This is a genomic window from Pseudomonas sp. NY5710 (assembly GCF_013305665.1).
In the GTDB taxonomy this organism is placed as follows: domain Bacteria; phylum Pseudomonadota; class Gammaproteobacteria; order Pseudomonadales; family Pseudomonadaceae; genus Aquipseudomonas; species Aquipseudomonas juntendi.
Genome location: NZ_CP045554.1, coordinates 5,569,290 through 5,612,807, shown reverse-complemented (window position 1 = coordinate 5,612,807; position 43,518 = coordinate 5,569,290). Strand labels below are relative to the sequence as shown.

Sequence of the window (43,518 nt, the reverse complement as noted above, 5' to 3'; positions counted from 1 at the left end):
CCTGTACATCCCATGAACCGTGGCCTTGGCATGGTTATCCACAGAAAGTTATCCACCTAAGCTTTATAGGTTTATCAGAAAAGCTTTTTATATCTCTCTTCTTTTTTTTCATGTTGTCCCCAACGTGTACCTTCGATCAAGCACCCTCGGGAGAATGGCCGAGAAGTTGCCGTCCATCACGTGCTCTATAGGTAAAGACTGGTTGGAAATTGACCTACGGGCTTGCTTTCTCTAGAATCGCCGGTCTCGTAAAAAGGGGGCCATCCCGGCCCGTCGTCGACAAACCAGGTAACACGCCATGAAACGTACTTTCCAACCAAGCACCATCAAGCGCGCGCGCACTCACGGTTTCCGTGCCCGTATGGCTACCAAGAACGGCCGCGCTGTTCTGTCGCGTCGTCGTGCCAAAGGCCGTAAGCGTCTGGCCATTTGATTTTTCGGCACAGGTGGTGAGTCAGGACTTCAGTCGGGAAAAGCGACTGCTTACACCCCGGCATTTCAAAGCGGTCTTCGACTCCCCAACCGGCAAGGTTCCAGGGAAAAACCTGCTGATCCTTGCTCGCGAGAACGGCCTCGATCACCCACGGCTGGGCCTGGTGATCGGCAAGAAAAGCGTCAAACTCGCCGTTCAACGCAATCGCCTCAAGCGCTTGATGCGCGATTCCTTTCGTCTGAACCAGCAGTTACTCGCCGGCCTGGACATCGTGATCGTCGCGCGCAAGGGATTGGGTGAAGTAGAAAACCCGGAATTGCACCAACACTTTGGCAAACTCTGGAAACGCCTGGCGCGCAGCCGCCCAGCACCAGTAGTCACCGCCAATTGCGCAGGGGTAGACAGCCAAGATGCGTAAACTGGCGCTCGTTCCGATCCAGTTTTACCGTTACGCCATTAGTCCTCTGATGGCCAGCCACTGTCGTTTCTTCCCCAGCTGCTCCTGTTACGCCTACGAAGCCATCGAAAATCATGGCTTGTGGCGTGGTGGGTGGCTGGCTGTTCGTCGCCTGGGGCGTTGTCATCCGTGGAATGCAGGCGGTTTCGACCCCGTTCCACCCGCTCCTTCCTCCCGAACTTCTTCGATAGCCGAGTAATCATGGATATTAAACGCACGATCCTGATCGCCGCGCTGGCAGTCGTGTCCTACGTCATGGTCCTGAAGTGGAACGATGACTACGGCCAAGCTGCCTTGCCGACTCAGAATACTGCTGCCAGCACTGTTGCGCCGGGCTTGCCCGATGGCGTGCCGGCCGGTAACAACGGTGCCAGCGCCGATGTACCGAGCGCCAACGCCGACTCCAGCCCTGCCGAACTGGCACCGGTCGCACTCAGCAAGGACCTGATCCGCGTCAAGACTGACGTCCTTGAGCTGGCTATCGACCCGGTTGGTGGTGACATCGTCCAGCTGAACCTGCCGAAATACCCCCGCCGCCAGGACCACCCGGACATCCCGTTCCAGTTGTTCGACAATGGTGGTGAGCGTGTCTACCTGGCACAAAGCGGCCTGACCGGCGCCAACGGCCCGGATGCCCGCGCCAGCGGCCGCCCACTGTATGCCGCCGAGCAGAAAAGCTACCAACTGGCTGACGGCCAGCAGCAATTGGTGGTCGACCTGAAGTTCAGCGACAACGGCGTCAACTACATCAAGCGCTTCAGCTTCAAGCGCGGTGAGTACGACCTGAATGTCAGCTACCTGATCGACAACCAGAGCAGCCAGCCGTGGAGCGGCAATATGTTTGCCCAGCTCAAGCGTGACGCCAGCGGCGATCCGTCTTCGAGCACTGCGACCGGCACCGCCACCTACCTGGGTGCAGCCCTGTGGACAGCTTCCGAGCCTTACAAAAAGGTCTCGATGAAGGACATGGACAAGGGCAATTTGAAAGAAAATGTGTCTGGTGGCTGGGTAGCCTGGCTGCAGCACTACTTCGTGACCGCGTGGATCCCGGCCAAGTCGGACAACAACGTTGTTCAGACGCGCAAGGACAGCCAAGGCAACTACATCATCGGCTACACTGGCCCGGCACTGAACGTACCTGCCGGTGGCAAGGTTGAAACCAGCGCCATGCTGTATGCCGGACCGAAGATCCAGTCCAAGCTCAAGGAATTGTCCCCAGGCCTGGAACTGACCGTCGACTACGGCTTCCTGTGGTTCATCGCCCAGCCGATCTTCTGGCTGCTGCAACATATCCACAGCCTGCTGGGCAACTGGGGCTGGTCGATCATCGTGCTGACCATGCTGATCAAAGGCCTGTTCTTCCCGTTGTCGGCTGCCAGCTACCGTTCCATGGCGCGCATGCGTGCCGTTGCACCGAAACTCGCCGCGTTGAAAGAGCGCTTCGGTGATGATCGCCAGAAGATGTCCCAGGCGATGATGGAGCTGTACAAGAAAGAGAAGATCAACCCGTTGGGCGGCTGCCTGCCGATCCTGGTGCAGATGCCGGTGTTCCTGGCCCTGTACTGGGTGCTGCTGGAAAGCGTTGAAATGCGCCAGGCGCCATGGATGCTGTGGATTACCGACCTGTCGATCAAGGATCCGTTCTTCATCCTGCCGATCATCATGGGCGCCACCATGTTCATCCAGCAACGCCTGAACCCGACACCGCCGGATCCTATGCAGGCCAAGGTGATGAAAATGATGCCGATCATCTTCACCTTCTTCTTCCTGTGGTTCCCAGCGGGTCTGGTGCTGTACTGGGTTGTGAACAACTGCTTGTCGATTTCGCAGCAGTGGTACATCACACGTCGCATCGAAGCAGCCACGAAAAAAGCTGCTGCCTGACGGGCTGCTACGCTAGCCTGTGAATAAAAACGCCCCCTAGTGGGGCGTTTTTGCTATCTGTCGTTGTTGTCGTAGAGGCTTTCGAGCATGAACATTGTGCGTGAAACCATCGCAGCCATCGCCACCGCCCAGGGCCGCGGCGGGGTGGGGATTGTCAGGTTGTCCGGGCCCCTGGCCGCCAAGGCCGGGCAATTGATCACCGGCCGTACGCTTACCCCGCGCCACGCCCATTACGGCCCCTTCCGCGATGAGGAAGGGCTGGTACTGGACGAAGGGATCGCATTGTTCTTCCCCGGGCCCAATTCGTTCACCGGCGAGGACGTGCTTGAGCTGCAGGGCCACGGTGGCCCGGTGGTGCTGGACATGCTGCTGCAGCGCTGTGTACAAGTTGGCTGTCGGCTGGCCCGCCCAGGGGAGTTCAGCGAGCGCGCGTTCCTCAACGACAAGCTCGACCTGGCGCAGGCCGAAGCCATTGCCGACCTGATCGAGGCCAGCTCCAGCCAGGCGGCCCGCAACGCCCTGCGCTCGCTACAGGGCGAGTTCTCCAAGCGTGTGCATGGTTTGACCGAGGCGTTGATCGCATTGCGCATCTACGTCGAGGCAGCGATCGACTTCCCTGAAGAAGAGATCGACTTCCTCGCCGACGGCCACGTGCTTTCGATGCTCGATACCGTACGCTGTGAGTTATCCACCGTGCAGCGCGAGGCCGGGCAGGGTGCGTTGCTGCGCGACGGCATGACGGTGGTTATCGCCGGCAGGCCTAATGCCGGTAAATCCAGCCTGCTGAACCAGCTGGCCGGGCGCGAAGCGGCGATCGTCACCGATATCGCCGGCACCACACGGGATATTTTGCGCGAACATATCCACATTGATGGCATGCCGCTACATGTGGTGGACACCGCCGGTTTGCGGGCCACCGATGACCATGTGGAAAAGATTGGTGTGGAACGGGCGCTGAAGGCCATTGGCGAGGCTGACCGGGTATTGCTGGTGGTTGACTCCACAGCGCCCGAAGCCAGCGACCCGTTTGCCCTGTGGCCAGAGTTTCTCGACCAGCGGCCAGACCCGGCGAAGGTTACGCTGATCCGTAACAAGGCAGACCTGAGTGGCGAGCGGGTAGGGCTGGAACAATGCGATGATGGCCACGTCACGATCACCCTTAGCGCCAAGGGCAATGATGCAGGCCTGCAGCTGCTACGCGACCACCTGAAGGCCTGCATGGGTTATGAACAGACTGCCGAGAGCGGTTTCAGCGCCCGCAGGCGCCACCTGGATGCGTTGCGCCAGGCCAGTGAGCACTTGGAGCACGGCCGCGCACAACTGACTCTGGCGGGCGCGGGAGAGCTGTTGGCGGAAGACCTGCGTCAGGCCCAGCATGCGCTGGGCGAGATCACCGGGGCATTCAGTTCGGATGATTTGCTGGGGCGGATCTTCTCCAGCTTCTGTATCGGCAAATAATCCACAGCCGGGCACCGCCAAGAGCCGCTTCTTCGGGAGCGGCTTTTTTTTGCCTGGAATTCACGCATGGGCCGTGCGGGCCCCATCGCCGCCTGCCAGCACCCACAAGCATCCTGCTTTCCATGCTTGTTCCGCCCTCCAGTGGGAACGGGTTTACCTGATATGAGGCCAGTACAGGCTCACAATTTTTATACACAAGCGTAGAAATGCGCTCAGGAGCCCTGTGGAAAACCCGCCATCAGCTCCGTTGATAAGCATGCTTTTTTTCTGAGGACAAAACCCCCTGTGGGTAAACATGCATTTAATCCACAGGCTAAATCACGTTATCCATACCCCTCAGGGCACTCCAACCACAGGGTTTAATTTCTCTGTACATACCGTAATTCATGGTCTGCAAAGGTTTATCCACAGATAAGACTGCGCATAAGAATAAACATAAAAACAAAGCTTTTATAAATTTCTCTTCTTTGATTTCTGTTGTGTGCCACTCATCCACAGACTGGTCAAAATTTGCTCAGACGGTTTCTTTAAGGGGGGGTAAGTCCCTATACTTGTCGGCTTACCTTCTCTATTCGCAAAAACAGGCACGAGGTGCGTGGTGGATTTCCCTTCCCGTTTTGAAGTGATCGTCATCGGCGGCGGCCATGCCGGTACCGAGGCTGCGCTTGCGTCAGCACGCATGGGTGTGAAAACCCTGCTGTTGACCCATAACGTGGAAACCCTCGGTCACATGAGCTGCAACCCCGCCATCGGCGGTATTGGCAAAAGCCATCTGGTCAAAGAGATCGATGCCCTCGGTGGCGCCATGGCGTTGGCTACCGACAAGAGCGGCATCCAGTTCCGCGTTCTGAACAACCGCAAAGGTCCAGCTGTACGGGCAACCCGTGCACAGGCCGACCGCGCCATCTACAAGGCCGTGGTTCGTGAAATCCTGGAGAACCAGCCAAACCTGTGGATATTCCAGCAATCCTGCGATGACCTGATCGTCGAGCAGGATCAGGTCAAAGGCGTGGTGACCCAGATGGGCCTGCGTTTCTTTGCCGAATCGGTGGTACTGACCACCGGTACCTTCCTTGGCGGCCTGATCCACATCGGGTTGCAAAACCATTCAGGTGGTCGCGCCGGTGATCCGCCTTCGATCGCGCTGGCACACCGCATGCGCGAGCTGCCATTGCGCGTAGGCCGGTTGAAAACGGGTACGCCACCACGTATCGACGGTCGTTCGGTGGATTTTTCGGTCATGACCGAGCAACCAGGCGATACGCCCATACCGGTGATGTCGTTCATGGGCAATGCCGAAATGCACCCACGCCAGGTCAGTTGCTGGATTACCCATACCAACGCGCGTACCCACGAGATCATTGCCTCGAACCTCGACCGGTCGCCCATGTATTCGGGCGTGATCGAAGGGGTGGGCCCGCGCTACTGCCCATCGATCGAAGACAAGATCCACCGGTTCGCCGACAAGGAAAGCCACCAGGTATTCATCGAGCCTGAGGGCTTGACCACCCATGAGCTGTACCCGAACGGTATTTCCACGTCGCTGCCGTTCGACGTGCAACTGGAACTGGTCCGTTCGATCCGTGGCATGGAAAACGCCCACATCGTGCGCCCTGGCTATGCCATCGAGTACGACTACTTCGACCCGCGTGACCTCAAGTACAGCCTCGAGACCAAAGTCATCGGCGGCTTGTTCTTCGCCGGCCAGATCAATGGCACCACCGGTTACGAAGAAGCCGGCGCCCAAGGCCTGCTGGCCGGCACCAACGCCGCGTTGCGGGCACAAGGCCGTGACAGCTGGTGCCCTCGCCGTGACGAGGCGTACATCGGCGTACTGGTCGACGACCTGATTACCCTGGGCACCCAGGAGCCGTACCGTATGTTTACCTCGCGTGCCGAGTACCGGCTGATTCTGCGCGAAGACAACGCCGACCTGCGTCTGACCGAAAAGGGCCGTGAACTGGGCCTGATCGATGACCAGCGCTGGGCGGCCTTCTGCGCCAAGCGCGACGGCATCGAACGCGAGGAGCAGCGCCTGAAGTCGACCTGGGTACGACCCAATACCGAACAAGGCCAAGCCATTGTGGGTAAGTTCGGCACGCCGCTCAGCCACGAGTACAGCCTGCTCAACCTGCTGGCCCGCCCGGAAATCGACTACGCCGGGCTGATCGAAGCCACCGGCGGTGAGGCAATCGATCCGCAGGTCGCCGAACAGGTCGAGATTCGCACCAAGTACGCCGGTTACATCGACCGCCAGCAGGATGAGATCGCTCGCCTGCGTGCCAGCGAGGACACCCGGTTGCCTGTGGATATCGACTACACGACCATTTCCGGCCTGTCGAAAGAGATCCAGGGCAAGCTGGGCCAGACCCGCCCGGAAACTCTGGGCCAGGCATCGCGCATTCCCGGCGTGACCCCGGCGGCGATTTCCCTGTTGCTGATTCACTTGAAAAAACGCGGCGCTGGCCGCGAATTGGAGCAAAGCGCTTGAGTGCCCTGGTTACCCCGCAACATGTTGAAGAGTTGTCCACAGGTGCGCGGCAGCTTGGTGTAGACCTGAGTGCCGAGCAGCATGAAAAACTGCTCGGCTACCTGGCCTTGTTGATCAAATGGAACAAAGCCTACAACCTGACCGCCGTGCGCGACCCCGACGAGATGGTTTCGCGGCATCTGCTCGACAGCCTGAGCGTCATGGCGTTTATCCACAGCGCGCGGGAAAACTGGCTGGATGTCGGCAGTGGTGGCGGCATGCCTGGTATCCCTTTGGCTATCCTGCACCCGCACAAGCGGGTGACCGTGCTGGATGCCAATGGCAAGAAAACCCGCTTCCTGACCCAGGTGAAAATGGAACTCAAGCTGGACAACCTCACGGTTATCCACAGCCGGGTCGAGGCATTCCAACCTGCACAACCGTTCGACGGGATCATCTCCCGTGCCTTCAGCAGCATGGAGAACTTCACCAACTGGACCCGCCACCTGGGCGACACCGGGACGCAATGGCTTGCAATGAAGGGGCTGCATCCTGCCGATGAACTGGTAGCATTGCCCGCAGACTTCACAGTGGAAAGCGAACAGGCCCTGACCGTTCCAGGTTGCCAGGGCCAGCGCCATCTGCTGATACTGCGCCGCAAGGCATGACTGGGAACACGCGCATCAATGGCTAAGGTATTCGCAATCGCGAACCAGAAAGGTGGTGTAGGCAAGACCACCACCTGTATCAATCTCGCCGCCTCGCTGGCCGCGACCAAGCGTCGCGTGCTGCTGATCGACCTCGATCCGCAGGGCAACGCCACCATGGGCAGCGGTGTGGACAAACACGAACTCGAGCACTCGGTCTACGACCTGCTGATCGGGGAGTGCGACCTGGCCCAGGCCATGCATTACTCCGAGCACGGTGGTTTTCAGCTGCTGCCGGCCAACCGCGACCTGACCGCCGCCGAAGTGGTGCTGCTGGAAATGCAGGTCAAGGAAAGCCGCCTGCGCAACGCGCTGGCGCCCATCCGTGACAACTACGACTACATCCTGATCGATTGCCCGCCGTCGCTGTCGATGCTGACGCTCAACGCCCTGGTCGCAGCCGATGGGGTGATCATCCCCATGCAGTGCGAGTACTACGCACTGGAGGGCCTCAGTGACCTTGTGGATAACATCAAGCGCATCGCTGCCCGGCTGAACCCGGAGCTGAAGATCGAGGGCTTGCTGCGGACCATGTACGATCCCCGCCTGAGCCTGAACAACGATGTGTCGGCCCAGCTCAAGGAGCACTTCGGGCCCCAGCTTTACGACACGGTTATTCCGCGCAATATTCGCCTGGCCGAGGCCCCCAGCTTCGGCATGCCGGCCCTGGCCTACGACAAGCAATCGCGTGGCGCCCTGGCTTATCTGGCGCTGGCTGGGGAACTGGTTCGCCGGCAACGCCGTCAGTCGCGCACTGCACAGACAACTTAAGGAATCCGTATGGCCGTCAAGAAACGGGGTCTCGGACGTGGGTTGGATGCACTGCTCAGTGGTCCTACCGTGAGCGCGCTCGAAGAGCAGGCTGTGAAGATCGACCAAAAGGAGCTGCAGCATCTGCCGGTCGAACTGATCCAGCGTGGCAAATATCAGCCACGCCGGGACATGGACCCACAGGCGCTGGAAGAACTTGCCCACTCGATTCGCAACCATGGGGTGATGCAACCGATCGTGGTGCGCCCGATCGGCGATAACCGCTACGAGATCATTGCCGGTGAGCGCCGTTGGCGTGCCACCCAACAGGCCGGCCTGGACACCATCCCGGCCATGGTCCGCGAAGTGGCCGACGAGGCCGCCATTGCCATGGCGCTGATCGAGAACATCCAGCGTGAAGACCTCAACCCGCTGGAAGAGGCGCTGGCCCTGCAGCGGCTGCAGCAGGAGTTCGAACTGACTCAGCAACAGGTGGCCGATGCGGTCGGCAAGTCGCGGGTCACCGTGGCCAACCTGCTGCGCCTGATTACCTTGCCTGAGGCGATCAAGACCATGCTGGCCCACGGCGACCTGGAAATGGGTCACGCCCGCGCATTGCTCGGGTTGGATGAGAATCGCCAGGAAGAGGGGGCGCGTCATGTTGTCGCACGTGGTCTCACCGTGCGCCAAACTGAAGCACTGGTTCGCCAGTGGCTCAGCGACAAGCCTGAACCGGTCGAACCGGGCAAACCTGATCCGGATATCGCGCGCCTTGAACAGCGGCTCGCAGAGCGCCTGGGCTCGGCTGTGCAGATTCGCCACGGCAACAAGGGCAAAGGCCAATTGGTTATTCGCTACAACTCGCTTGACGAGTTGCAAGGTGTGCTTGCACACATCCGCTGAAACAATTGCTGTTGTAGCGGGCAGTCGGAAATCACTACCGAAGAGTTGAATAGGGGTTAAACCACCCCTATACTCTGCGCGCATTTTGTCGGCACAAATTATGCCAAGTCATCACTGACTTGTTGGTCGACTTCCGAGGAGCAGTTGTGATGGAAATCCGCACGCCAAACCGCCTGCCTTTCCATCGCTGGGCGGTTTTTCCGGTACTGCTGGCTCAATTTGTCGTATTCCTGCTGGCGACCCTGGTGTTGTGGCAGTGGAAAGGGGCGGTCAGTGGATATTCAGGCCTTTGCGGAGGTTTGATTGCCTGGCTGCCCAACGTGTATTTCGCCTGGAAGGCTTTTCGCTTTAGCGGAGCTCGGGCGGCACAAGCCATCGTCAAGTCGTTCTACGCTGGCGAGGCAGGCAAGATGATTTTGACGGCAGTGCTTTTTGCACTGACCTTCGCAGGAGTGAAGCCACTGGCGCCGCTAGCAGTATTCGGCGTCTTCGTGTTGACCCTTTTGGTCAGCTGGTTCGCGCCCCTGCTGATGAATAAAAGACTTTCGAGACCTTAGGGCGTTTGAGGCAACCATGGCAGCAGAAACCGCTTCGGGCTATATCCAGCACCACTTGCAGAACCTGACCTACGGTCAACTACCAGACGGCAGCTGGGGCTTTGCCCATTCGGCTGCAGAAGCCAAGGCAATGGGCTTCTGGGCGTTCCACCTGGACACCCTGGGTTGGTCCGTCGCGCTGGGTCTGATCTTCCTGTTCATCTTCCGCATGGCGGCCAAGAAGGCCACCTCCGGCCAGCCTGGCGGCCTGCAGAACTTCGTGGAAGTGATGGTCGACTTCGTCAACGGCAGCGTGAAGGACTCCTTCCACGGCCGTAGCCCGGTCATCGCACCGCTGGCGCTGACCATCTTCGTCTGGGTATTCCTGATGAACGCCGTCGACCTGGTACCGGTCGACTGGATTCCTCAGCTGGCGATCCTGATCTCCGGTGATCCGCACATTCCGTTCCGCGCCGTGTCGACCACCGACCCGAACGCGACCCTGGCCATGGCGTTCTGCGTATTCGCGCTGATCATCTTCTACAGCATCAAGGTCAAGGGCCTGGGCGGCTTCATCGGTGAGCTGACCCTGCACCCGTTCGGTAGCAAGAACATCTTCGTGCAGATCCTGCTGATTCCGGTCAACTTCCTGCTCGAATTCGTCACCCTGATCGCCAAGCCGATCTCGCTGGCACTGCGTCTGTTCGGCAACATGTATGCCGGCGAATTGGTGTTCATCCTGATCGCGGTCATGTTCGGTTCCGGCCTGCTGTGGCTGAGCGGCCTGGGTGTCGTGCTGCAATGGGCGTGGGCGGTGTTCCACATCCTGATCATCACCCTGCAAGCTTTCATCTTCATGATGCTCACCATCGTCTACCTGTCGATGGCGCACGAAGATAACCATTAAGACCGCCTGGCGTGTCTGATAGCCTTCCCCGCTCGTTTGGGGGGAGGGCTTAAAAAGTCCGCAAGGGCATGCTGTACCAAACGATTTGTTTTACCGCTTCAACTTAAAAACCTAACCAATACGACGTAAAAGTCGGGAGGAAAGATGGAAACTGTAGTTGGTCTGACCGCTATCGCTGTTGCTCTGCTGATCGGCCTGGGTGCTCTGGGTACCGCCATTGGTTTCGGCCTGCTGGGCGGCAAATTCCTGGAAGGCGCTGCTCGCCAGCCAGAAATGGTTCCAATGCTGCAGGTTAAAATGTTCATCGTTGCCGGTCTGCTCGACGCCGTAACCATGATCGGTGTTGGTATCGCTCTGTTCTTCACCTTCGCGAATCCGTTCGTTGGTCAAATCGCCGGCTAATCACTCGTAACCACGAGTTGATAGCTGTGATGAACCAAAGACCGAGCGAGGTGTTGGCGTGAATATTAATGCAACCCTGATTGGCCAATCCGTTGCCTTCTTGATTTTTGTACTCTTCTGCATGAAGTACGTATGGCCTCCGGTCATCACTGCTCTGCAAGAGCGCCAAAAGAAGATTGCCGACGGCTTGGACGCTGCCAACCGCGCAGCTCGCGACCTGGAGCTGGCCCAAGAAAAAGCGGGTCAGCAACTGCGTGAAGCTAAGGCACAGGCAGCCGAAATCATTGAGCAAAGCAAGAAACGCGCTGCTCAGCTTGTCGAGGAAGCCCGTGAACAGGCCCGCGTCGAAGCTGACCGTGTGAAGGCTCAGGCTCTGGCCGAGATCGAACAGGAACTGAACAGTGCTAAAGACGCCCTGCGTGCCCAAGTGGGTGCCCTGGCCGTTGGCGGTGCTGAAAAGATCCTTGGCGCCACAATCGATCAAAACGCGCATGCGGAGCTGGTTAACAAACTGGCCGCTGAAATTTAAGCGAGGGCGATCATGGCAGAACTGACCACGTTGGCCCGACCTTACGCTAAGGCTGCCTTTGAGCACGCCCAGGCCCATCAGCAACTGGCCAATTGGTCAGCCATGCTCGGCCTGGCTGCTGCGGTGTCGCAAGACGACACCATGCAGCGCCTGCTCAAGGCCCCGCGACTGACGAGCGCAGAAAAGGCCGCCACGTTCATTGACGTGTGCGGTGACAAGTTCAATGCACAGGCACAGAATTTCATTCATGTTGCCGCGGAAAACGACCGTCTCCTGCTTCTGCCGGAGATTGCCGCCCTGTTCGACCTGTACAAGGCCGAGCAAGAGAAATCCGTGGACGTGGAAGTCACCAGTGCCTTCGCGTTGAACCAAGAACAGCAAGACAAACTCGCCAAGGTTCTCAGTGCACGGTTAGGCCAGGAAGTGCGCCTGCACGCGTCGGAGGATGCCAGCCTGATTGGCGGCGTCGTCATCCGCGCAGGTGACCTGGTAATCGATGGCTCTGTTCGCGGCAAAATCGCGAAACTGGCCGAAGCATTGAAATCTTGAGTTTGAAGGGGCAGCAGAGCAATGCAGCAACTCAATCCTTCCGAAATTAGTGAAATCATCAAGGGCCGCATCGACAACCTCGATGTGAGCTCCCAAGCCCGTAACGAAGGTACCGTTGTTTCGGTATCCGACGGTATCGTGCGGATCCACGGTCTGGCCGACGTCATGTACGGCGAAATGATCGAGTTCCCTGGCAGCGTCTACGGTATGGCCCTGAACCTGGAGCAAGACTCCGTAGGTGCAGTGATCCTGGGTGCCTATGACACCCTCGCCGAAGGCATGAGCGCCAAGTGCACCGGCCGCATCCTGGAAGTTCCTGTTGGTAAGGAACTGCTGGGTCGCGTCGTTGACGCACTGGGTAACCCGATCGATGGCAAAGGTCCGCTGGGCAACACCCAGACCGACGCGGTCGAGAAAGTGGCTCCAGGCGTGATCTGGCGTAAGTCGGTAGACCAGCCTGTACAGACTGGCTACAAGTCCGTCGACGCCATGATCCCTGTCGGCCGTGGCCAGCGCGAGCTGATCATTGGCGACCGTCAGATCGGTAAGACCGCCATGGCCATCGACGCCATCATCAACCAGAAAGACTCCGGTATTTTCTGTGTTTATGTTGCTGTCGGCCAGAAGCGCTCCACCGTTGCCAACATCGTTCGCAAGCTGGAAGAAACCGGCGCCCTGGCCAACACCATCGTGGTTGTTGCCAGTGCTTCGGAATCCGCCGCACTGCAGTTCCTGGCGCCATACGCCGGCTGCACCATGGGCGAGTTCTTCCGTGACCGCGGTGAAGACGCACTGATCGTTTACGATGACCTGTCCAAGCAGGCCGTTGCCTACCGTCAGATCTCCCTGCTGCTGCGCCGTCCACCAGGACGTGAAGCGTACCCAGGCGACGTGTTCTATCTCCACTCCCGTCTGCTGGAGCGTGCATCGCGCGTTTCGGAAGAATACGTCGAGAAGTTCACTAACGGTGCAGTCACTGGCAAGACCGGTTCCCTGACCGCCCTGCCGATCATCGAAACCCAGGCTGGCGACGTTTCCGCGTTCGTTCCGACCAACGTGATTTCCATCACCGACGGTCAGATCTTCCTGGAATCGGCCATGTTCAACTCGGGCATCCGCCCTGCAGTGAACGCCGGTGTTTCGGTATCCCGCGTAGGTGGTGCCGCTCAGACCAAGATCATCAAGAAGCTGTCCGGTGGTATTCGTACCGCTCTGGCTCAGTACCGTGAACTGGCTGCATTCGCCCAGTTCGCTTCCGATCTGGACGAAGCGACCCGCAAGCAGCTGGAGCATGGTCAGCGCGTAACCGAGCTGATGAAGCAGAAACAGTACGCGCCGATGTCCATCGCGGACATGGCTCTGTCGCTGTACGCCGCTGAGCGTGGTTTCCTGACTGACGTGGAAGTCTCCAAGGTCGGTAGCTTCGAGCAAGCACTGATCGCCTTCTTCAACCGTGATCACGCCGAACTGATGGCGAAGATCAACGTGAAGGGTGACTTCAACGACGAAATCGACGCAGGCCTGAAAGCCGGTATCGAGAAGTTCAAGGCCACCCAGACCTGGTAAGCCGCAGCGGGGGCTCCGGCCCCCGCTTGCTAACCTGATAGGTGATACATGGCAGGCGCAAAAGAGATTCGCAGTAAGATTGCGAGCATCAAAAGCACGCAAAAAATTACCAGCGCCATGGAGAAAGTGGCGGTCAGCAAGATGCGCAAGGCACAAATGCGCATGGCTGCTAGCCGTCCTTACGCGGAGCGTATCCGCCAGGTGATCGGTCATCTGGCCAACGCCAACCCGGAATACCGCCACCCGTTCATGATCGAGCGCCCTGTAAAGCGCGCCGGTTATATCGTGGTGAGCAGTGACCGTGGCTTGTGCGGTGGCTTGAACACCAACCTGTTCAAGGCCCTGGTCAAGGACATGAGCGAAAACCGCGAACAGGGCGTGGAAATCGACCTGTGCGTGATCGGCAGCAAGGGTGCGACTTTCTTCCGCATCTTTGGCGGCAACGTTGTAGCCGCGATCAGCCACCTGGGCGAAGAGCCGTCGATCAATGATCTGATCGGCTCCGTCAAAGTGATGCTGGACGCCTACATGGACGGCCGTATCGATCGCCTCTCGGTGGTTTCGAACAAGTTCATCAACACCATGACCCAAAAACCGACGGTCGAGCAATTGGTACCGTTGGTGGCAACCCCGGATCAGGAACTCAAGCACCACTGGGACTACCTGTACGAACCCGACGCAAAAGAGCTGCTGGACGGCTTGATGGTGCGTTACGTGGAGTCGCAGGTCTACCAGGCGGTGGTCGAGAACAACGCTGCTGAACAAGCAGCCCGGATGATCGCCATGAAAAACGCCACAGACAACGCCGGTGATTTGATCAAAGAGCTGCAATTGATCTACAACAAGGCGCGTCAGGCTGCGATCACCCAGGAGATCTCGGAAATCGTCGGCGGCGCTGCCGCGGTTTAACGGTTCAAAAAATCAGAGGATCCAGCTATGAGTAGCGGACGTATCGTTCAAATCATCGGCGCCGTCATCGACGTGGAATTCCCACGTGACGTCGTGCCGAGTGTTTACAACGCGCTGAAAGTACAAGGCGCGGAAACCACCCTGGAAGTTCAGCAGCAGCTGGGCGACGGCGTGGTTCGTACCATTGCGATGGGCTCGACCGAAGGCCTGAAGCGCGGTCTGGATGTCGTCGACACCGGCGCTGCCATCTCCGTTCCTGTTGGTAAGGCCACCCTGGGCCGCATCATGGACGTACTGGGCAACCCGATCGACGAAGCCGGCCCGATCGGCGAAGAAGAGCGTCGCGGTATCCACCAGCCAGCGCCTTCGTTCGCTGACCAGGCAGGCGGCAACGACCTGCTGGAAACCGGCATCAAGGTTATCGACCTGGTTTGCCCGTTTGCCAAGGGTGGTAAGGTTGGTCTGTTCGGTGGTGCCGGCGTCGGCAAGACCGTGAACATGATGGAACTGATCCGTAACATCGCCATGGAACACAGCGGTTACTCCGTGTTCGCTGGTGTGGGTGAGCGTACTCGTGAGGGTAACGACTTCTACCACGAGATGAAGGACTCCAACGTTCTCGACAAGGTAGCGCTGGTCTACGGTCAGATGAACGAGCCACCAGGAAACCGTCTGCGCGTAGCGCTGACCGGCCTGACCATGGCTGAGAAGTTCCGTGACGAAGGTAACGACGTTCTGCTGTTCGTCGACAACATCTATCGTTACACCTTGGCCGGTACCGAAGTATCCGCACTGCTGGGCCGTATGCCTTCTGCAGTAGGTTACCAGCCGACCCTGGCTGAAGAGATGGGCGTTCTGCAAGAGCGCATCACCTCCACCAAGGAAGGTTCGATCACCTCCGTTCAGGCCGTATACGTACCTGCGGACGACTTGACCGACCCGTCGCCAGCGACCACCTTCGCCCACTTGGACGCCACCGTCGTTCTGTCCCGTGACATCGCCTCCCTGGGTATCTACCCAGCGGTCGACCCACTGGACTCGACTTCGCGTCAGCTGGACCCGAACGTGATCGGCAACGAGCACTACGAGACCGCTCGTGGCGTTCAGTATGTTCTGCAGCGCTACAAAGAGCTGAAGGACATCATCGCGATCCTGGGTATGGACGAACTGTCAGAAAGCGACAAGCAACTGGTAGCCCGCGCTCGTAAGATCCAGCGCTTCCTGTCGCAGCCGTTCTTCGTGGCCGAGGTCTTCACCGGCTCGCCAGGCAAGTACGTTTCCCTGAAAGACACCATCGCTGGCTTCAGCGGCATCCTCAAAGGTGACTACGACCACCTGCCAGAACAAGCGTTCTACATGGTCGGCAGCATCGACGAAGCGATCGAGAAAGCCAAGAAACTGTAATCCCGGCGCCCCGCAAGGGGCGCTAATCAGGTTGAGGCAAGCAGATGGCTATGACAGTCCATTGCGACATCGTCAGCGCGGAAGGAGAAATCTTCTCCGGCCTGGTCGAGATGGTAGTAGCGCACGGCAACCTGGGCGATCTGGGTATCGCTCCAGGCCACGCGCCGCTGATCACCAATCTCAAGCCAGGTCCGATCACGCTGACCAAGCAGGGTGGCACTCAAGAGGTGTTCTACATCTCCGGTGGCTTCCTCGAAGTGCAGCCGAACATGGTGAAGGTTCTTGCCGACACCGTGCAACGTGCTGCCGACCTGGACGAAGCTCAGGCTCAGGAAGCCCTCAAGGCTGCCGAGAACGCGCTGAACACTAAAGGCTCGGACTTCGACTACGGCGCTGCAGCCGCACGTCTGGCCGAGGCGGCTGCTCAGCTGCGTACTGTCCAGCAAATGCGCAGAGGCAAGTAATCCGGCCCAGGCCGCTTACTGCCACTGCGATTGAGTTAAAGGGTAGCCTCGGCTACCCTTTTTCTTTTTCCGAATTTCTATTCTGGTCACGCAGCTGACCGCCCAGGATTGGTAGCCAGTAATGTCCCTCGATATCGTTATTCTCGCCGCAGGCCAAGGCACGCGCATGCGTTCGGCGCTCCCCAAGGTGCTGCACCCGGTCGCCGGCAACTCCATGCTCGGCCATGTTATCCACAGCGCGCGCCAGCTGCAGCCGCAAGGTATTCATGTGGTCATTGGCCATGGTGCCGAACTGGTCCGCGAGCGCCTGGCCGCCGATGACCTGAATTTCGTCATGCAGAATAAACAGCTGGGTACCGGCCACGCCGTTGCACAGGCACTGCCAGCGCTGACTGCCGATACTGTGCTGGTACTGTACGGCGACGTGCCGCTGATCGAAGTGGAGACCTTGCAGCGCCTGCTGGCCAAAGCTAATGACCAGCAACTGGGCCTGCTCACGGTCACCCTCGACGACCCGACCGGCTATGGCCGCATTGTTCGCGATCAGCAAGGCAATGTCACCGCCATCGTTGAGCACAAGGATGCCAGCGAAGCGCAGAAAACGATCAACGAAGGCAACACCGGCATTCTGGCGCTGCCAGCGGCGCGCCTGGCTGACTGGATGGGTCGTCTGTCGAACAATAACGCCCAGGGTGAGTATTACCTGACCGACGTCATCGCCATGGCGGTGGCCGATGGTTTGGTGGTGGCTACCGAGCAGCCACACGATCCAATGGAAGTGCAGGGGGCCAACGACCGTCGCCAGCTTTCCGAGCTGGAGCGCCACTACCAGTTGCGTGAAGGGCGTCGCCTGATGGCCCAGGGTGTAACCCTGCGTGACCCGGCGCGCTTTGATGTGCGCGGTGAGGTTACCGTCGGTCGTGACGTGCTGATCGACATCAACGTTGTACTCGAGGGCAAAGTGGTCATCGAGGACGATGTGCAGATCGGTCCCAACTGTGTAATCAAGAACACGACCCTGCGCAAAGGGGCTGTGGTCAAGGCCAACAGTCACCTTGAAGGTGCGGTGATGGGCGAGGGCAGCGATGCCGGCCCGTTTGCCCGGCTGCGCCCTGGCAGCGTGCTGGATGCCAAAGCCCATGTGGGTAACTTTGTAGAACTGAAAAACGCTCACCTGGGAGAGGGTGCCAAGGCTGGCCACCTGACCTACCTAGGGGATGCCGAAATCGGCGCCCGTACCAACATCGGCGCTGGCACCATCACCTGCAACTACGACGGTGCCAACAAGTTCAAGACAGTGATGGGTGAGGACGTATTCATCGGTTCGAACAATTCGCTGGTGGCGCCTGTGGAAATAAAAGCCGGTGCAACGACGGCTGCCGGCTCGACCATCACTCAGGCTGTGGAAGCGGGCGACCTGGCAGTGGCACGAGCGCGACAGCGCAACATCCCAGGCTGGAAGCGGCCGGAGAAGATCAAGAAGAGCTGATTTATCCACAGCTGCTTTCCTCGAAGCCGACCTATGTGAGTAAGTCGGCTTTTTTGTGCGCTATGCAACCCGATGTGTGGGCGCGGCCCTTGTGGGAACGGGCAAGCCCGCGAACACCGGCAAAGCCGGTGCCATACATCGCGGTGCCGGCGTTGCGGGGTAAGTCGGATTGCCACACCGCCGCTCCCCTAGGAAAAATTGCCGCCAGTAAAGTTACGCACAGCTTGACGAATCGCTCATCTTAGGTTTTGATTGCGATCATTATCTTTCGAAACGAAATTTAACCGATCATGTCGAAACGAAACACTCCTCAACGCCGCCACAACATCCTGGCCATGCTCAGCGAGCTGGGCGAAGTGAGTGTGGATGCATTGGCCAAGCGTTTCGAAACCTCGGAAGTGACCATTCGTAAGGACCTTGCCGCGCTGGAGGCGAACGGCCTGCTGCTGCGCCGTTATGGCGGGGCAGTACCGGTACCGCAGGAAATGCTCAGCGAACCCGCGCAACCGGTCTCTGCCTACAAGAAGGCTATCGCCCGTGCAGCGGTGGGTCGTATACGCGAGCATGCTCGGATCATTATCGATAGCGGTAGCACGACCGCCGCTATGATTCCGGAACTGGGCCGCCAGCCCGGCCTGGTGGTGATGACCAATTCGCTGAATGTGGCTCGCGCCATAAGCGAGGTCGAGCACGAACCGGTACTGCTGATGACCGGTGGTACCTGGGACCCGCATTCCGTATCGTTCCAAGGGCAGGTCGCCGAGCAGGTCCTGCGGTCTTACGATTTCGACCAGTTGTTCATCGGTGCCGATGGCATCGACCTCGCGCGGGGCACCACCACCTTCAACGAGTTGCTTGGCCTGAGCCGAGTAATGGCTGAGGTCGCCCGCGAAGTGATCGTAATGGTCGAGTCGGACAAGGTGGGGCGCAAGATCCCCAACCTCGAGCTGCCCTGGGGCAGCGTGCATACCCTTATTACAGATGAACGCCTGCCCCCAGCGGCACGCGAACACATTCAAGCCCGCGGCATCAACCTGATCTGTGCCGCGATCAGCCAGGAGCAATAATTCATGTGTGGAATCGTTGGTGCCGTCGCCGAACGTAATATCACCGCCATCCTGATCGAAGGCCTCAAGCGGCTTGAGTACCGTGGCTACGACAGCGCCGGCCTGGCCGTGCTCACCCAGGAAGGCCAGCTGCAGCGTCGCCGCCGTATCGGCAAGGTCAGCGAGCTGGAAGCGGCCGTTGCTGCCGAGCCGCTGAGTGGCCGGCTGGGTATCGCCCACACCCGCTGGGCGACGCATGGTGCACCGACCGAGGGCAATGCCCACCCGCACTTCTCTGCTAATGAAGTAGCGGTAGTGCACAACGGCATCATCGAGAACCACGAAGAGCTGCGCGAAGAACTGAAGGGCCTGGGCTATGTCTTCGCCTCGCAGACCGATACCGAAGTCATCGTGCACCTGATTCACCATACCCTAAAAAGCGTGCCAAACCTGGCAGATGCGCTGAAGGCGGCCGTGAAACGCCTGCACGGTGCCTACGGCCTGGCGCTGGTCAGCATCCACCAGCCTGATCGCCTGCTCGCCGCACGCAGCGGCAGCCCACTGGTGATCGGCCTGGGCCTGGGCGAGAACTTCCTGGCATCCGACCAACTGGCCCTGCGCCAGGTGACCGACCGCTTCATGTACCTGGAAGAGGGCGATATCGCCGAGATCCGTCGCGATCAGGTCACCATCTGGGACCAGGCCGGGCACGAAGTCCAGCGCGATACCGTGCAGTACCATGAAGGCGCCGAGGCCGCCGACAAGGGTAACTACCGCCACTTCATGCTCAAGGAAATCCACGAGCAGCCAACTGTGGTTCAGCGCACGCTGGAAGGGCGCTTGGGTAAAGATCACGTTCTGGTCCAGGCGTTCGGCCCCCAGGCTGCAGAATTGTTTGCCAAAGTGCGCAATGTGCAGATCGTTGCCTGCGGTACCAGCTACCACGCAGGCATGGTCGCCCGTTACTGGCTCGAAGGCCTGGCCGGCATCCCCTGCCAGGTGGAAGTGGCCAGTGAATTCCGCTACCGCAAGGTGGTGGTGCAGCCAGACACCCTGTTTGTGTCCATTTCGCAATCTGGCGAAACCGCTGACACCCTCGCTGCCCTGCGCAACGCCAAGGAGCTGGGCTTCCTCGGCAGCCTGGCGATCTGCAACGTGGGTATCAGCTCGCTGGTCCGTGAGTCGGACCTGACCCTGCTGACCCTCGCTGGCCCGGAAATCGGCGTGGCCTCGACCAAGGCCTTCACCACCCAGCTGGTGTCGCTGATGCTGCTGACGCTGGCGCTCGGCCAAGTCCGCGGCACCTTGCCGGCCGGTGTCGAAGCGGACCTGGTCGAAGAGCTGCGCCGCCTGCCCACGCGCCTTGGCGAAGCCTTGGCCATGGACGCCACCGTCGAGAAAATCGCCGAGCTGTTCGCCGACAAGCACCACACCCTGTTCCTCGGCCGCGGCGCCCAGTACCCGGTGGCGATGGAGGGCGCACTCAAACTCAAGGAAATCTCCTACATTCACGCAGAAGCCTACCCGGCTGGCGAACTGAAGCATGGCCCGTTGGCATTGGTGGACAACGATATGCCGGTGGTGACCGTTGCGCCGAACAACGAACTGCTGGAGAAATTGAAGTCCAACCTGCAGGAAGTACGGGCCCGAGGTGGTGAATTGGTGGTGTTCGCTGACGAACATGCGGGCATGACCAATGGCGAGGGCACCCACGTGATCCAGGTGCCGCACATCGCCGATGCCCTGGCGCCGATCCTGTACACCATTCCGCTGCAGTTGCTGTCTTACTACGTGGCTGTGCTGAAAGGCACCGATGTGGATCAGCCGCGTAACCTGGCCAAGTCGGTTACGGTTGAGTAACGGATGGGCGCGGGGCTTGGGCTGTGTTTTTGAATAATAAAGGTTGTCACAAAACAATAAAGGTTGTCACAACGTAATAAAGGTTGTCACAAGGCAGGCTCTGACCGCACATCGGGCCGGAGCCAGGCCTTGGAGATTCGGGTGACAATCCTCTACCCAACGCTGTGACTGTTGTCCTGGCTTAGCCCGCTCTCTGGGGTGTCCCCTGTGCACGACACCTGTCCTCGTCCCGGTCGAGCGGGTCGCCCAATTTTGAGCGACTCGAACAATGGCATCCATGCCCATAGCTCCGGTCAAGGCTGCACATCGCAAGCTGATGACCCAGGCAAAAATAGATAAGAAAATTCAATCGGGTCGTGGGTGTGGAGTCAGAGATTCCTATAAGCCATGGATCAAAGTGTGGGAGATCAAATCAAAGGGTGTCTCTCATATGATCGCGGGAGTTAAAATTCACCGCACACACCACCTGCTGTCCAATGCAGAGCGAGATTACTTAACTGTACTTGAGCACGATGCCTCGATCATCGATATCCGAGAGCAGTATCCTCTGCTGACACAGGCTGAGACCCAAGCAATTGCCTCAAGTATTAACTGTCGCCACCCTGTATATCCTGGCACGCAAATACCTGTCGTTATGACGACGGACTTTCTCGTTACCTTCTTAGATTCCTCTGGCGAAACAAGGCTAGCTGCTCGATCAGTGAAATACCGAAAAGAGTTTGAGCAAGCTGATCTTCAGGCGCGTAATCGAATAGCAGAAAAGCTAGCCATCGAAGAAAAATACTGGGCAATGAGGGGGGTGGACTGGAAGCTGGTCCTGCATGAAAACCTCTCAAAGATAAAATTAGCGAACCTCAAGATTCTCAGGACATACGCCAGTATTCATCCCTCGTTACCGACGGAGAAGAACATCGGCAATTTGCTTGGATACATTGAGGAGGCAAAGACGGATCAAATACCGTTAAAAATTCTTTTGGATAAAGCGTCTCGTGACCTTTACATTGAATATATGGGGGTAAAGCGCCTCTTCCATCACCTGCTATGGAACGGTCGTTTAGAGTCAGATCTTACCTCGAAAATAATAAGCATGTCGCAGCCGTTGCACGTATGGCCGAATCAAAGGTCAGCGGCTTTGTCTCTGCCAAACGAGGTTTCCCATCATGCTTGATCTTAAAATCAACAGCATTGTCACTCCTGGCGAAGAACCTAGCCTACTAAAAAAAGCGGTTCGGATTTTAGGCATAGATGATGCTTCTGTAATTGTGATTGAGCTGAGTACGAATCCCAGCAAGCCGTGGCAGATCGAGCGGTCCGTTTTGATTGACGATATTGACGCAGGGCGCGCAATCTTAAGTCGAGAAATGGTGCCCTTACATCTGCTCAGAAGTGATGATGAAATTAGTGAAAATGAAAAATCGAGCCGAAATCGTAACTGGAGCCTTATAAGAGGGTTAGTAGAAGATCGCTCCGCCTTGGAAATTCTTGGACCGGGTTTTGGAAAGCTGGTTGCTAGGCATGCCCTAGAGGCAGGAGTAGAGCGTAAACAGATATACCGGCTTCTATACCGCTACTGGAGCATGGGGCAGACACCTAACGCGTTTCTATGGAACACTAGTGCTTGCGGTGGTCGGGGAAAGAAAAAGGATCGATCCTCAGGCATTATCCCCGGTAGGCCGCGTAAGTATCGTGGTGTCGTTGTCAATGATGGTGGTGCTATCACGCTCGAACCGCGCCATCTCTCTCATATCCGTTTGGCTTACGGGCGGGTTGCTAGCGGCAAATGCGGCACCCTGAAAGATGCACATAAGTGGATGTTAAACAAATTTTATAGAGAGACTCTGCCAGACGGCTCGAAAGGGAATATTGTACGCGGCAGTTACCCGACTACTACCCAGCTCAGATATCACGGTAAGCTTTTTTTCGATGATCTTTATAAACTTAAGGTGCGTGGCGGTTCTGTTCGATACAACAAAGATCATCGTGCTATCGTTGGCGCAGCTTCCCAAGGCCTGATGGGTGCGACCCATCGATATGAGATAGATTCCACCATCGCTGATGTATATTTAGTGCATCGCGTTAACAGGCTATGGCTCATAGGACGCCCCATACTTTATGTGGTCGTCGATACCTTTACTAGAATGATTGTAGGGATTCACGTGGGCCTTGAGGGTCCCAGTTGGAATGGGGCTCGACACGCGATATACAATGCTTGCACCCCAAAGGTCGATTTTTGCAAGCGATACAATGTTGAAATAGATGAGGCTGACTGGCCGTGCTCGCACTTGCCAGTCGAAATTGTTGCTGACCGGGCCGAACTTCTAAGTGAGGCTGGGGCAACGCTGTCGCAAAGCTTGGGACTAGCGGTGCAAATTTTGCCCCCCTTTAGGCCTGATTGGAAAGGGATCATCGAAAGCCGCTTCCGTCTGATCAATGAACACCTGGACTTGAAATTTGTTCCAGGCGGAGTAGATGCTCGTAAAATGGAGCGTGGTGATAGGGACTACCAACTCGATGCGATTTTGGATATCGACGAGTTCACAGAAATGGTTATTGTAGGGGTCTTGGCGCACAATAAGAGCCTACGCATACCACACCTATTAAGTCGCGAGATGATTGCCGACGGTATAGAAGCGACGCCTATAGCAGTTTGGAATTGGTCTAAAGCTAATAGTCCTATCAATTCTAAAGTGGTTTCTCCGGCTGAGTTGAAAATTGCTTTACTGCCCTCTCAAGAGTGTCGTATCAGTCGAGGCGGTATTGTTTTCCAAGGCGTCCAATATACATGTCAAACAGCCTTGCGTGAGGAGTGGTTGGAGCGCTCACACAATCTGCGGACGAAGTATGTTCGAGTATTCTACGATCCTAACTCTATTGAAAATTGTTGGATCAAGTCCGAAGCAGGTTTTGAGGCTTTAACTATTGTACCGCAGCAACGGCAGAAATATGGTGGACTCCGTATGGAGGAGGTTCTTGATATGGTCCATGTCTTGAACCAAGTATCGCCGGATGCCCGTTATGACAGTGACAATACTGCGGCGCTGGTAAGGGGGCGGCAAGAGGAAATCCTTGACCGGGCCAAAGCCAAACGTGCCGCACAGGGTGACCCGAAATCGAATGCAGATTTCAAGCGGGACAAACGTGCCAAGCGTGCGACCGAAGCTCAGACCGAGCGCGATTCCCATACCGCTGATCTGAATCAGCTACGCGTTGTGGATCACACGCCCCTTGCGGGAGAAAATTCTAGGCCAGTCACCGGCAGGCCCAGTTCCACAAGAAGCGCGGCGTTTCTGAAACTGGTAGTCAGCGAGGGTAGCGAGACAGAGACATGAACGATTTGACCTTCTCCCCCGCAGAATATATTCCTACAGGCATGCCTCAATATGATGGCAACCCGCTGATTGAATGCTTGCCTAGAATTCTCTCGGATGTTGATGTGGTGAGGCGTGTTGGGAACCTTCCGCCGAAGCCCGACGAGGCCGAACGAGCGTTGCCACCGAAGCTTCGCGGCCATGGGATCAACCGGCTCAAAGATGTTGTGGTTCCATTCGAAATCCACTTGCGCCTCGAAGACCTATTCAGCCAGCTGATCCGCTACGGCTATTCGGGCCGCAATCCGCTGTTGGCCTCATCTGTTAGGCATCGATTGCCTTCCTCAGCAGATGCCAAGCGCCATGGATTCATGTCCACCGCTGAGACGATGACCCTGATTGGCTTGAGTGGTATGGGCAAGACCACAGCGCTTAATTCCATAGCAAGGCTTTATCCGCAGGTGATCAGTCACAGCAGATATAAAGACGCGATTCTCATCGAAACCCAGGTTGTGTGGCTAAAGATTGAGTGTAGTGGTCAACTCATCCCGGACACGGTTTTGAGTTTTTCTTCTGCTTTCGCTGGAGCTAGTCCATCGTTGAACTGATGAGGCCGGATCCAGTTGTAGTGGCCCATTAGGTATTGGCCAATGTCTCGTTGAGCTTGCTGCCCGGTCAGGTAGCCCGTGGTCGGTATCCACTCTGATTTCAAGCTGCGGAAGACTCGCTCCATCGGTGCATTATCCCAACAGTTGCCTCGGCGGCTCATGCTCTGGCGTATGCGGTAGCGCCACAGTCTCTGGCGGAACTGACGGCTGCCATATTGCGATCCCTGGTCGGAGTGGAACAGTAGTCCTTGAGGCTTTCCACGCTGTTCGTAAGCTACGTCCAGCGCTTTGACGACTAAGTCTGCATCCGGCTTCTCTGATAAGGCCCAGCCCACCACTCTGCGTGCGTAGAGATCCAGTACAACTGCGAGATAGTGCCATTTGCCTTGAGCCCAGACGTAAGTTATGTCTCCACACCAGACCTGATTTGGCGCTTCGACATCAAACGCTCGGTTCAAGGTATTCGGAATATCTGGCCGCTGCACTGTGGCCTTTTTGTACGCATGTGATCCTGGCTGCTTGCTGATCAACGCCAGCTCACGCATCAGGCTGCGTACCTTGAACCGCCCGATTTGCTCACCTTCTTCTTGCATCATTGCCTTGATGGTACGGCTGCCGGGCGCACCTCGACCTCGCGTGAACAACTCATTCACTCGACTGCGCAACCGCAGTCGTTCAACGTCCGGAGTTCGCCTTCTGTGACGATGTGCGTAGTAACTTGAGCGAGTGACTTCAAACACTTCGCACAAACAATCAACGGGCTCATGATCGCTGAGCTGGCGGATCAGCGCGTACGCTCGAGATCTTCCGACATCAAGAGCGCGGTAGCCTTTTTTAGTATCGATTTCTCGCGTTCAAGGCGCGTGATCCGGGCTTCCAACTCTTGGATTTTTTGCTGCTCTGGCGTCAACGCTTTGCTGGCCGGCGTAACGCCGCCGCGCTCCTGCTGAAGCTGATTAACCCATCGGCGCAGTGCCGACTCGACCAAGCCGAGCGAACGGGCCGCTTCGGCATGGCTGTAGCCTTGATCGAGCACCAGGCAGGCAGCTTCGCGCTTGAACTCAGGGGTAAAGGTACGGCGTTGCTTGGTCATCAGACACCTCTCTGTGGCGAGCATTCTCGCCTAAATGGGTGTCCGGGGTTAGTAGACCACTACAGAGTGCCCTCACGATGGCTCGTTGCGCGGTTTTTGCGCAGCATTCTTCTCTGCACTGGACGCTGCGTTAGGTGTCGAAAAATACTCTCGCAGGGGCGGTGCCGCCAACAGCATCAGCGTAATGCTCCAGCACATCAGTCAGCTGTGCAAAACCTTTTTTATCGGTGCTTTGATAATTGATGAAATGCAGCATCTTTGCTCGTCGCGAGGGGGGCAGGATCGGGAAAAGTTACTGAATTTCTTCGTAACTTTATCCAATGATGCGGGCGTTCCGCTTGTCTATGTAGGGACCAACGCAATGCTTCCGCTTTTTTCTGGTGTGTTGCGTAATGCCCGAAGAGCGGCGGGGATGGGACCAATCGCCTTTGACCGTTTCAGCGAAGACGATCCGTTTTGGCATCACTTGGTGTCCCAACTCTGGGCCTATGACTGGACGGAATCTTGCGCTCCCCTGACGAGTGACCTCCTGTCCAAGATCTATGATCTCACCCAGGGCAATACAGATTTCCTAGCGAAACTGCTTATGCTTGCGCAGCGTCATGTTATTTGGGAAGGAATCGACGCCATTACGCCAGCCGTGCTTCAGCAGGTGTATGACAATCAAATGAGGCTTTTGCACAAGCCCATCGAGGCCCTTCGAAGCGGTGATCCTCTTCAGATTGCTGATTTCGAGGACATGATGCCTACAAAAGACCAAATCGCTCAGATGATGAGCTACGACTTGGCTCGCCGGGCGGACCGGGCTCATCTTTCGCTACTTACACAGACCGCAATAGCACCTTCACCTCTAGCAAAGGAAAAATCGGTGCCGAAGGCTCCGAGTCGTACGGTCGTACCGGTTGCTGACGGCGCGTTAACTAACGTGCATTTTTCGAAGGACGAAGACCTTCAGGCTCAGCTCGAACAGCGCGGCTGGGTGGATAGGGATTCTTCCTGGTAATTTGACGCAGGGGAGCTCAGGGCAGTGGCTAACCTTCTGTTCTTCCCCCAGCCGTTTCCGGATGAGTCGCTCTATAGCCTGGCCGTGCGCTATCACAAGCTAGCAGCGAATCAGGGATACCGAGCGACCAGCCAAGAGCTGTTCGGTAGCTACTCGCGTACCTGCGGTTCCATCCTGCCGTGCTGCTTAGAGGCTCTGTCTGAACGTCTCAGAGGCGCCTTCTCTGTAGGAGAGCTGATCGAGCGCTTCACGCTTTTACCGCTTTTTCTGCCTTTTTTGGACGACGAGAAGGGCCGCGATGCTGCCGTTCTAATGGGAGGTAATCGAGGTACAGGCCTCAAGATGGCCTTGGGCATTACAGCATCGCGTTTCCTCCAACACGCCTCGTTTAGGTATTGCGAGAGCTGCGTCAGAGAGGACATTCTGGAGTGCGGCTCAGCTTATTGGCATCGTATTCACCAAGCATCGGGCACTTGCATTTGTCCACGCCACAGCGAAGTACTACAGGCGATTAGATTCCCCGGATGGTCAGATTGGCGTTGTATGTTGCTTCCGGGGGAATCTGCTGGAACGCCGGTTATGGACTGTGGTGACCACAGCGGGGCCGTTGCCATTGCCCACATGCAGCTGTGGGGGCTAGACCATCCCAATGAGATGAAAACGATTCTGGCTGGAAATTTGCTCAGGAACCGTTTGGACGAGATGGGTTTTATCAGGTCTGGACGAATTAGAGAGCAGATGCTGAGAGATTTTTTAACCAGGCGACTTCGGTGCAGTCCTAGCGCCGCCGAATTCGAAGAAATGGTTCGATCCGCTGAGTGGGTCTTTCAGATATTGCGGCGACAAGGTCGAACCGTGCAGCCTTTCAAGTTCTATTTTCTCTGCTGGCTCCTTGATCTAGAGCTGGAGCACCTGAAGACCTACCGTCTAGAGGACGTTAATCGCGCTGGTATTGTGGTCCGGCCTGATGAACCGAATAACCTCATCCCTGACGATGACCTTCACGCCCGGCGAATAGCGTTTGCGAAGAGTACGAATCTCAAATGTCATGACAAGCCGGGCTATCAGTGGTTGTACCGCCACGACAGGGAATGGTTGGCCCGTTATGTTGCTGGGAACCCCTACCACAGAGACCGAAGAATTTTGATCGATTGGCAATCCAGGGACTCGGCCCTTGCGTTGGAGCTCGCTAAAGCGAAGACGATGATTCTTTCTGTAGACGGAAAGCCTCAGCAGGTCACCCGCGCTGCTCTATGTAGGCGTGTCCTAAACGCTCATGCTTTCCTCAAGATGCCGGACCACTTTCCGATGAGCACTAGGTTGATGGCGGGTTTACTTGAGTCTACTCATGACCATCAGCTACGTAAAATCCGGTGGGCAATTCGAGAATACTCGCTGACTGAAAACTGTGCGATGAGTGTTTTATACCGTTATGCAGGAATAAGAATATCTCGCGTATCCGAAGATGAAGTCTTTACGCAGATACGTGACGATATGGATTAGTTTTCATGGCTTCGTGCAAAAGTTTATTGAATATGACTGTTTTCTTCTCCCGCAGCACGTCTTGCTCATCCTTATTATTTAGCAAGTTGAAATAATTTTCAGCGGTGTGGCATCCAAGAAACACATAGATAGGATATTTGTCGCTGGTAGAGATACTGACATGGGTGAGTCTCGAAGTTATGCCCATTTCTTCGTTGATCAGTTTGGAAATATTCAGCTGGGTTTTTTCGAATGCGCTAGTTCGATTTATCATGAGGCTTGCATATGCGACAAAGTCTGCCATTCCATCCTTGATCATAGGGCCGCTATAGTCCAAAAGGTCTGCGACAAATTTGGCATACATATGACGGTTTGATCCGAATTCTCGCTTTTGACGTTTTGACCATGTGTTAAGCTTGCTGCACTTGGCTAGGTGATTAATCTCGTGCTTTTTCATTGGTATTGAGCAGGTCGGACATGTCTCGATTAGAGCGCAGGCATGAGTACTGCACACCTGTACGGAACCCAATACGTGCCTGCGATGAATATAGGGGCTTCCGCAATTATCCAAGTCTTCGCGAACACAATCTGGACAAACCTTTTCCCAAGTTTTCGGTGTGACGATTGCGGTCGCTCGATGACGCCCGAGGGCAGCTATCATAGGATACAAAGTGTGATCGCTTAAGGCTAGGTCCGAAATCTTGTGCTCGTCTAGCAGCTTTGGGTAATAGAATTCTTGATGCGGCCGCCACTCTGTTTGCAACTTCCCCAAAGTCTTATTAATTCCGAACCCAATACGAGGTTTCGCTTTTATATAGAAATCTTCAGTTTTCAACGATTTAATGCCTAGGAGCTCATTGCCGCGCTTAAGCGCAGATGCGATATATTCTCCAGGTAATGGTGTGAAAATTTTCATGCAATGATGTTCTGGAAGACGAGTGGTATGGCATTTTAGTTAGAAGACACCGGTACTGCATACACATTAGTGATCGTTTTGGGCTAAGGTGTGAAGGTTAAAGGGCGTCGGGCGTGCTTGGGAATCAAATTCGATCTAGTCTGACAGCCAACGCACAAGAGGAGGTCGATGCAATGAATCCTACAAGCACGCCCCCACCTGTTGAATCGCAGGCTTTTGCACCAACGTTCCACTTGGTTCATACCGACCTTGATGAGTTGAGCCAGCTGGAGCTCCTGCGTCTTGTCCAAACAGGATTTTTTTTCAGCGACGTGAAATGCATGGTCGAGTCCTCAAGCCTATTCAAGGCTCGTAACCTCGTCAGGCGAATCACAGGAATATCGACCAGAAGCGTTCACCGTCTGAGCCATTCCGTTCAGGCCCATCGCCTGGATGCCCAGCAGAGCGCGGTGGCGTTTCAATATGCGAAAGGACTGGAGCTTGCGTCGAAGGTATTTGGCTCTCAGATGCTCGCGGAGCAGTGGCTTTGTCGGCCGTGCGGCCGTTTGATGGGGTTTGTACCCTTCGAGATGCTCGACACGTCGCTCGGATTCAGCGTGGTAGCGGACTATCTTGAGCGTCTTCGCCTGGGTGTCTATCAGTAGTGTGCCTGAGGGGAATTGGTATGCCGTGTAGACGCAACGCTACCTCCATCTGCAAGCCGGACTTACAACCTTGTAATCCCCGTATCACTCAATTGACAGCGACAAAATCCTAATCTTCAGTCACGTCTATTGGAGTGATTGAAATGAAAGTCATCAAAAGCATCGCGGCCATCCTGGCCATAGTGGCCTCCTCAACCGCGCTCGCCGAAGGAGGATCCGACCGTCTATACGGGAAGATGATTCAGGCCAATGAGCAAGCTATGCGAGCTTATGCGGCCGTCAATGATATGAAGCCACCGGAGGTGATCCATTATCGCTACGGGATGCGGCTCGACGTGGCGAGAGTAATCAGCATGACATCGACCAAGGCGAGCTGTGACGTGATGCCAGCACAGATGAACTACGAGGATTCCAATGGAGACCTGAAAATCCTTGAGTACCGGACCGCTGGTATCGGTTGCCGGGGCCAGAACTGAGCACTGATCGAGCGGGCAGGACTTACGCTGATAAAAAGCCGGGTTGAAGCGTCAATTCCGGCGATTGATCGCCTGGTTACCGGCTTTCATGACTGGTGGAGTACGATGAGAATTGGTAGCTCAGGCAGGACAGCCCAATGACTCAATCAGCGCGCACCACGGTCAAGTGCCTTGATCCCGGCGACGGCTCCGGCGATGTGATTGTGGAACTACCCGACGACATTCTGAGCGAGCTCGGGGTCACGACGGGCGACAGACTCTCCATCGAGCTTATCAACGGCGATATCGTACTCAAGCCAGTCCGCGAGCGCCGTGAATCTGATTAGCTACGCTTTGCAGGCCCTCTGTGTCGTCGTGTTGAGCTGATGAAACTTTCTAGCGGGGATTTATGGGACGGCAGTCAGCCTACTGCCGTCCTTCTGGTCGGTGGGTTATTTGGCTGGATAGTTGGCGACTACTTGGTCCTCGCCGCTTTTGGTCAAACCAATAACCTGGTAGGCATGGCTTACACCATCAACCTCCATGCCTGGGGATCCAGCTGGCATTCCTGGCACGGCGATCCCTACCAGATCGTTCCGCTCCTTGAGTTCTCGAATCTGCTCAGCTGGCACGTGACCTTCAACAAACTTTCCGTCAATCACGGCTGTGTGGCAGGAGGCTAACCGTGGCGCTACGCCCAGCTTCTGTTTCACTGCGCTCATGTCCGTCTCAACATGGTCGGTCACTTTGAAACCATTGGCTTCCAGGTGCGCGATCCACTTCTTGCAGCAACCGCAGTTCGCATCTCGGTGAACGTCGATGGACAATGACTCTGCGGCGTAGGCCGCCGAGGCCACCAGCAGCCCAGCGATTGCGGCTAGCCGAACGAGTATCCGGTTAGTTGGCATGAGTGTGCTCCTTACCGTCTTTGTGAACATGCGTCTTTGTCGACGATTTCGGGTGGGCGTCCGAATGGGCTTCGGCCGCATTGTGGTCACCGTGATGATCTGCCGCTTGGGCGGCGCCTGCGGGTGCAGCTCCATGGTCGTGAGCTGTCTGAGCATGGTCGTCATCTGCCGCTTCGTCGTGATCGCCACGCTCGGCATGACCGCTCCCGCCGTGCTGGCCCTCATGATTATGCATATCGCTTTCACCGCCGCCGTGCTGATGGCCGCCGCTCGTGGCCACCAACGCCTTGTACTGCTCAGAATTCATTTGGGGCAGTTGGTCAAGGAACGCGACTATTCCCCAGATGTACTCATCACCCATGCTCTTGCCCCAGGCGGGCATGCCGGTGGCTTTGATGCCGTGCTTGATCGTCCAGAATGCGGCAGCCGGATCGTCTCCGACACCCACCTTGGTGAGGTCAGGTGGCGACGGGTATAGCGCTTGGCTGAGTTCTGTCTTTCCAACGCCAGGGGCGAGGTGGCACCCAATGCACATGGCGTTGTAGTTGCCTGCGCCTGCCTTGATCAACGCAGCGTTCTTCAGGTCAGGCACTTCAATGTCTCGCGCTCGAACCTCAATCGACCGGTCGCGAGCCATGGCGAGAAACGAATGGACAGCCGGGAAGTGAGGATCATCGGCGCCGACATTCACCAAGCCGAAATACGCGGTGCCCAATACCGCAGCACTTCCGACAGCACCGGCCACAAGCAGCGTTGTAATTGTTCTTTTCATGTTGGAATTCTCAGAACCACATCCTGATACCGGCAACGAAGCGTGCCTCATCAACATCTCCACCCTCGTCTCGGATGAAGTCAGCGGTGTTGCCGTAGGAGCGGCTCCAGGTAACGCCTATGTACGGGGCAAACTGGCGGACGATTTCATACCGTAGACGCAGCCCGACTTCGGTATTGGCCAGACCCGATCCAACACCGCGCTCAGGATCGTTCTTGCCATAGAAGTTCGCCTCAGCCGTGGGCTGCAAAATCAAGCGATTGGTCAGCAGGATGTCGTATTCGCCTTCAAGACGCGCAGCAGTCTGGCCGTTTTCGCCGATGAACGCCGTAGCTTCGGCCTCGAAGTCATACAAGGCCATGCCCTGAATACCAAAGGCTGCCCAGGTCTGCGGTGATTCCGGTTTGAAATCCTGACGGACCCCGGCGACCACGTCCCACCAAGGACTGACCGAGCGCCCGTATAGCAGTTGCAGCTCAGCATCTTCGGTTACCCCGTTGGTGCGCTCGCCTTCCGACCGAACCCAGAGTCGATTGATGTCGCTACCTACCCAGCCAGATGCATCCCAAGCCAGGGTGCTGCCCTCATCGGCGTCCTGGTATTCGAGCTGGTCCAACAGAAAGAAGCTGTTGATTCCGCTGTCGTGCACCTGGTGGCCACCCAAAGGCGGAAAGGCTGCCTCGCGGTCGGCATCAGTGAGCACTGGAATCGGCGTGCGGCTCGTTGTGGTCGGAGAAGTCGCTGAACCAGGATTCATCTGGGAATGGTCCATGCCCTTCATCGAACCGTGATCCATGCCCTTCATGTTTCCATGGCCCATTTTGCTGTGGTCCATCTTGCTATGGTCCACCGGGCTGGATTTGCTCTGGCTTTGAGCATGCCCCATCTGGCTGTGATCAACAGGGGCAGGCTGTTTCTGCTGTTTGCTCATCCCCATCTTGCTGTGATCCATCGCCGGCATCGATTCGGACGGAGCAGCATCCATTTGCATGGAACCGTGCCCCATTTTCGAATGATCCATGCCCGAGTGATCCATTTCTTCAGCGGCGAAGCTGGGCGTTACGCCCAGCATGCCGATTGAAACAGTCAGGGCCAGCAGCGAAGGCCGCCCAAGGCTATTGACCATCTTTCCCTGCCTTAGCTTTGTCGCTGCCATGCGATTCCATCATTTTGTCGTGGTCCATGCCTTCCATCGAGCCATGGTCCATCCCCTTCATCGAGCCATGGTCCATCCCCTTCATCGAGCCGTGGTCCATACCTTCCATGGACCCATGGTCCATGCCTTCATGGTTCATGCCCTGGCCCTGCTTGTCCTGCGAACCTTTGGCTTTACCGGCCTCGGTGGATTTCTGGGAATGCTGATCGTGGTTGTCGCTAGACCACGACGACGGGGCATAAACAGCCAACATGCCGACCATCGCAGCAGAGAGGAAAAAGGCGCTTCGTTTCATTGGTTTGCTCATCTCAAATCTCCAGTTCATTCGTCCACACGGACTTCTCGGAACATGCCCATTTCCATGTGGAACAGTAGGTGACAGTGATAGGCCCAACGTCCCAAGGCATCTGCGGTGACGCGATAGCTTCGTTTTGAGCCAGGTGGCATGTCGATGGTGTGCTTGCGAACCATGAAGTTGCCGTTCTCGTCCTCCAGATCACTCCACATACCGTGGAGATGGATGGGGTGAGTCATCATGGTGTCGTTGACCAAGGTGATGCGAAGACGCTCGCCATATTTCAACCGCAGCGGTTCAGCGTCGGAGAATTTGATACCGTCGAACGACCATGCGAACTTCTCCATTTGGCCGGTAAGGTGCAGTTCGATTGTGCGTCCAGGCTCTCGACCATCGGGATCGATGAAGGTGCTCCGCAAATCGGCGTAGGTCAGCACTCGGCGCCCGTTGTTGCGCAGGCCAATTCCCGGATCGTTCAGCTTCGGGGTCGGCGACATGGTCTGCATATCGACCAACGGGTTGTTGGTCTCGGAAGTCGGATGGCTCTGCATTGCACCGCTCATGCCGGCCATGCCCTCATGACCCATCCCAGCCATCTTGCTGTGATCCATGCCGGCCATGTTGCCGTGGTCCATTCCAGCCATCTTGCTGTGGTCCATGCCGGCCGTGCTGCCATGGTCCATTCCAGCCATCTTGCTGTGGTCCATGCCGGCCATGTTGCCATGGTCCATTCCAGCCATCTTGCTGTGGTCCATGCCGGCCATGTTGCCGTGATCCATTCCAGCCATCTTGCTGTGGTCCATGCCGGCCATGCTGCCATGGTCCATCCCAGCCATCTTGCTGTGATCCATGCCGGCCATGTTCCCTTGGTCCATGCCAGCCATGCCGCCGTGATCCATTCCGCCCATGCTGCCGTGGTCCATGCCCATATCGCTCATGGCGATGATCGGGCGTGGATCTACCTCCGGTACGGGCGCTTGCAAGTCTTCACGAACTGCCAGGGTGCCTCGGGAGTACCCGGTACGGTCCATGGATTGCGCGAAGATCGTATAGGCCTGCTCGTTTTCAGGTTCGACGATGACATCGTAGGTTTCGGCAACGGCGATCCGGAACTCATCGACCGATACGGGTTTGACGTACTGGCCGTCAGCAGCCACAACCGTCATCTTGAGCCCAGGAATCCGGACATCGAAATAGGTCATGGCCGAGCCGTTGATAAAGCGCAGGCGGATCTTCTCGCCGGGCTTGAAGAGTCCCGTCCAGTTGCCGTTCGGAGCCTGGCCGTTCATGAGGTAGGTGTAGGTATACCCGCTCACGTCAGCGAGGTCGGTGGGGCTCATCTTCATTTCAGCCCACATCTTCCGATCCGCTACAGCGGCCGACCAGCCTTTCTCGCTCACATCGTCAACGAAGTCGCTTACAGTGCGCTTGTGGAAGTTGTAGTAGTCAGATTGCTTCTTGAGTTTGGAGAGCACCCGCGCCGGGTCTTCATCCGTCCAATCGCTGAGCATGACGACGTAATCACGGTCGTACACAAACGGCTCCGGATCCTTGGCATCGATCACCAACGCCCCATAGACCCCGGACTGTTCCTGGAGGCCTGAGTGGCTGTGATACCAGTAAGTGCCGTTCTGGTGGACCTTGAACTTGTATTCGTACATGCCATCGGGAGCGATGCCGTGGAAGCTCAAGCCCGGCACACCGTCCATGTTGGCGGGCAGGATGATGCCGTGCCAGTGAATGGAGGTGTCCTGTTTCAGCCGGTTGCGTACGCGCAGCGTCACGGTGTCGCCTTCGCGCCATCGCAGGATCGGCCCTGGCACGGAGCCGTTGATGGCCATGGCCGTACGAGCTGCACCCGTGATGTTGACGGGCAGTTCGCCGATATACAGATCGAAGTCCGTGCCGCTGAGCACGTTCGGTTGGCCAGGGCTGGTCACGGCCCAGACCGGCGCGCGCCACATGCCGAGCCCACCCAGAAGTCCGGTAGCGGCCAGGCCTTTGACGAAAGATCGTCTCGTGGTTTTGCTTTGCATGCCGTTGCGTCCAGTCAGGTAGATCGCTGATATCCAGGCTGCTAGATGGTGCAGCCCTTGGGTTCATTGGAGCTCTCACCAGTCTCGTAGACTTTCGCCACTACGCGAGGCTGATGAGAGGCCGTACTCTGAAACAGCCATAGTTCAGATTCCGGGATGATTACTTTTCTGTAAGCTAGGATCAGCAGCTTTCGTGGCCCGCGTGCTTGCTGGACTGGGCGGCGAATGGCGCCTGCTCTTTCTTCCCCTGCGCAACCTGGGAGGCCTGCATGGAGCTTTGGAGAGCCGCTTCCATCCGTGCAAAGGTCCGGTCCGCGCCGCCCTCTGCCAGGGCAATGCCTGCCATGCCGAAGGTAACGACCATCACAATTGCTTTGACCATGTTCATCTGGAGATCCTCAGTGGGTTCTGCGCCTCATGGCGTCAGGTACAGGGTCAAGTTAGCCTCGCGGTGCTGTCAGAAAACTGATCTCGACATTACTTTTCCGTCAGCTTCTGGTTGGGCTTCTTTTTTCCCGCAAACTGGAAATGCACCCCGCGTGGATGAGAGCAGATGAAATTACTCGTGGCCGAAGATGAGCCGAAAACCGGTGTCTACCTCCAGCAAGGTCTAACAGAAGCTGGCTTCACCGTTGACCGGGTGATGACAGGCACTGACGCCCTGCAACAGGCACAGAGCGAAGCGTATGACTTGCTGATCCTCGACGTGATGATGCCGGGGCTCGATGGCTGGGATGTCCTGCGCAAGATCCGTGCGGCGGGTCAGGATGTGCCGGTCCTTTTCTTGACGGCCCGAGACGGCGTAGACGACCGCGTGAAAGGTTTGGAACTGGGCGCTGATGATTACCTGGTGAAGCCCTTTGCGTTCTCGGAGCTGCTGGCTCGAGTTCGTACGTTGCTGCGCAGAGGCAACGGTGGTTCTGCTCAAACCACTATGAAGATGGCAGACCTTGAGGTGGACCTGCTCAAGCGTCGAGCTACGCGAAACGGCAAGCGGATCGACCTTACTGCCAAGGAGTTTTCCCTGTTGGAGCTGCTCATGCGCCGACGCGGCGAGGTGCTTCCCAAATCGCTGATCGCTTCTCAGGTGTGGGACATGAATTTCGACAGTGACACCAACGTGATCGAGGTCGCGATTCGCCGACTGCGGGCCAAGATTGATGACGACTTCGCGCCAAAGCTAATCCATACCGCCCGAGGCATGGGCTACATGATGGATGTGCCCGAGTGATGCGCCCGCAATCATCGCTCGTCAAGCGGCTGACCCTGATGTTCATGTTCGCGGTGACTGCTGTCCTGGTGGTTGCCGGCGTCGCTTTCTACGGGCTCAGCCAGCACCATTTCCGGATGCTGGATGAGCAGGCGCTTTCTGAAAAGCTGGAGTCAACGCGTCATATCCTTTCCATCTCAGCAGCGCGAGGCGGGCTCGACGATCAGGAGCAGCAGCTGCGGGCATTGCTCGGCGCACATCAGGATCTGTCGGCGAAAATCACCAAGGCTGACGGAACGGTCCTGTTTTCAGACCCCAAAGCCTCCCAGATTCCTCAGCGGTTCGAGCAGGCGCATCGGGGTGCGGTCTGGGAGTGGCAGGATAAAGCGCAGAACTTCCGCGGCATTACCGCCCAGCTGACCATTGCAGGCGAGCCGGAACCGGTGACGGCCGTGCTGATGCTCGATGTCACCACTCACGCCCATTTCTTTGTCACCCTGCAATGGTGGTTCGGAATTGGTCTGGTGATCAGCGCGATTGTGAGCGCAGGCTTGGGCTGGGTCGTGGCCAAAAGCGGGCTTCGGCCTGTTGGGCAAATCACCAAAGTGGCCACCGGGATGTCGGCAAGATCACTTCGCGAACGCATTCCGCTGGAGCCCGTACCGCTAGAGCTTCAGGAGCTCATCCTGTCTTTCAACGGGATGCTGGGACGGTTGGAGGATGCATTCGTTCGGTTGTCCAACTTCTCTGCCGATATCGCTCACGAATTGAGAACGCCAGTCAGCAACCTTCTGACCCATACCGAAGTGGTGCTCACCAAGAAGCGTGACCTGGATGCCTATGAAGAAAACCTCTATTCGAACCTGGAAGACCTCAAGCGCATGTCGCGCATGATCGACGACATGCTGTTCCTGGCCAAGGCGGATAACGGTCTGATCGTGCCCGAGCAGATCGATGTGGAGCTCTCCGAACTCGTATCAAAGCTGTTCGAGTACTACCAATTCCTGGCTGAGGATCAAGGCATCCAACTGACCCTACACGGGCAGGGTAAGGTTCGTGGCGATCGCCTGATGATTGACCGAGCGCTTTCCAACCTTCTATCCAACGCGTTGCGCTACACCCCGGAAGGCAACGAGATATCAGTGCAGATCGAGCAGACGCCTGAAAGCGTGACGCTTTCCGTGCGTAACAGCGGGGTAACCATCGATCCCCAGCACATTGGCAAGATCTTCGACCGATTCTATCGAGCCGATCCAGCCAGACGCGAAGGCGGCCCAAGCAATGCAGGCCTGGGGCTGTCGATAACCCGCTCTATCATCGAGGCTCATAGCGGACGAATCTGGTGTACATCAGCGGAGGGTGTCACAACATTCTTCATCAGTCTCCCAGCCTCCAAGCGGTTGGTTAGTGCAGCCCCAACCCCTTAATGCTGAACTCATCCCGGTAACCTATACTCGCCCATCATGAATCGGCTCATTCGACTACTCACCCTCCTGATGCTAATCGTGGCGCTTCCGCTTAACGGGATGGCGGGCATCGATTCGGCGACTGAACCTTGCCCAATGCAGGCGATGGGCATGGAAATGATGGCGGGCATGGACCATGACTGCTGCCAGGACCAAGACCTGGGTAAGACTGGCGACCATGCCAAATCCTGCAAGGTCGGCCAGGAGTGCAGGACTGCCAGTACCGTACAGATTAGCTTCCTGACGCCTGGGCTGACTTTCGCCAAGCCACGACCTGCCGATACCTACGCTGTAGGCATAGCGACAGGTTCTCCCCCCGATCCGTGGCGTCCTCCCCGCGTCTGATTCCCTCTTAATTTCACACCGTCGTTCCGCCTAGCAGCGGGGCGATGGCACGCGCCTGGGCGCTGATCTTTCGAGGAATCATTTTCATGACTCCCCAACGTTTTCAGGGACGGATAACCACGGCCGTCCTGTTCATACTGCTGCCGGCTGTCTCGGCACAGGCTGCAACGCTGTCGCTGGATGAGGCGCTGCAACTGGCTGAACGTAACGCTCCCTCTCTACAGGCCCGCCAGGAGCAGGCATCAGCTGCGCGCAGCGCAGTCATTCCAGCGGGCGAACTACCCGATCCGCGCCTGAATCTCGGGGTACAAAACCTGCCGATTGAAGGCACCGATCGCTGGAGCATGAACAGAGACTTCATGACCATGCAGGTGGTTGGCCTGTCCCAAGAAGTACCGAACCGGGACAAACGCAAAGCTCGCATAGAGACAGCGCAGGCCACGGTCGAGCGAGCCGATGCCGAGGCGATCTTCGAACGCTTGAAGGTTAGGGCGGCAACCGCACAGGCTTGGGTTACTGCGTACACCGTGCAGCGAAAGCTTGAACAGTTCGACGCCTTCTACAAAGAAAACCAGCTGCTGGCTTCCACGGTGCGGGCCCGCCTGGCCGGAGGCGCAGGCTCCAGCGCCGATACGCTGGCTCCCAAGCAAGAAGCCGCGCAGTTGGACGAGCAGAAAGACGTTCTATTGAGTCAGTCAGCTCAGGCGCGAGCCGCGCTGAAGCGCTGGATTGGGCAGGACGCCGAAGTAGGCGCGCCGACCTTCCCTGTCTGGCCTGTAGACGCAGCTGAATACTTGCACTCCGTCCATGCCCATCCGGAGCTCAATACCTACAACGCCATGACACGCGAGGCTCAAGCCCAGGTACACCAGGCTCAGGCGGAAAAGAAATCGGATTGGTCCTGGGGAGTGGATTATCAGCGCCGTGGTCCGGACTTCAGCAACATGGTCAGCCTGCAAGTCAGCTTCCAATTGCCATTGTTTACCAGCTCACGGCAAGACCCGATGATTGCGGCACGACGCGCACAAGTTCGCCAATTGGAAGATGAGCAGGACGCTGCCCTGCGCGAGCATCAAGCCCAGCTTGAAACAGACCTTGTCGAGTACCAACGCTTGCAACGGGCAGTGCGGCGCAGTCGCGAAACACTTTTGCCCCTGGCCGAGGACCGGGTACGCCTCGCTCTGGCGGATTACCGCGCCGGTAAGTCGCCGTTGAGTGAAGTGCTGTCGGCACGCCGGCAGCGTGTGGAGGCACTACTACAGGATGTGGACCTGCAAGGACAGTTGGCGGCAACAGCAGCGCGTCTGCATTTCGTTTATGGAGAGGTGCGGGCATGAGGAATAGGTCGATTGGTTTCGTCGTGGCTGCTGCCCTTGCTATTGGAATAGGCGCTGGCTTCTGGCTAGGTGGGAGAGGTGCGTATTCGCCATCGCAGCCCTTAGGTCAGGAAAAAAAAGCGCTGTACTGGTACGACCCGATGTATCCCCAGCAGCACTTCCCGGCGCCCGGAAAATCGCCGTTCATGGACATGCCGCTCGTGCCCAAGTATTCGGATGACACGGCTGGCGAGGAGCAGCCTGCGGTTCAGGTCTCGGCTGGGCTCCAGCAAAACCTTGGGATTCGATTGGCAACGGTGACGGCTGGCCGGCTAGAACGGACCCTAAGTGTGAGCGGCGTTCTGACGTTCGACGAACGCGACTTCAGCGTGTTGCAGGCCCGTACTGGCGGTTACGTCGAACGCGTCTATGGTCGAGCGACGGGGGACATCGTTGCCAAAGGGGCTCCTCTAGCCGATGTGCTGACCCCGGAGTGGGCTGGTTTGCAGGAGGAATACCTGGCGTTGCGGCATTCTGGCGACGCTCAGCTGACGGCGGCGGCACGACAGCGGCTCGTGCTCGCCGGCATGCCGGCCGACCTGATCAACCGGGTCGCGAGCACTGGGAAGGTGCAGCTCTCGGTCACACTCTCCGCACCCACTGCCGGTGTAATCCAGGTTCTCGATCTGCGACCCGGCATGACGCTGACGCCGGGCGCTACCTTAGCAAGGATCAATGGAGTGGCCAACGTCTGGCTGGAAGCGGCTGTGCCGGAAGCCCAGGCTCAAGGCCTTCGCGAAGGCCAGCCTGTGCAGGCGCAATTGCCAGCGTTCCCAGGCGATCCCATACCGGGCAAGTTGACTGCGCTATTGGCCGATGCCGATTTGCAGAGCCGCACGTTGCGCCTGCGTATCGAGTTGCCCAACCGAGATGGGCGGCTTCGTCCTGGGATGACCGCTCAAGTGGCTCTCCATCCCGGCGAGTCTGCCAAGCAAAGCCTCTTGGTGCCTGCCGAGGCGGTCATCCGCACCGGCAAGCGAGACCTGGTGATGCTGGCTGAAGACGGTGGTCGCTTCCGGCCGGTGGAAGTCGTGTTGGGCCAGGAGAGCAAAGGCCAAGTTGCGGTGTTGCAGGGTCTTCAGGCAGGACAGCGCATCGTCGCGTCCGGGCAATTCCTGTTGGACTCCGACGCTAATTTGAAAGGCATCGAGGCGGCGACGGTGCAGGATAGTCAGCCTAATGCGGGGCCAGCCCTGCATGAAGCGGATGGCCGTGTCGTGCAGATAGACGGCACACAGCTCACCGTTGCCCACGGTCCTTTCATCACCCTGGGCATGCCAGGGATGACCATGACCTTCCCTGTGGCTGAGCAGTCTCTCCTTGATGGCCTCAAGATCGGTGCGCAGATTCGCTTTGGCATACGCGAACGCGACGAGGGCATGGTCGTTGAGCAGATCAAAGTGTTGGAGGGCCAACCATGATTGCCAAACTGATCCGCTGGTCGGTAGGCAACCGTGTGCTGGTGCTCCTCGCCACGCTGTTTCTGGTGGCATGGGGCTTCGTCTCGGTGCGTAGCCTACCAATCGACGCCTTGCCCGACCTGTCGGACGTGCAGGTGATCATCCGCACGTCCTACCCAGGCCAGGCTCCCCAGATCGTTGAGAATCAGGTGACCTATCCGCTGACCACTACCATGCTCTCGGTTCCGGGGGCCAAAACGGTTCGCGGCTTCTCCGCCTTCGGTGACAGCTTCGTCTATGTGCTGTTCGAGGACGGCACCGATCTGTATTGGGCGCGCTCTCGGGTTCTTGAGTACCTGAGCCAGGCGCAATCGCGATTACCTGCCGCAGCCAAGCCGGTACTGGGCCCGGACGCCACCGGGGTGGGCTGGATTTATCAATATGCGCTGGTCGATCGTAACGGCGGCCATGACCTGTCGCAACTGCGCAGCCTGCAGGACTGGTTCCTGCGCTATGAGCTCAAGACGCTGCCGGATGTCGCTGAAGTGGCCACCATCGGCGGTATGGTCAAGCAGTATCAGGTCGTGCTCGATCCGCTGCGCATGGCCAGCCTCGGTATCACCCAGGCTGAGGTGGTGGAGGCTATAGGCAAGGCCAACCAGGAGACCGGTGGCGGTGTACTGGAGCAAGGCGAAGCGGAATTCATGGTACGTGCGGCCGGCTACCTGCGATCGCTGGATGATTTCAGAGCGATACCCCTGCGACTGGCTACCAAGGGCGTGCCGGTGACATTAGGCGACGTCGCTACGGTGCAGATAGGTCCGGAAGCCCGCAGAGGCATAGGCGAACTGGACGGCCTCGGCGAAGCCGTAGGAGGTGTGGTGATCCTGCGCAGCGGGAAGAATGCTCGTGAGGCCATCGCGGACGTCAAGGCTAAGCTCGAAACCCTGAAGAAAGCCCTGCCAGCCGGGGTGGAACTTGTCACCGTCTACGACCGCAGCCAGTTGATCGACCGTGCCGTGGAGAACCTCAGTCACAAGCTGATCGAGGAGTTCTTGGTAGTGGCGTTGGTATGCGCAGCCTTTCTCTGGCACCTGCGCTCGTCATTGGTGGCTATCGTTTCGCTGCCCGTGGGAATCCTGATAGCGCTGATCGTCATGCGTCATCAGGGCATCAACGCCAACATCATGTCCCTTGGCGGAATCGCTATTGCCATCGGTGCAATGGTGGACGCTGCCGTGGTCATGATCGAGAACGCCCACAAACGTGTTGAGGCCTGGCATATCCGGCATCCTGGTCAACCTTTGCGGGGAGAAGCGCATTGGAGGGTAATGACGGAGGCGGCCGTCGAGGTAGGGCCGGCACTGTTCTTCAGCCTCATGATCATCACGCTTTCGTTCATCCCGGTGTTCACGCTGCAAGCCCAGGAAGGACGCCTCTTTGCACCCTTGGCCTTTACCAAGACCTACGCAATGGCTGCGGCAGCTGCGCTATCGGTGACCCTGATACCGGTGCTGATGGGGTACTGGATCAGAGGGCCACTGCCTGCGGAACAGCGCAACCCGCTCAACCGGGGCCTCATCCGGCTATACCGTCCGGCATTGGAGGTCGTCCTGCGCCGGCCTCTGGTTACCCTCGCTGCAGCATTGGTGATCCTGCTCAGCAGTCTGTGGCCCTTGAATCATCTTGGGGGCGAGTTCCTTCCTCCGCTCGATGAAGGTGATCTGCTCTACATGCCTTCAGCCTTGCCTGGACTCTCGGCGCAGAAAGCTTCAGAGCTGTTGCAGCGAACGGATCGTCTGATTCGAACTGTTCCCGAAGTGGCCAGTGTCTTTGGTAAAGCCGGCCGCGCCGAGTCAGCTACCGACCCGGCACCGCTGGAGATGTTCGAGACCACCGTTCGGCTCAAGCCCAAGAGTGAGTGGCGTCCAGGAATGACCACGGACAAGCTTATCGAGGAGCTTGATCGCACTGTGCGTGTGCCTGGGCTGACCAACATCTGGATCCCGCCCATCCGCAACCGCATCGATATGCTGGCCACCGGCATCAAGAGCCCAATCGGCGTCAAGGTGGCCGGCAGCGACCTAGGCCAGATAGACCGGGCCACTCTCGCTGTGGAGCGGGCCGCGAAAAAGGTGCCTGGAGTGACTTCGGCGCTGGCAGAGCGTTTGACTGGTGGCCGCTACATTGATCTGGATATCGACCGCCATGCCGCTGCCCGTTACGGTCTGAACATCACCGACGTACAGGCCATCGTGGCCGGCGCCATTGGTGGCGAAACCATCGGGGAAACAGTTGAAGGCTTGGCCCGCTATCCCATTA

Annotated in this window: 42 protein-coding genes (1 of these 42 cut by a window edge); 34 read left to right on the top strand and 8 right to left on the bottom strand. The window is 57.4% G+C overall.

Features of this window, described 5'->3' with window-relative positions; all coding sequences use genetic code 11:
• The first annotated feature begins 298 nt into the window (after window positions 1–298).
• The 24 genes from rpmH (at window position 299) to GEV39_RS25805 (ending at window position 24,639) form a co-directional block, all read left to right on the top strand.
• Window positions 299–433 carry a 50S ribosomal protein L34 gene (gene rpmH / locus GEV39_RS25920; protein WP_003253163.1) on the top strand — a complete coding sequence of 45 codons (135 nt, stop codon included), beginning with the start codon at window positions 299–301 and terminating at the stop codon, window positions 431–433.
• 13 nt (window positions 434–446) lie between these two features.
• Window positions 447–851, top strand: a complete 405-nt coding sequence (gene rnpA, locus GEV39_RS25915; protein ID WP_029886846.1) for a ribonuclease P protein component — start codon at window positions 447–449, stop codon at window positions 849–851.
• Complete coding sequence (yidD, locus tag GEV39_RS25910) at window positions 844–1,089, top strand: membrane protein insertion efficiency factor YidD (protein ID WP_009684672.1); 246 nt, start codon at window positions 844–846, stop codon at window positions 1,087–1,089. The genes rnpA and yidD overlap by 8 nt, the downstream gene beginning before the upstream one ends.
• Window positions 1,090–1,091: 2 nt before the next feature.
• Window positions 1,092–2,774 (top strand): membrane protein insertase YidC, encoded by a 1,683-nt coding sequence (gene yidC / locus GEV39_RS25905; protein ID WP_009684671.1) that lies wholly within the window; start codon window positions 1,092–1,094, stop codon window positions 2,772–2,774.
• A gap of 87 nt (window positions 2,775–2,861) precedes the next feature.
• The gene (gene mnmE, locus GEV39_RS25900) at window positions 2,862–4,232 is read left to right on the top strand and encodes a tRNA uridine-5-carboxymethylaminomethyl(34) synthesis GTPase MnmE (protein WP_173891629.1); all 1,371 of its coding nucleotides are present in this window, start codon (window positions 2,862–2,864) and stop codon (window positions 4,230–4,232) included.
• A 598-nt stretch (window positions 4,233–4,830) separates the two neighbouring features.
• The gene (gene mnmG, locus GEV39_RS25895; protein ID WP_173891628.1) at window positions 4,831–6,723 is read left to right on the top strand and encodes a tRNA uridine-5-carboxymethylaminomethyl(34) synthesis enzyme MnmG; all 1,893 of its coding nucleotides are present in this window, start codon (window positions 4,831–4,833) and stop codon (window positions 6,721–6,723) included.
• The gene (rsmG, locus tag GEV39_RS25890) at window positions 6,720–7,370 is read left to right on the top strand and encodes a 16S rRNA (guanine(527)-N(7))-methyltransferase RsmG (protein WP_173891627.1); all 651 of its coding nucleotides are present in this window, start codon (window positions 6,720–6,722) and stop codon (window positions 7,368–7,370) included. The genes mnmG and rsmG overlap by 4 nt, the downstream gene beginning before the upstream one ends.
• Window positions 7,371–7,388: 18 nt before the next feature.
• The gene (locus tag GEV39_RS25885; protein ID WP_009684667.1) at window positions 7,389–8,180 is read left to right on the top strand and encodes a ParA family protein; all 792 of its coding nucleotides are present in this window, start codon (window positions 7,389–7,391) and stop codon (window positions 8,178–8,180) included.
• A gap of 9 nt (window positions 8,181–8,189) precedes the next feature.
• A complete protein-coding gene (locus tag GEV39_RS25880) occupies window positions 8,190–9,062 on the top strand; it encodes a ParB/RepB/Spo0J family partition protein (RefSeq protein ID WP_115295205.1) in 873 nt (290 codons plus the stop codon).
• 149 nt (window positions 9,063–9,211) lie between these two features.
• Entirely contained in the window at window positions 9,212–9,619 is a 408-nt protein-coding gene (locus GEV39_RS25875; RefSeq protein ID WP_009684665.1) for a F0F1 ATP synthase subunit I, read from the top strand.
• A gap of 16 nt (window positions 9,620–9,635) precedes the next feature.
• Complete coding sequence (gene atpB / locus GEV39_RS25870; protein WP_003260030.1) at window positions 9,636–10,505, top strand: F0F1 ATP synthase subunit A; 870 nt, start codon at window positions 9,636–9,638, stop codon at window positions 10,503–10,505.
• Between the two features lie 144 nt (window positions 10,506–10,649).
• Entirely contained in the window at window positions 10,650–10,907 is a 258-nt protein-coding gene (atpE, locus tag GEV39_RS25865; RefSeq protein WP_003097235.1) for a F0F1 ATP synthase subunit C, read from the top strand.
• Window positions 10,908–10,965: 58 nt separating this feature from the next.
• Window positions 10,966–11,436 (top strand): F0F1 ATP synthase subunit B, encoded by a 471-nt coding sequence (locus tag GEV39_RS25860; protein ID WP_003253189.1) that lies wholly within the window; start codon window positions 10,966–10,968, stop codon window positions 11,434–11,436.
• 12 nt (window positions 11,437–11,448) lie between these two features.
• The gene (locus tag GEV39_RS25855) at window positions 11,449–11,985 is read left to right on the top strand and encodes a F0F1 ATP synthase subunit delta (protein WP_003253191.1); all 537 of its coding nucleotides are present in this window, start codon (window positions 11,449–11,451) and stop codon (window positions 11,983–11,985) included.
• A gap of 21 nt (window positions 11,986–12,006) precedes the next feature.
• Window positions 12,007–13,551, top strand: coding sequence for a F0F1 ATP synthase subunit alpha (gene atpA, locus GEV39_RS25850; protein ID WP_009684664.1), 1,545 nt, complete (start codon window positions 12,007–12,009; stop codon window positions 13,549–13,551).
• A gap of 48 nt (window positions 13,552–13,599) precedes the next feature.
• A complete protein-coding gene (atpG, locus tag GEV39_RS25845; RefSeq protein ID WP_009684663.1) occupies window positions 13,600–14,460 on the top strand; it encodes a F0F1 ATP synthase subunit gamma in 861 nt (286 codons plus the stop codon).
• 27 nt (window positions 14,461–14,487) lie between these two features.
• A complete protein-coding gene (gene atpD / locus GEV39_RS25840) occupies window positions 14,488–15,864 on the top strand; it encodes a F0F1 ATP synthase subunit beta (protein WP_009684662.1) in 1,377 nt (458 codons plus the stop codon).
• 44 nt (window positions 15,865–15,908) lie between these two features.
• Window positions 15,909–16,328 carry a F0F1 ATP synthase subunit epsilon gene (locus tag GEV39_RS25835; RefSeq protein ID WP_029886844.1) on the top strand — a complete coding sequence of 140 codons (420 nt, stop codon included), beginning with the start codon at window positions 15,909–15,911 and terminating at the stop codon, window positions 16,326–16,328.
• Between the two features lie 121 nt (window positions 16,329–16,449).
• A complete protein-coding gene (glmU, locus tag GEV39_RS25830; protein WP_173891626.1) occupies window positions 16,450–17,817 on the top strand; it encodes a bifunctional UDP-N-acetylglucosamine diphosphorylase/glucosamine-1-phosphate N-acetyltransferase GlmU in 1,368 nt (455 codons plus the stop codon).
• A 287-nt stretch (window positions 17,818–18,104) separates the two neighbouring features.
• Window positions 18,105–18,884: a DeoR/GlpR family DNA-binding transcription regulator gene (locus GEV39_RS25825; protein ID WP_173891767.1), complete on the top strand. Its 780-nt coding sequence runs from the start codon at window positions 18,105–18,107 to the stop codon at window positions 18,882–18,884.
• 3 nt (window positions 18,885–18,887) lie between these two features.
• Window positions 18,888–20,723 (top strand): glutamine--fructose-6-phosphate transaminase (isomerizing), encoded by a 1,836-nt coding sequence (gene glmS, locus GEV39_RS25820; RefSeq protein WP_173891625.1) that lies wholly within the window; start codon window positions 18,888–18,890, stop codon window positions 20,721–20,723.
• Window positions 20,724–20,991: 268 nt separating this feature from the next.
• Window positions 20,992–21,891, top strand: a complete 900-nt coding sequence (locus GEV39_RS25815; RefSeq protein ID WP_049798467.1) for a TnsA endonuclease N-terminal domain-containing protein — start codon at window positions 20,992–20,994, stop codon at window positions 21,889–21,891.
• Window positions 21,884–24,052, top strand: a complete 2,169-nt coding sequence (locus GEV39_RS25810; protein WP_013974899.1) for a TnsB C-terminal domain-containing protein — start codon at window positions 21,884–21,886, stop codon at window positions 24,050–24,052. The genes GEV39_RS25815 and GEV39_RS25810 overlap by 8 nt, the downstream gene beginning before the upstream one ends.
• The gene (locus GEV39_RS25805; RefSeq protein WP_249414311.1) at window positions 24,049–24,639 is read left to right on the top strand and encodes a hypothetical protein; all 591 of its coding nucleotides are present in this window, start codon (window positions 24,049–24,051) and stop codon (window positions 24,637–24,639) included. Before GEV39_RS25810 ends, GEV39_RS25805 begins: the two co-directional genes overlap by 4 nt.
• Here the strand turns inward: GEV39_RS25805 and GEV39_RS25800 are convergent.
• Window positions 24,570–25,732 (bottom strand): IS3 family transposase gene (locus tag GEV39_RS25800; RefSeq protein WP_173888027.1). Its coding sequence is split into 2 segments (ribosomal slippage): window positions 24,570–25,477 and window positions 25,477–25,732, totalling 1,164 coding nucleotides; the frame shifts between segments, so codons are not numbered across the junction. The genes GEV39_RS25805 and GEV39_RS25800 overlap by 70 nt on opposite strands.
• A gap of 85 nt (window positions 25,733–25,817) precedes the next feature.
• Here GEV39_RS25800 and GEV39_RS25795 point away from each other — a divergent pair.
• Both GEV39_RS25795 and GEV39_RS25790 read left to right on the top strand, forming a co-directional pair.
• A complete protein-coding gene (locus GEV39_RS25795) occupies window positions 25,818–26,735 on the top strand; it encodes an ATP-binding protein (protein WP_249414310.1) in 918 nt (305 codons plus the stop codon).
• A 24-nt stretch (window positions 26,736–26,759) separates the two neighbouring features.
• On the top strand, window positions 26,760–28,238 hold the full coding sequence (locus tag GEV39_RS25790) for a TnsD family Tn7-like transposition protein (protein ID WP_013974897.1): 1,479 nt from the start codon (window positions 26,760–26,762) through the stop codon (window positions 28,236–28,238).
• On the opposite strand, the gene GEV39_RS25785 is transcribed toward GEV39_RS25790, so the two are convergent.
• Window positions 28,210–29,133: a TniQ family protein gene (locus GEV39_RS25785; protein WP_114167560.1), complete on the bottom strand. Its 924-nt coding sequence runs from the start codon at window positions 29,131–29,133 to the stop codon at window positions 28,210–28,212. The two genes, GEV39_RS25790 and GEV39_RS25785, sit on opposite strands and share 29 nt — an antisense overlap.
• Before the next feature lie 173 nt (window positions 29,134–29,306).
• On the opposite strand from GEV39_RS25785, the gene GEV39_RS25780 reads away from it, so the two are divergent.
• The 3 genes from GEV39_RS25780 (at window position 29,307) to GEV39_RS25770 (ending at window position 30,579) form a co-directional block, all read left to right on the top strand.
• Window positions 29,307–29,777: an antitoxin Xre/MbcA/ParS toxin-binding domain-containing protein gene (locus GEV39_RS25780; protein ID WP_044047197.1), complete on the top strand. Its 471-nt coding sequence runs from the start codon at window positions 29,307–29,309 to the stop codon at window positions 29,775–29,777.
• 143 nt (window positions 29,778–29,920) lie between these two features.
• The gene (locus GEV39_RS25775) at window positions 29,921–30,253 is read left to right on the top strand and encodes a DUF2790 domain-containing protein (RefSeq protein ID WP_044047196.1); all 333 of its coding nucleotides are present in this window, start codon (window positions 29,921–29,923) and stop codon (window positions 30,251–30,253) included.
• Window positions 30,254–30,390: 137 nt separating this feature from the next.
• Window positions 30,391–30,579: an AbrB/MazE/SpoVT family DNA-binding domain-containing protein gene (locus GEV39_RS25770; RefSeq protein WP_044047195.1), complete on the top strand. Its 189-nt coding sequence runs from the start codon at window positions 30,391–30,393 to the stop codon at window positions 30,577–30,579.
• A 105-nt stretch (window positions 30,580–30,684) separates the two neighbouring features.
• On the opposite strand, the gene GEV39_RS25765 is transcribed toward GEV39_RS25770, so the two are convergent.
• From GEV39_RS25765 to GEV39_RS25740, 6 genes are all read right to left on the bottom strand, one after another.
• A complete protein-coding gene (locus tag GEV39_RS25765; RefSeq protein ID WP_044047194.1) occupies window positions 30,685–31,140 on the bottom strand; it encodes a DUF411 domain-containing protein in 456 nt (151 codons plus the stop codon).
• Window positions 31,130–31,912: a c-type cytochrome gene (locus GEV39_RS25760; RefSeq protein WP_013974894.1), complete on the bottom strand. Its 783-nt coding sequence runs from the start codon at window positions 31,910–31,912 to the stop codon at window positions 31,130–31,132. Before GEV39_RS25760 ends, GEV39_RS25765 begins: the two co-directional genes overlap by 11 nt.
• Window positions 31,913–31,922: 10 nt before the next feature.
• The gene (locus GEV39_RS25755; RefSeq protein ID WP_044047193.1) at window positions 31,923–33,038 is read right to left on the bottom strand and encodes a copper resistance protein B; all 1,116 of its coding nucleotides are present in this window, start codon (window positions 33,036–33,038) and stop codon (window positions 31,923–31,925) included.
• Window positions 33,028–33,375 (bottom strand): hypothetical protein, encoded by a 348-nt coding sequence (locus GEV39_RS25750; RefSeq protein WP_013974892.1) that lies wholly within the window; start codon window positions 33,373–33,375, stop codon window positions 33,028–33,030. Before GEV39_RS25750 ends, GEV39_RS25755 begins: the two co-directional genes overlap by 11 nt.
• Window positions 33,376–33,389: 14 nt before the next feature.
• A complete protein-coding gene (locus GEV39_RS25745) occupies window positions 33,390–35,399 on the bottom strand; it encodes a copper resistance system multicopper oxidase (RefSeq protein ID WP_044047191.1) in 2,010 nt (669 codons plus the stop codon).
• A gap of 181 nt (window positions 35,400–35,580) precedes the next feature.
• Window positions 35,581–35,787: a co-regulatory protein PtrA N-terminal domain-containing protein gene (locus GEV39_RS25740; protein ID WP_013974890.1), complete on the bottom strand. Its 207-nt coding sequence runs from the start codon at window positions 35,785–35,787 to the stop codon at window positions 35,581–35,583.
• A 165-nt stretch (window positions 35,788–35,952) separates the two neighbouring features.
• Here GEV39_RS25740 and GEV39_RS25735 point away from each other — a divergent pair, with 165 nt between their 5' ends.
• From GEV39_RS25735 to GEV39_RS25715, 5 genes are all read left to right on the top strand, one after another.
• Window positions 35,953–36,630: a heavy metal response regulator transcription factor gene (locus GEV39_RS25735; protein ID WP_044047190.1), complete on the top strand. Its 678-nt coding sequence runs from the start codon at window positions 35,953–35,955 to the stop codon at window positions 36,628–36,630.
• A complete protein-coding gene (locus GEV39_RS25730; RefSeq protein WP_047595906.1) occupies window positions 36,630–38,036 on the top strand; it encodes a heavy metal sensor histidine kinase in 1,407 nt (468 codons plus the stop codon). The genes GEV39_RS25735 and GEV39_RS25730 overlap by 1 nt, the downstream gene beginning before the upstream one ends.
• 470 nt (window positions 38,037–38,506) lie before the next feature.
• The gene (locus GEV39_RS25725; protein ID WP_049798466.1) at window positions 38,507–39,757 is read left to right on the top strand and encodes a TolC family protein; all 1,251 of its coding nucleotides are present in this window, start codon (window positions 38,507–38,509) and stop codon (window positions 39,755–39,757) included.
• The gene (locus tag GEV39_RS25720; protein ID WP_044047188.1) at window positions 39,754–41,217 is read left to right on the top strand and encodes an efflux RND transporter periplasmic adaptor subunit; all 1,464 of its coding nucleotides are present in this window, start codon (window positions 39,754–39,756) and stop codon (window positions 41,215–41,217) included. Before GEV39_RS25725 ends, GEV39_RS25720 begins: the two co-directional genes overlap by 4 nt.
• Window positions 41,214–43,518, top strand: the 5' portion of a protein-coding gene (locus tag GEV39_RS25715) for an efflux RND transporter permease subunit (RefSeq protein WP_013974884.1). The gene runs 854 nt beyond the window's last position; 2,305 of the gene's 3,159 nt are visible here — the first part of the coding sequence; its start codon is at window positions 41,214–41,216; its stop codon lies off the right edge, out of view. The genes GEV39_RS25720 and GEV39_RS25715 overlap by 4 nt, the downstream gene beginning before the upstream one ends.

Excerpts from the sequence above, each read along its gene's own strand:
- GEV39_RS25770 (WP_044047195.1), top strand. The coding sequence starts at position 30,391 with ATGACTCAATCAGCGCGCACCACGGTCAAGTGCCTTGATCCCGGCGAC.
- GEV39_RS25720 (WP_044047188.1), top strand. The coding sequence starts at position 39,754 with ATGAGGAATAGGTCGATTGGTTTCGTCGTGGCTGCTGCCCTTGCTATT.
- yidC (WP_009684671.1), top strand. The coding sequence starts at position 1,092 with ATGGATATTAAACGCACGATCCTGATCGCCGCGCTGGCAGTCGTGTCC.
- glmS (WP_173891625.1), top strand. The coding sequence starts at position 18,888 with ATGTGTGGAATCGTTGGTGCCGTCGCCGAACGTAATATCACCGCCATC.
- GEV39_RS25880 (WP_115295205.1), top strand. The coding sequence starts at position 8,190 with ATGGCCGTCAAGAAACGGGGTCTCGGACGTGGGTTGGATGCACTGCTC.
- GEV39_RS25855 (WP_003253191.1), top strand. The coding sequence starts at position 11,449 with ATGGCAGAACTGACCACGTTGGCCCGACCTTACGCTAAGGCTGCCTTT.
- GEV39_RS25765 (WP_044047194.1), bottom strand. The coding sequence starts at position 31,140 with ATGCCAACTAACCGGATACTCGTTCGGCTAGCCGCAATCGCTGGGCTG.
- GEV39_RS25785 (WP_114167560.1), bottom strand. The coding sequence starts at position 29,133 with ATGAAAATTTTCACACCATTACCTGGAGAATATATCGCATCTGCGCTT.
- atpG (WP_009684663.1), top strand. The coding sequence starts at position 13,600 with ATGGCAGGCGCAAAAGAGATTCGCAGTAAGATTGCGAGCATCAAAAGC.
- atpE (WP_003097235.1), top strand. The coding sequence starts at position 10,650 with ATGGAAACTGTAGTTGGTCTGACCGCTATCGCTGTTGCTCTGCTGATC.
- GEV39_RS25780 (WP_044047197.1), top strand. The coding sequence starts at position 29,307 with ATGAATCCTACAAGCACGCCCCCACCTGTTGAATCGCAGGCTTTTGCA.
- GEV39_RS25750 (WP_013974892.1), bottom strand. The coding sequence starts at position 33,375 with ATGAGCAAACCAATGAAACGAAGCGCCTTTTTCCTCTCTGCTGCGATG.
- GEV39_RS25805 (WP_249414311.1), top strand. The coding sequence starts at position 24,049 with ATGAACGATTTGACCTTCTCCCCCGCAGAATATATTCCTACAGGCATG.
- atpB (WP_003260030.1), top strand. The coding sequence starts at position 9,636 with ATGGCAGCAGAAACCGCTTCGGGCTATATCCAGCACCACTTGCAGAAC.
- GEV39_RS25725 (WP_049798466.1), top strand. The coding sequence starts at position 38,507 with ATGACTCCCCAACGTTTTCAGGGACGGATAACCACGGCCGTCCTGTTC.
- atpA (WP_009684664.1), top strand. The coding sequence starts at position 12,007 with ATGCAGCAACTCAATCCTTCCGAAATTAGTGAAATCATCAAGGGCCGC.
- atpD (WP_009684662.1), top strand. The coding sequence starts at position 14,488 with ATGAGTAGCGGACGTATCGTTCAAATCATCGGCGCCGTCATCGACGTG.
- GEV39_RS25810 (WP_013974899.1), top strand. The coding sequence starts at position 21,884 with ATGCTTGATCTTAAAATCAACAGCATTGTCACTCCTGGCGAAGAACCT.
- GEV39_RS25885 (WP_009684667.1), top strand. The coding sequence starts at position 7,389 with ATGGCTAAGGTATTCGCAATCGCGAACCAGAAAGGTGGTGTAGGCAAG.
- GEV39_RS25735 (WP_044047190.1), top strand. The coding sequence starts at position 35,953 with ATGAAATTACTCGTGGCCGAAGATGAGCCGAAAACCGGTGTCTACCTC.
- GEV39_RS25740 (WP_013974890.1), bottom strand. The coding sequence starts at position 35,787 with ATGAACATGGTCAAAGCAATTGTGATGGTCGTTACCTTCGGCATGGCA.
- rpmH (WP_003253163.1), top strand. The coding sequence starts at position 299 with ATGAAACGTACTTTCCAACCAAGCACCATCAAGCGCGCGCGCACTCAC.
- GEV39_RS25755 (WP_044047193.1), bottom strand. The coding sequence starts at position 33,038 with ATGGTCAATAGCCTTGGGCGGCCTTCGCTGCTGGCCCTGACTGTTTCA.
- GEV39_RS25775 (WP_044047196.1), top strand. The coding sequence starts at position 29,921 with ATGAAAGTCATCAAAAGCATCGCGGCCATCCTGGCCATAGTGGCCTCC.
- GEV39_RS25875 (WP_009684665.1), top strand. The coding sequence starts at position 9,212 with ATGGAAATCCGCACGCCAAACCGCCTGCCTTTCCATCGCTGGGCGGTT.
- yidD (WP_009684672.1), top strand. The coding sequence starts at position 844 with ATGCGTAAACTGGCGCTCGTTCCGATCCAGTTTTACCGTTACGCCATT.
- GEV39_RS25745 (WP_044047191.1), bottom strand. The coding sequence starts at position 35,399 with ATGCAAAGCAAAACCACGAGACGATCTTTCGTCAAAGGCCTGGCCGCT.
- mnmE (WP_173891629.1), top strand. The coding sequence starts at position 2,862 with ATGAACATTGTGCGTGAAACCATCGCAGCCATCGCCACCGCCCAGGGC.
- GEV39_RS25760 (WP_013974894.1), bottom strand. The coding sequence starts at position 31,912 with ATGAAAAGAACAATTACAACGCTGCTTGTGGCCGGTGCTGTCGGAAGT.
- GEV39_RS25835 (WP_029886844.1), top strand. The coding sequence starts at position 15,909 with ATGGCTATGACAGTCCATTGCGACATCGTCAGCGCGGAAGGAGAAATC.
- GEV39_RS25730 (WP_047595906.1), top strand. The coding sequence starts at position 36,630 with ATGCGCCCGCAATCATCGCTCGTCAAGCGGCTGACCCTGATGTTCATG.
- glmU (WP_173891626.1), top strand. The coding sequence starts at position 16,450 with ATGTCCCTCGATATCGTTATTCTCGCCGCAGGCCAAGGCACGCGCATG.
- GEV39_RS25815 (WP_049798467.1), top strand. The coding sequence starts at position 20,992 with ATGGCATCCATGCCCATAGCTCCGGTCAAGGCTGCACATCGCAAGCTG.